Origin of the sequence: Spirosoma rhododendri (genome assembly GCF_012849055.1) — a bacterium.
GTDB lineage: Bacteria > Bacteroidota > Bacteroidia > Cytophagales > Spirosomataceae > Spirosoma > Spirosoma rhododendri.
In genome coordinates this window covers 1,407,501-1,465,171 of record NZ_CP051677.1, presented here as the reverse complement: position 1 = coordinate 1,465,171, position 57,671 = coordinate 1,407,501, and the positions used below count along the sequence as shown (strand labels likewise).

Annotated in this window: 53 protein-coding genes, 1 tRNA gene and 1 pseudogene (2 of these 55 cut by a window edge); 38 read left to right on the top strand and 17 right to left on the bottom strand. The window is 53.3% G+C overall.

What is annotated here, in order from left to right:
* Nucleotides 1–220, bottom strand: the beginning of a protein-coding gene (locus tag HH216_RS05835; protein ID WP_254448702.1) for a T9SS type A sorting domain-containing protein. Its footprint begins 2,444 nt before the window's first position; the window shows 220 of its 2,664 coding nt (coding positions 1–220); the start codon lies at nucleotides 218–220; the stop codon falls past the left edge of the window.
* Nucleotides 221–536: 316 nt separating this feature from the next.
* Here HH216_RS05835 and HH216_RS05830 point away from each other — a divergent pair, with 316 nt between their 5' ends.
* The 6 genes from HH216_RS05830 (at nucleotide 537) to HH216_RS05805 (ending at nucleotide 7,874) form a co-directional block, all read left to right on the top strand.
* Nucleotides 537–2,465 (top strand): RecQ family ATP-dependent DNA helicase, encoded by a 1,929-nt coding sequence (locus HH216_RS05830; RefSeq protein ID WP_169549938.1) that lies wholly within the window; start codon nucleotides 537–539, stop codon nucleotides 2,463–2,465.
* 167 nt (nucleotides 2,466–2,632) lie between these two features.
* Nucleotides 2,633–3,079 (top strand): DUF2141 domain-containing protein, encoded by a 447-nt coding sequence (locus HH216_RS05825; RefSeq protein WP_169549937.1) that lies wholly within the window; start codon nucleotides 2,633–2,635, stop codon nucleotides 3,077–3,079.
* Between the two features lie 169 nt (nucleotides 3,080–3,248).
* On the top strand, nucleotides 3,249–4,115 hold the full coding sequence (locus HH216_RS05820; protein ID WP_169549936.1) for a glucose 1-dehydrogenase: 867 nt from the start codon (nucleotides 3,249–3,251) through the stop codon (nucleotides 4,113–4,115).
* A 115-nt stretch (nucleotides 4,116–4,230) separates the two neighbouring features.
* Nucleotides 4,231–4,827, top strand: coding sequence for a gluconate 2-dehydrogenase subunit 3 family protein (locus HH216_RS05815; RefSeq protein WP_169549935.1), 597 nt, complete (start codon nucleotides 4,231–4,233; stop codon nucleotides 4,825–4,827).
* A gap of 56 nt (nucleotides 4,828–4,883) precedes the next feature.
* On the top strand, nucleotides 4,884–6,443 hold the full coding sequence (locus HH216_RS05810) for a GMC family oxidoreductase (protein ID WP_169549934.1): 1,560 nt from the start codon (nucleotides 4,884–4,886) through the stop codon (nucleotides 6,441–6,443).
* Nucleotides 6,444–6,527: 84 nt separating this feature from the next.
* On the top strand, nucleotides 6,528–7,874 hold the full coding sequence (locus HH216_RS05805) for a family 1 glycosylhydrolase (protein WP_169549933.1): 1,347 nt from the start codon (nucleotides 6,528–6,530) through the stop codon (nucleotides 7,872–7,874).
* Between the two features lie 27 nt (nucleotides 7,875–7,901).
* On the opposite strand, the gene HH216_RS05800 is transcribed toward HH216_RS05805, so the two are convergent.
* From HH216_RS05800 to HH216_RS05780, 5 genes are read right to left on the bottom strand one after another with little or no spacing between them, the layout of a single operon-like run.
* Complete coding sequence (locus HH216_RS05800) at nucleotides 7,902–9,101, bottom strand: porin family protein (RefSeq protein ID WP_169549932.1); 1,200 nt, start codon at nucleotides 9,099–9,101, stop codon at nucleotides 7,902–7,904.
* Nucleotides 9,102–9,121: 20 nt separating this feature from the next.
* Nucleotides 9,122–10,393, bottom strand: coding sequence for a hypothetical protein (locus HH216_RS05795; RefSeq protein ID WP_169549931.1), 1,272 nt, complete (start codon nucleotides 10,391–10,393; stop codon nucleotides 9,122–9,124).
* Between the two features lie 19 nt (nucleotides 10,394–10,412).
* Nucleotides 10,413–11,333, bottom strand: a complete 921-nt coding sequence (locus tag HH216_RS05790) for a DUF4097 family beta strand repeat-containing protein (RefSeq protein WP_169549930.1) — start codon at nucleotides 11,331–11,333, stop codon at nucleotides 10,413–10,415.
* On the bottom strand, nucleotides 11,330–11,962 hold the full coding sequence (locus HH216_RS05785) for a hypothetical protein (RefSeq protein ID WP_169549929.1): 633 nt from the start codon (nucleotides 11,960–11,962) through the stop codon (nucleotides 11,330–11,332). The genes HH216_RS05790 and HH216_RS05785 overlap by 4 nt, the downstream gene beginning before the upstream one ends.
* On the bottom strand, nucleotides 11,949–12,506 hold the full coding sequence (locus tag HH216_RS05780) for an RNA polymerase sigma factor (RefSeq protein ID WP_169549928.1): 558 nt from the start codon (nucleotides 12,504–12,506) through the stop codon (nucleotides 11,949–11,951). Before HH216_RS05780 ends, HH216_RS05785 begins: the two co-directional genes overlap by 14 nt.
* A gap of 123 nt (nucleotides 12,507–12,629) precedes the next feature.
* On the opposite strand from HH216_RS05780, the gene HH216_RS05775 reads away from it, so the two are divergent.
* From HH216_RS05775 to HH216_RS05715, 13 genes and pseudogenes are all read left to right on the top strand, one after another.
* A complete protein-coding gene (locus tag HH216_RS05775) occupies nucleotides 12,630–13,409 on the top strand; it encodes an alpha/beta fold hydrolase (RefSeq protein ID WP_169549927.1) in 780 nt (259 codons plus the stop codon).
* Nucleotides 13,410–13,432: 23 nt separating this feature from the next.
* Nucleotides 13,433–13,506: transfer RNA gene (locus HH216_RS05770), tRNA-Pro, on the top strand.
* A 197-nt stretch (nucleotides 13,507–13,703) separates the two neighbouring features.
* Nucleotides 13,704–15,134 (top strand): anthranilate synthase component I family protein, encoded by a 1,431-nt coding sequence (locus HH216_RS05765; RefSeq protein ID WP_169549926.1) that lies wholly within the window; start codon nucleotides 13,704–13,706, stop codon nucleotides 15,132–15,134.
* A 44-nt stretch (nucleotides 15,135–15,178) separates the two neighbouring features.
* Nucleotides 15,179–15,745, top strand: a complete 567-nt coding sequence (locus HH216_RS05760; protein ID WP_169549925.1) for an anthranilate synthase component II — start codon at nucleotides 15,179–15,181, stop codon at nucleotides 15,743–15,745.
* A gap of 82 nt (nucleotides 15,746–15,827) precedes the next feature.
* The gene (trpD, locus tag HH216_RS05755) at nucleotides 15,828–16,814 is read left to right on the top strand and encodes an anthranilate phosphoribosyltransferase (RefSeq protein ID WP_169549924.1); all 987 of its coding nucleotides are present in this window, start codon (nucleotides 15,828–15,830) and stop codon (nucleotides 16,812–16,814) included.
* Nucleotides 16,811–17,623 (top strand): indole-3-glycerol phosphate synthase TrpC, encoded by an 813-nt coding sequence (trpC, locus tag HH216_RS05750; RefSeq protein WP_169549923.1) that lies wholly within the window; start codon nucleotides 16,811–16,813, stop codon nucleotides 17,621–17,623. Before trpD ends, trpC begins: the two co-directional genes overlap by 4 nt.
* Nucleotide 17,624: 1 nt before the next feature.
* On the top strand, nucleotides 17,625–18,266 hold the full coding sequence (locus tag HH216_RS05745; protein ID WP_169549922.1) for a phosphoribosylanthranilate isomerase: 642 nt from the start codon (nucleotides 17,625–17,627) through the stop codon (nucleotides 18,264–18,266).
* A gap of 52 nt (nucleotides 18,267–18,318) precedes the next feature.
* Nucleotides 18,319–18,537: a hypothetical protein gene (locus tag HH216_RS05740; protein ID WP_169549921.1), complete on the top strand. Its 219-nt coding sequence runs from the start codon at nucleotides 18,319–18,321 to the stop codon at nucleotides 18,535–18,537.
* Entirely contained in the window at nucleotides 18,534–18,926 is a 393-nt protein-coding gene (locus tag HH216_RS05735; RefSeq protein WP_169549920.1) for a type II toxin-antitoxin system VapC family toxin, read from the top strand. Before HH216_RS05740 ends, HH216_RS05735 begins: the two co-directional genes overlap by 4 nt.
* Nucleotides 18,927–18,931: 5 nt before the next feature.
* Nucleotides 18,932–20,131 (top strand): tryptophan synthase subunit beta, encoded by a 1,200-nt coding sequence (trpB, locus tag HH216_RS05730; protein WP_169549919.1) that lies wholly within the window; start codon nucleotides 18,932–18,934, stop codon nucleotides 20,129–20,131.
* 112 nt (nucleotides 20,132–20,243) lie between these two features.
* A complete protein-coding gene (gene trpA / locus HH216_RS05725) occupies nucleotides 20,244–21,032 on the top strand; it encodes a tryptophan synthase subunit alpha (RefSeq protein ID WP_169549918.1) in 789 nt (262 codons plus the stop codon).
* A gap of 17 nt (nucleotides 21,033–21,049) precedes the next feature.
* Nucleotides 21,050–21,654 (top strand): annotated as a pseudogene (gene hisIE / locus HH216_RS05720) (bifunctional phosphoribosyl-AMP cyclohydrolase/phosphoribosyl-ATP diphosphatase HisIE).
* Nucleotides 21,655–21,729: 75 nt separating this feature from the next.
* Nucleotides 21,730–22,065 (top strand): phage holin family protein, encoded by a 336-nt coding sequence (locus tag HH216_RS05715; protein WP_169549917.1) that lies wholly within the window; start codon nucleotides 21,730–21,732, stop codon nucleotides 22,063–22,065.
* Between the two features lie 72 nt (nucleotides 22,066–22,137).
* Here HH216_RS05715 and HH216_RS05710 read toward each other — a convergent pair whose 3' ends face one another.
* Together HH216_RS05710 and HH216_RS05705 are read right to left on the bottom strand one after the other, a co-directional pair.
* Nucleotides 22,138–22,566, bottom strand: a complete 429-nt coding sequence (locus HH216_RS05710) for a c-type cytochrome (protein ID WP_169549916.1) — start codon at nucleotides 22,564–22,566, stop codon at nucleotides 22,138–22,140.
* Nucleotides 22,545–25,121, bottom strand: coding sequence for a PVC-type heme-binding CxxCH protein (locus tag HH216_RS05705; RefSeq protein ID WP_169549915.1), 2,577 nt, complete (start codon nucleotides 25,119–25,121; stop codon nucleotides 22,545–22,547). The genes HH216_RS05710 and HH216_RS05705 overlap by 22 nt, the downstream gene beginning before the upstream one ends.
* Before the next feature lie 204 nt (nucleotides 25,122–25,325).
* Here HH216_RS05705 and HH216_RS05700 point away from each other — a divergent pair, with 204 nt between their 5' ends.
* Genes HH216_RS05700 through HH216_RS05685 form a run of 5 tightly spaced genes read left to right on the top strand, consistent with a single transcriptional unit; the run spans nucleotide 25,326 to nucleotide 29,143 of the window.
* On the top strand, nucleotides 25,326–25,895 hold the full coding sequence (locus tag HH216_RS05700) for an RNA polymerase sigma factor (protein ID WP_169549914.1): 570 nt from the start codon (nucleotides 25,326–25,328) through the stop codon (nucleotides 25,893–25,895).
* On the top strand, nucleotides 25,895–27,460 hold the full coding sequence (locus tag HH216_RS05695; RefSeq protein WP_169549913.1) for an outer membrane beta-barrel protein: 1,566 nt from the start codon (nucleotides 25,895–25,897) through the stop codon (nucleotides 27,458–27,460). The genes HH216_RS05700 and HH216_RS05695 overlap by 1 nt, the downstream gene beginning before the upstream one ends.
* An 11-nt stretch (nucleotides 27,461–27,471) precedes the next feature.
* Nucleotides 27,472–27,687, top strand: a complete 216-nt coding sequence (locus HH216_RS25740; protein ID WP_254448701.1) for a hypothetical protein — start codon at nucleotides 27,472–27,474, stop codon at nucleotides 27,685–27,687.
* A 20-nt stretch (nucleotides 27,688–27,707) separates the two neighbouring features.
* Complete coding sequence (locus HH216_RS05690) at nucleotides 27,708–28,700, top strand: serpin family protein (RefSeq protein ID WP_254448700.1); 993 nt, start codon at nucleotides 27,708–27,710, stop codon at nucleotides 28,698–28,700.
* On the top strand, nucleotides 28,700–29,143 hold the full coding sequence (locus HH216_RS05685) for a hypothetical protein (protein ID WP_169549912.1): 444 nt from the start codon (nucleotides 28,700–28,702) through the stop codon (nucleotides 29,141–29,143). The genes HH216_RS05690 and HH216_RS05685 overlap by 1 nt, the downstream gene beginning before the upstream one ends.
* A 624-nt stretch (nucleotides 29,144–29,767) precedes the next feature.
* Here the strand turns inward: HH216_RS05685 and typA are convergent.
* Nucleotides 29,768–31,582 (bottom strand): translational GTPase TypA, encoded by a 1,815-nt coding sequence (typA, locus tag HH216_RS05680; protein WP_169549911.1) that lies wholly within the window; start codon nucleotides 31,580–31,582, stop codon nucleotides 29,768–29,770.
* A 206-nt stretch (nucleotides 31,583–31,788) separates the two neighbouring features.
* Nucleotides 31,789–31,995 carry a hypothetical protein gene (locus tag HH216_RS05675; protein WP_169549910.1) on the bottom strand — a complete coding sequence of 69 codons (207 nt, stop codon included), beginning with the start codon at nucleotides 31,993–31,995 and terminating at the stop codon, nucleotides 31,789–31,791.
* 71 nt (nucleotides 31,996–32,066) lie between these two features.
* Here HH216_RS05675 and HH216_RS05670 point away from each other — a divergent pair, with 71 nt between their 5' ends.
* Nucleotides 32,067–32,480 carry a gamma-glutamylcyclotransferase family protein gene (locus HH216_RS05670; protein WP_169549909.1) on the top strand — a complete coding sequence of 138 codons (414 nt, stop codon included), beginning with the start codon at nucleotides 32,067–32,069 and terminating at the stop codon, nucleotides 32,478–32,480.
* Between the two features lie 37 nt (nucleotides 32,481–32,517).
* Here HH216_RS05670 and HH216_RS05665 read toward each other — a convergent pair whose 3' ends face one another.
* From HH216_RS05665 to recF, 5 genes are all read right to left on the bottom strand, one after another.
* Nucleotides 32,518–32,859, bottom strand: coding sequence for a hypothetical protein (locus HH216_RS05665; protein WP_217371897.1), 342 nt, complete (start codon nucleotides 32,857–32,859; stop codon nucleotides 32,518–32,520).
* Nucleotides 32,860–32,993: 134 nt separating this feature from the next.
* Complete coding sequence (locus HH216_RS05660; protein WP_169549908.1) at nucleotides 32,994–33,848, bottom strand: dienelactone hydrolase family protein; 855 nt, start codon at nucleotides 33,846–33,848, stop codon at nucleotides 32,994–32,996.
* 73 nt (nucleotides 33,849–33,921) lie between these two features.
* The gene (locus HH216_RS05655) at nucleotides 33,922–35,202 is read right to left on the bottom strand and encodes a metallophosphoesterase (RefSeq protein WP_169549907.1); all 1,281 of its coding nucleotides are present in this window, start codon (nucleotides 35,200–35,202) and stop codon (nucleotides 33,922–33,924) included.
* A gap of 104 nt (nucleotides 35,203–35,306) precedes the next feature.
* Entirely contained in the window at nucleotides 35,307–36,734 is a 1,428-nt protein-coding gene (locus HH216_RS05650; RefSeq protein ID WP_254448699.1) for a glycoside hydrolase family 140 protein, read from the bottom strand.
* A 69-nt stretch (nucleotides 36,735–36,803) separates the two neighbouring features.
* Entirely contained in the window at nucleotides 36,804–37,922 is a 1,119-nt protein-coding gene (gene recF / locus HH216_RS05645; protein WP_169549906.1) for a DNA replication/repair protein RecF, read from the bottom strand.
* Nucleotides 37,923–38,113: 191 nt separating this feature from the next.
* Here recF and pdhA point away from each other — a divergent pair, with 191 nt between their 5' ends.
* The 8 genes from pdhA to HH216_RS05605 all read left to right on the top strand — a co-directional run bounded on the left by pdhA (nucleotide 38,114) and on the right by HH216_RS05605 (nucleotide 47,094).
* Nucleotides 38,114–39,181, top strand: a complete 1,068-nt coding sequence (gene pdhA, locus HH216_RS05640) for a pyruvate dehydrogenase (acetyl-transferring) E1 component subunit alpha (RefSeq protein WP_169549905.1) — start codon at nucleotides 38,114–38,116, stop codon at nucleotides 39,179–39,181.
* A 143-nt stretch (nucleotides 39,182–39,324) separates the two neighbouring features.
* Entirely contained in the window at nucleotides 39,325–40,269 is a 945-nt protein-coding gene (locus HH216_RS05635; RefSeq protein WP_169549904.1) for a ring-cleaving dioxygenase, read from the top strand.
* Between the two features lies 1 nt (nucleotide 40,270).
* Complete coding sequence (locus tag HH216_RS05630) at nucleotides 40,271–40,909, top strand: alpha/beta hydrolase (protein ID WP_169549903.1); 639 nt, start codon at nucleotides 40,271–40,273, stop codon at nucleotides 40,907–40,909.
* 36 nt (nucleotides 40,910–40,945) lie between these two features.
* Nucleotides 40,946–41,242, top strand: a complete 297-nt coding sequence (locus tag HH216_RS05625) for a muconolactone Delta-isomerase family protein (protein WP_169549902.1) — start codon at nucleotides 40,946–40,948, stop codon at nucleotides 41,240–41,242.
* 166 nt (nucleotides 41,243–41,408) lie between these two features.
* Entirely contained in the window at nucleotides 41,409–41,891 is a 483-nt protein-coding gene (locus HH216_RS05620) for a ribonuclease domain-containing protein (protein WP_169549901.1), read from the top strand.
* Nucleotides 41,888–42,334 (top strand): barstar family protein, encoded by a 447-nt coding sequence (locus HH216_RS05615; RefSeq protein WP_169549900.1) that lies wholly within the window; start codon nucleotides 41,888–41,890, stop codon nucleotides 42,332–42,334. Before HH216_RS05620 ends, HH216_RS05615 begins: the two co-directional genes overlap by 4 nt.
* Before the next feature lie 105 nt (nucleotides 42,335–42,439).
* On the top strand, nucleotides 42,440–45,793 hold the full coding sequence (gene mfd, locus HH216_RS05610; protein ID WP_169549899.1) for a transcription-repair coupling factor: 3,354 nt from the start codon (nucleotides 42,440–42,442) through the stop codon (nucleotides 45,791–45,793).
* A 41-nt stretch (nucleotides 45,794–45,834) separates the two neighbouring features.
* The gene (locus HH216_RS05605) at nucleotides 45,835–47,094 is read left to right on the top strand and encodes an SUMF1/EgtB/PvdO family nonheme iron enzyme (RefSeq protein ID WP_169549898.1); all 1,260 of its coding nucleotides are present in this window, start codon (nucleotides 45,835–45,837) and stop codon (nucleotides 47,092–47,094) included.
* A gap of 51 nt (nucleotides 47,095–47,145) precedes the next feature.
* On the opposite strand, the gene HH216_RS05600 is transcribed toward HH216_RS05605, so the two are convergent.
* On the bottom strand, nucleotides 47,146–47,841 hold the full coding sequence (locus HH216_RS05600) for a ComF family protein (RefSeq protein WP_254448698.1): 696 nt from the start codon (nucleotides 47,839–47,841) through the stop codon (nucleotides 47,146–47,148).
* Nucleotides 47,842–47,914: 73 nt separating this feature from the next.
* Here HH216_RS05600 and HH216_RS05595 point away from each other — a divergent pair, with 73 nt between their 5' ends.
* The 5 genes from HH216_RS05595 (at nucleotide 47,915) to HH216_RS05575 (ending at nucleotide 56,822) form a co-directional block, all read left to right on the top strand.
* On the top strand, nucleotides 47,915–48,268 hold the full coding sequence (locus HH216_RS05595) for a hypothetical protein (protein WP_169549897.1): 354 nt from the start codon (nucleotides 47,915–47,917) through the stop codon (nucleotides 48,266–48,268).
* A gap of 17 nt (nucleotides 48,269–48,285) precedes the next feature.
* On the top strand, nucleotides 48,286–51,585 hold the full coding sequence (locus tag HH216_RS05590; RefSeq protein ID WP_169549896.1) for a DUF4175 family protein: 3,300 nt from the start codon (nucleotides 48,286–48,288) through the stop codon (nucleotides 51,583–51,585).
* A 121-nt stretch (nucleotides 51,586–51,706) separates the two neighbouring features.
* A complete protein-coding gene (gene mnmG / locus HH216_RS05585; protein WP_169553272.1) occupies nucleotides 51,707–53,569 on the top strand; it encodes a tRNA uridine-5-carboxymethylaminomethyl(34) synthesis enzyme MnmG in 1,863 nt (620 codons plus the stop codon).
* A 54-nt stretch (nucleotides 53,570–53,623) separates the two neighbouring features.
* Entirely contained in the window at nucleotides 53,624–54,511 is an 888-nt protein-coding gene (locus HH216_RS05580; RefSeq protein WP_169549895.1) for a class I SAM-dependent methyltransferase, read from the top strand.
* Nucleotides 54,512–55,001: 490 nt separating this feature from the next.
* Entirely contained in the window at nucleotides 55,002–56,822 is a 1,821-nt protein-coding gene (locus HH216_RS05575) for a tetratricopeptide repeat protein (protein ID WP_169549894.1), read from the top strand.
* A gap of 58 nt (nucleotides 56,823–56,880) precedes the next feature.
* Here the strand turns inward: HH216_RS05575 and thrC are convergent, their stop codons facing one another.
* On the bottom strand, nucleotides 56,881–57,671 hold the 3' portion of the coding sequence (gene thrC / locus HH216_RS05570; RefSeq protein ID WP_169549893.1) for a threonine synthase. Its footprint extends 514 nt past the window's final position; 791 of the gene's 1,305 nt are visible here — the last part of the coding sequence; its start codon lies off the right edge, out of view — the gene reads right to left on this strand; it ends in the stop codon at nucleotides 56,881–56,883.

Genomic DNA, 57,671 nt, shown 5'->3' with positions numbered 1-57,671 from the left:
GGGCCAGCACCTGCGTAAACTCATTTTTGGCGCTGGCGTAGCAGATCGTTTTGGGCGCTTTGTAGGTGCGGGCCGAGCGTACGAACTGGGCGTAGTCGGTGGCGGGAGGGGAGCTTCCTTTCGGCTGAGCCAGGGCCACCCCTGCCAGCAGCAGGGCCATAGCCATAAACCCACCCGCCCGGAAAAACCGGGCTGATACTTGACAGAAATAGGTCTGCATGTAAACGTAGTTGTCGATAACAGGTTGAGTTTGTTTGTAATCGGTTTGGCCCGGTGACTGCCCAGAAACCAATTATTTTCGCAATGGCCTAACAGAACTACCCAAAGTAGGCACGGAAGTTAATAAAAGGAGCATAGTCGACTGCTTTAACGCCCGGTCAACCCATTTCTATATCTACTGGCTCTCGCAACTGCGGATGGCCCGGTCGTGCCAGCATAAACGAATCTGCGATCACTCCGGTTTGTCTGTGTCAGTGCGTACCTTCGTGGTGCAATTGCAGCCCAGCGGAAATGGCCCGTTGCGGCACCCGTTTCGCATGACAAACCGGCAAATTTTACAGCAATTCTGGGGTTATTCCGCCTTCCGGCCTATGCAGGAAGATGTAGTCAACACGGTGCTGGCCGGGCAGGATGCGCTGGTACTCATGCCGACGGGGGGTGGTAAGTCGATCTGTTTTCAGGTACCGGCGCTGGCGATGCCCGGCGTTTGTATCGTCGTAACGCCCCTGATCGCGCTGATGAAAGATCAGGTCGATCAGCTGCGTCGGCGGGGTATTCCGGCAGCCACGATTTACGCCGGTATGCACTACCGCGAGATCGACACGACGCTCGATAACTGCATTTACGGCAATACCAAATTTCTGTACCTGTCGCCCGAACGACTGCGTACCGAACTGGTGATCGAGCGGGTCAAGCAGATGAACGTTTGTCTGCTGGCCATCGACGAAGCGCACTGCGTATCAGCCTGGGGTTACGATTTCCGGCCGCCTTACCTGCAAATCGCCGAATTCCGCGAACTGATTCCCGACACGCCACTCATCGCGCTAACCGCTTCGGCCACGCCCGATGTTCAAACCGACATCATCGACAAGCTGGCGATCCGGTCGCACAACGGTCAGCCACCGACCGTATTTCGGCAGACCTTCGCCCGGCCCAACCTGTCGTATTCGGTGCTGGAGACGGAGCAGAAGGAAGACCGGCTGCTGCGGATTCTGAACCGGGTGCCGGGCTGCGGCATCGTGTACGTCCGCAGCCGGCGGCAGACACAGCGCGTAGCCGACTGGCTGTCGCGGCAAGGTATCTCCGCCGATTTCTACCACGCGGGCCTGACGACGCAGCAGCGCACCGACAAGCAGGATGCGTGGCTACAAAACCAGACCCGCATTGTGGTGTCGACCAACGCCTTCGGTATGGGCATCGACAAGCCCGACGTGCGGGTAGTGGTTCACCTTGACGTCCCCGACTCGCTGGAAGCCTACTATCAGGAAGCAGGCCGGGCCGGGCGCGACGGGCAGAAAGCCTACGCCGTGATGCTATACACGCCCGCCGACCTCGAGCAGTTGCGGCAGCGCACCGAGCAAATCTATCAGCCCGTCGAGATGCTGCGCCGGGTCTATCAGGCACTGGCGAATTACACAGCCGTGCCGGTGGGCGGGGGTCAGTTCGCCAGTTACGACTTCGACGCTGCCGCCTTTACGCACACCTACGACCTGCCGCCGACCGAAACGCACTACGCCTTAAAACAGCTGCAACTGGAAGGGCTGATCCAGCTCAACGAAAACTATTTCCACCCCTCACGGCTGGCGATGGCGCTCGACAACCGGCAGCTGTACGAATTTCAGGTGCTGAACCCCAAACTCGACCCGTTTCTGAAGCTGCTGCTACGCTACTACGGGGGCGAACTGTTTACCGATTTCATTACCATTTCCGAGTCGACGATGGCGCGGACGTTTTTGATTAACCAGCCCGAAATTGTGGCCATGCTGGAGCAGCTGCATCAGCGCAACGTGGTGATCTACGAAAAGCAAAAAGACAAGCCCCAGCTAACGTTCCTGACGCCCCGCTACGATGCGCCCTCGCTGCCCATCGACGTTGCCGAACTGAAGCGCCGTCGCGAGCAGGCCCTGCGTAAAGTCAACGCGGCCATTCTGTATACCGAGCACCCGACGCAGTGCCGCACCCGCCTGCTGCAAGCGTATTTTGGCGAACGCACCAACGACCGCTGCGGTATCTGCGACAATTGCCTGAAACGTAAAAAGCAAGCCGAACAGGCCGACGCGGCTGTGCGCGGGGAGGTCCGGGCGTACGTCGCGCTGGCCAACGGCCCCGGCGTGTCGCCCAAACAACTGGTCCACCATTTTGCCCAGACCGACGAAGAGCTACTTACCCAGACGATCAATCAGATGCTGGCCGAAGATGAAATTCGGTACAACAAAGTCGGCAACATCACGCTGAACAACGGGTAGGTCAGCGTGATATTCGTCCCAACAGCAGGCCAAACAGCTTCTGGCAGTGCGGTTTATCCCAAATCGGTGCCGTTTGTCCCTCCCGGTTGCGCAGCCTTCATCGAATCGGCTATGTTTGTCAGGCCGGGCAACGACGCCCGGTCTACCGCATAACCACCCTATTTCCGATGAAAGCTATCCTGTCTACGTTCGTCCTGTTCGTTGCCCTTCTCTCGCACTCATTCGCGTTCACGACCACCCTCCCCGCTGATTCCGCCACGCACAAGCTAACGGTTACGATCAGTGGGCTTACGCAGCGCACCGGCAAGCTGTACGTGGGGCTGGCGACCGACGACAAATCGCTCATGGGAAAATCGGCCATTACGCAGACTATCGATGTCCCCGCTACCGGCGACGCAACGCTCACCTTCGCTGACCTGAAGCCGGGGAAGTACGCCGTACGGCTTTACCAAGACCTGAACGACAACAAACAGATGGACTTTTCGGGACAAATGCCTACCGAGCCGTTTGGCTTCTCGAACGTTACAATGCTGATGGGGCCGCCCAGTTTCGATCAGTGTGCGTTCGTGCTCGACGGCGACAAAGCCGTTTCAGTTAGCGTAATTGAGATGTAAGAATAATCACGGGTCGTTCTCACGGACGGGCTGCTTTGCTTCTGGCTGAGCAGCCCATTTTTTATGGGAAACCAGTTCGTTTGATCGAAGTACTTAACAAAGCGTCGCAACGTCCGGTTTATCCCTCGTTTGTAACCCAGACGCTTTCTATAATTACTATCAACGATTTATGAACGACCAACCTTTTCGCCCAACCTCAGCAGAAATTTCTGGCCAGAAACAGGCATACCCGGCGAAGCAGTCGGAAATGGACCCGGCTCCGGCTACCGAACTAAATTTCTACAAACCGGCCGGTAAGCTGGCGGGTCGGGTCGCGATCATCACCGGCGCTGACTCCGGTATCGGCCGGGCCGTCGCTACCGCGTTCGCGATGGAAGGGGCAAAAGTCGCCATCGTGTACAACGAAAACGCCGACGATGCCGCCGAAACGAAGCGGCTTGTTGAATCGAAAGGGGGACAATGTCTGGTAATTCAGGCCGACGTTCGCAGCAAGGAAAATTGTAAGAATGCCGTGAAGCAAACCGTCGATCATTACGGTTCGCTGAATATTCTGGTCAACAACGCGGCCTTCCAGATGGCGCAGGAGAAGCTGGAAGACATCTCGGAAGAGCAGCTTCGCCGGGCATTCGACACCAACATCATCGCCTATTTCTTCATGGCGCAGGCCGCATTGCCGCATTTCAAAAAAGGCGACTGCATCGTAAATACGGGTAGCATCGTCGGTATCGTCGGCAACCCGATTCTGGTTGATTACACCGCGACAAAAGGAGCTATTCACGCCTTCACCAAATCGCTGGCTATTCAATTGGGCGAAAAAGGCATTCGTGTCAACTGCGTAGCCCCCGGCCCCGTCTGGACACCCAATATTCCCGGTACAATGCCCGTCGACGAGGTTGAAAACTTCGGACACGAAGTCGCACTCGCCCGGCCCGGTCAACCCGAAGAACTGGCACCTGCTTACGTCCTGCTGGCATCGGAAGACGGTAGCTTCATGACCGGCAGCATCGTTGAAGTAACGGGCGGCAAGCTGGGCTGATCGCCCGTTTGAAGTTTATCGTTCAAGGTTTAATGTTGGTGGAACCGAAACATTCTGCTTGAACGATAGACTTTAAACCTTGAACTACAAACCTTGAATTGAAACTTACACACCGATGGACTACCACTATCCCGCCGGAACGGTACGCGATCTGCTCGCAACAGACGCCGTCACCGACGCAACCCGGCAGGCGCTGACCGAGCGGCTGGAGCAACAACCCCGGCAACCCACTTTTTTCAGCGCCGACGAGTTCAAGCTACTTACCTGCATCACGAATCGGTTACTCCCACAGGATGACTCGGTAGGCCGTATCGACATCGCGGGTGCAATCGACGAACGACTGACGAACAACAAATCCGACGGCTGGCGATACGATAGTATGCCCAACGATCGGGAAGCGTACCAGCTGGGTCTGAAAGCTACCGACGAAAGTGCTGTTGCGCTGTATGGCGCACCGTTCTGCGACTTGCCCGTCGAGCAGCAGGATGAAGTTCTGAACGCTGTTCAGGCCGGAACGCCCCCCGGCGTCACCTGGCAGCAGGTGCCGGCAGGTCGGTTTTTTGAAGAGACGTTCGCTGAGGTAGTAAATGCGTACTACAGCCACCCGCTGGGGCAGGAAGAAATTGGCTACGTCGGCATGGCCGATGTACCGACCTGGCAGCAACTTAAGCTCAACGAACTGGAAACCCGCGAACCGCGCCCAATCGACTAACCTCCTTGTTTATTTACCTGTATTCGTGTCGCTACAAGAATGCGACGCAATAACGTATGAGCAATCAATTCAGCCTTAACGATAGTGTCGATGCAGTGGTAATCGGTACCGGTGCGGGGGGTGCGCCCCTGATGGCCCGGTTGGCCGCTGCCGGTCTGAAGGTCGTGGCACTCGAAGCCGGGAAGTACTGGGACCCAAAGAAAGACTTCCCAACCGACGAGCGAGCGCAGGACAAGCTATTCTGGAACGACGAGCGACTCAGCGCGGGCAAAGACCCGGTAGCGTTTGGCAGCAACAATTCCGGTACGGGCGTTGGCGGCTCGACGCTGCACTACACGGCTTACACCCCCCGCGTTCAACCAGACGACCTTCAGCTGAAGACCGACTTCGGCGTGGGTGTCGACTGGCCAATCAGCTTCGACGAAATCGCGACATACTACGATGAAATCGAACACTTCATCGGCGTTTCAGGCCCGGCGGAATACCCGTGGGGGCCAGCGCGCAAGCGGTCGTATCCAACACCCCCGTTACCCATAAACGGGGCCGGGCAGCTAATGGAGCGCGGTTGTGAGGCAGTGGGCATTAAAACATCGCTGGCGGCCAACGCAGCCTTGTCGGCCGGTCGTTATCAGGAAGGGGTTGGTCATCGCCCCGCCTGTGCCAACCGGGGCTTTTGTCAGGCCGGTTGCAACATTGGCGCGAAATCCAGCATGGACGTCACGTACATCCCGCTGGCGCTGAGCAAAGGCGCGGAACTGCGGACAGAGTGTTACGTAACCCAACTCGTCAAAGACAGCAGTGGCCGTATCAGCGAGGTTGTTTACATACAGGATGACCAGGAGAAGCGGCAGAAATGCAAGTATGTGTTCCTCTGCGCCGGAGCCATCGAAACACCCCGACTGCTGCTGCTGAACCAATTAGCTAACAGCAATGGGCAGGTGGGCCGGAATTTCATGGCGCACACGGGCTTGCAGATCTGGGGTGAGTTCGACGAAGACATACGGCCGTACAAGGGTATTCCCGGCGCGGTTATTTCGGAGGATACGCACCGTCCCAAAGATGCCGATTTTGCCGGTGGCTACCTGCTTCAGTCGATCGGGGTAATGCCCGTTACCTACCTGCAACAGATGGCCCGGCAGCGCGGCCTGTGGGGCGAGTCGTTTAAGAAGGCCGCCCGCGCTTACAACCACGTCGCCGGTATCAATATCCTCGGCGACTGCCTGCCCTACGACTTCAACTACCTGGAACTGTCGGACGAAAAAGACAGTCGTGGTCTGCCGAAGCCACGTGTTCATTTCACCAACGGTGAAAATGAGATTCGGATGACGGCCCACGCCGACAAGATCATGCGCGAAATCTGGGACGCGGCCGGGGCGAAAAACGTATGGGACTATCAGCGTAACGCCCACATCATCGGCACTTGCCGGATGGGCCACGACCGGGAAACAAACGTTATCAACGCCGATGGGCAATCGTTCGACGTTCCGAACCTGTTTATCAGCGATAACTCGACATTCCCCAGCGCACTCGCCGTTAACCCGGCCCTGACGATCATGGCACTTTCGCTACGCACGGCCGATCAGTTTCTGAAAAATAGAAACCGGCTGGACGTTTAATCGCACATTACACTTCCTCAACCTGGCCAAATTCAGTAATCATTCTGATCCATCAATCAGGAGTAGATTCTCCACCAAAACAACATGGCAGCTAAAAAGAAGGGCTTTCTGGACATCATCAAAAAAGAGATAGGGGAGGCCGGTTACGACGGCGATCAGTTCGGCGGTGCCGGGGGCCACGACGGCCGGGGGTTACCTACCGAAATGCCCAGCAATTTCATGTTCGCTACCGGTATCGAGTGTTCCTACCCAACAATCAAGAAGGGCAAGATTCGCCGGGATCAGCTGCGGGAATGCGGCCACTACGACCGTTACAAGGAAGACCTGGGCCTGGTTAAAGAACTAGGGTTAAAAGTACTACGGTACGGTTTACCCTACTACGACATTCATAAAGGACCGGGTAAGTTCGACTGGGAATTTGCCGACGCAGCAATGGGTGAAATCAAGCGGTTGGGCATTACCCCCATCCTTGACCTGATGCACTTTGGGGTTCCTGACTGGGTCGAAAACTTTCAGAACCCTGAGCTACCCATGCATTTCGCGGAATACGCCGAAGAAGTAGCTAAGCGATACCCGTGGGTGCGCTACTACACGCCCGTCAACGAGATTTACGTCACGGCGAAAGCCAGCGGCAAAGATGGTATCTGGAACGAACAGCTAAAGTCAGATAAAGGCTTCGTTACGGCGATGAAGCACGCAACGGCCGCCAGTATCATTGGTACGCAGCAGATTGCCAAACACCGCAACGACTGCATCATCGTACAAAGCGAAAGTGCCGAGTATACCCACGAATTGTACGCCACTCCGTCGCCCGAAGTATCGCTGGAAAACGAGCTTCGCTTTCTATCCCTCGATCTGCTTTACGCAAACCCACCTTCGGCAACGGTCGGTATGTATCTGCTCGACAACGGCATGACCCGGCAGGAATACGACTGGTTTATGGCAGGTCAGCCGCCGGGTTATCAGATTATGGGCAACGACTATTACGGCCGCAACGAGCGCATCCGCCTACCCGACGGGTCGATTCAGATCTCGATGGATGTGCTAGGCTGGTATGAGATCACGAAGGATTACTACGTCCGGTACAAAAAGCCGGTGATGCACACGGAAACCAACGTGTTCGAGTCCGAACTGGCCTCCGACTGGCTCAATAAACAGTGGATCAGCATCTTGCGAATGCGTCGCGATGGGGTACCGGTGCTCGGTTTCACCTGGTACAGCCTGACTGACCAGATCGACTGGGACACGCAGTTAGCTGAACAAAACAACAAAGTCAACGAATGCGGTCTATACGATCTGGATCGGAAGCCCCGCCCGGTTGCAGCCGCTTATAAGCGAATCCTTGACGAGTTTGGTCAGATTACGGTCGTTCCCCACGCGGAGATGCTCGAAATCTCGGACCGCCCCGCCCGGCTGAAGGTTGAGATATAGCAGTACCATTACTTTTCAGCGTAGCAACTACGGGTTGCTACGCTGAAAAGCCCAGTTTATCCCCAGTTGGAAGCCGTGCAACCCGCCATAAGGACGACTTGACAGTTGGACCATGTCACGCTGATAGCGGACATCTACCGAGAAGCGATCAGACAACTGATAGTCGGCCCCGACGATTACGCCAACGACAGAGTGCGGTACAACCGCTACCGGCTTTCCGTCTGACTCAGCCCGACCATTCAACAAGGTAGCGAAGTAAGGCCCGATGTACAGATGCCATTTATACGCGACTTCGTTACGGAAAAGCAACGGAATTTCCAGATAGTTTCGGTTGTTGCTGCCCGGCAAAAACCGCACACGCCCGGTCCGTACCTCGTCTGTCTGTGCGCTGCGTTGTGCGTAGTTGAGCTCCGCCCGGAATTGCCATGTCAGCGAAAGCGGCACTTCGGCCCAAAGCCCCCCAATTCCCCGAAGCCTGTAGAAATCGGCAACCGTTCTCCCGTTCGACGCCGAAACGTTGCCAGCCAATCGGATACCTGTTCGTATCGCACCTTTGTCGATCGACGCCAGGCCCAGCGAATCAGCACTGACGTTGAATCGGTAAGCAGTTCGCAGCCCAAACGTCGATGCGGTCTGCCGGTCGGGCGCGTTCAAATACGCTGTCGCGTAAGCCCCCACCGACCAGCGATTCGACAGCCGATAGTCGTATCCAACGCCAAGTAAAGGCGATAACCGGTCAGTCGTGCGCTGGTGGAGAACCGTTTCATAGTTCGAACGATCGCGTGGATCGTAGTAAATCAGACTATCAACCTGCGTCGTACTACTACGATACGCTGATATTCCTACCCGGATAGACACCTGATGATACCGGGTCAGCACAGGCAACACCACCGCCGACAGATCAAGCATCCGATCTGAACGGACGTAAAATTCGTTGAGTCGTGCCGGATTAGGCAGGCCATACTGGTCTGGCAAGTAGGAAAGGGGAGCAATATTGCTCGCACCAGCCCAGTTTATCCCGACAGAAACTCCCAGCCTTGGTTTGATGTACGTAGTTAGTTGCTGTTTGGCCGACCAGCCATTGTAGTCCACGTTGGGCAACCGTATTAGCCCACCACCGGCTTCCAGCTCAAAGCGGTACGATGATGATACCTGCGCAACGGCGGCTCCGCCAGTCATTAGCAGACCAATTACAATAGCCAATCGATTCATAAATACATTTATCATAATCGGTGTAGCAGTAAGAATTAGAAACGGTACCCAGCCTGAATACCTGCATAGGCGTAGTCTGACGAGAGCCGCAGCCACGGTCCGACGAGCAGTCGGTCAGAAATGGCAAACTGGTAATCGACAGTGCCCTGTATACCAGCCGAGAATGTTCTGGCTCCTGAATCGTTTCGCAGATTGACCGTTGTTGGGCCATTGGCTCCAGAGCGGCCGGAGAATATTCTGTACCCGGACTCATAGCGAAGCAAAGGACCGGTAGATAGCCCAATGATATGTCGACGGCTATAGAGCGGCAGGAACCGGACAGCGGGCAATAACTGAACCTCCGTTGTCTGTCCGGGCAGATACCCCTTGGACAGCCGCATAATGTTGGCACCCACTGACAGACCAACTCGCCGGGTCAGGTAACGTGTGTACCGGTTTTCGTACAGAAAGGCACTGCCAATGTCTTCACCCAGCAGCCCACCCGCTATATGAACTTCGTTGCGGTAGAAGGGTATATCTTTTTTGATGCGCTCGTACGCCCGGTTCGACCGGCGTGGGGCCAGTAAATGCGCCTTCACCGGAAACAGTCGATAGCCCAGTTGCAGCGACCAGTTACTGTATTTCTGCCGCAGGTCGTAAACCTGACCCTGATGCGTAATTCCATCGACAACCGGCGTCAGTGAACTGCTATTCATAATATCAATCGTAAGCCCACCCACATCGACGCCAACACCAGCCAGCACATCTACTGATACTTTTTTGAAGCTGCTGTTGACTGACTGGGCCACCTCGTACGTTCGTACGGAGGCCAAGTACTCATCTTTGTAAGCCGGATACATATCGGCCAGTCTATAATAACTGGCAATACTGGGAGCATACTGGTCTTCCTGGTTTCGCCGGTATTGGTTTGCAGCCACCCCTACGGTAAAGCGGAGCCACGGCAGCGGTTTGTAGCCGCCCAATACCCGTCCGGCGAAGCGAGACACGCGGGCATACTCCGAGAATCCGCTCCTTGGCCCGCTGATATAGTAATTGGCTACGTTGGCCCGCTGCGTGAGCAACTCGGCCTGTCCGTACCAGCGCGACCGATCGTAGCGGGCAAACCCACCGATCCCAGCGCCCAACGCATCACCGGCATTGGAGCCACTTTCTACTGATACGTCGCCGATCGTTACTTCACCCGCTGAAGTAGACCGGGCCGATAAGCCCAATTCCAATTTCGGGCCGAAGGTCCATTGCTGCGCTCGGGCGGCTGTAGCAATCAGGCACGCCAGCCCGACGATGCCAATGCGTTTGCCTGTTTTCATAAAACTGTTGGTCATGGATTTATCGATCTACGAGTGATTTGTCGGCCTGTATGGTCACGTTACTGTAGCTGTTCTGAATTTGAATCAGCGATTTGCGTCCGGGTGGCTGATAGGTGAAGGTTTGCTTGCTCCCCAGCTTCCCTAGCTCGCTCTGCTGCGCTTCGGGTACGCGGATGTCGGAAAACGTGGTGATGATGTCGTACTGAAAATCGGTGATGCGACGGGCGGCCACAAGAATTTCTGTGCGCGATGCTTCGATCATCAAACCGGTCATTGAGGGGGTTGGCACGACCGTCAGCTTACCGTATCGACTCTTTATAGTGGCGCGTCCGGCCATATCGCGCAGCATAACATCGGCTTTTTCGGCGTTAAGCGTTAGCGTAGCATCGACCCCGCGCCCATCGATGTCGCCGTAACTAGACCGAACAGCCAGTTTTCCGCCAATGTCGTCCAGCGAAAGTTTACCGAACTCAAACGTCAGGTTTACATCGCCGGTCAGGTCGGTGAGCCGCACATCGCCAAACGAATTTTTCAACTGTAGCAACGCACCAACTGGTACGCTGATATCGTAAATTGCTTTCAACTGACTCTGTACCTTTCCCGCCCCGCGCGGCACAGCATACCGGTTCGACAGGTCGATATCAGCACCCATTTGTTGTATCGTGTATTGCTGATACGCCACCTCCCGTTCGGCAACAGTTCGATCAGTGTGCTTAGCCGTCAGCCGTATCCGAACCGACACCACCGGCCGGTTCCAGCCATGTATGCTTACGTCGGCTTTTTCTGCCGTCAGCCGCACTCGTTGGCCCGCCGAGTAGGGTAGCTCTTTCTCCACCACCTTCATTACGACCTGAAGCGACGGTTGCGCCCGCACGACCACACCCGGCAGGCATAGCCCAAACCACACGAGCAGCCACCAGACTGTCAATTGGTTGTTCATGAGCGGAGCAGGGTTATGAGTTCTTTCGTTACTTCAGCCCGCTGATTTTCGACTTTTACCTGCGCCCGAATCAGCATCGGATCATCGCCGAACGTTTGCCGCTCCTGATTCAGCCGTTGCTCTTCCGTGGCTAGTTCAGCTAGTTGATTGCGGAGTTCATGCACTTCAGGTTGCTGACAGGCGATCGTCTGGGCAGCGCACTGCTGTGCAATGAATGCTTCCGCCCGTCGGTCAGCATCGCTATCAGCCGGGACCGGGCTGGCGGCACCAGCAGCGCCCGTCTCAACCGCGTATTCCATCCGTTCGCTGGCGTCTGGTTGCCGGTTTGTCCAGAAGCCAATCAGGACGATGGCCGCTACCGCAGCCGCAGCCGTCAGCGTGACCCACAAGGGCCGGATCAACTGACCAGCCTGGCTCTTCGGTTGCTGAACGGCGGGGTGAGGTAATACCTGTCCGTCCAGTTCGGCTTCGATCGTTTCCCACAGATCTGCTTTCGGGTCAGTCTGCGGCAGGTTGCTAATCACTTTATCGAATTGATCTGCGGCCGTCAGATCGGCATCGATCCGATTCCAGAGGTCGGGATGCGGGTCGTATTCAGGCAGATCGGGGAATAATTTATTGGTAGTCATTGCTCAGTCGCTGTCTTAAAAGTCGGCGTGCGTAATTCAGTTGTGATTTCGACGTGCCTTCGGTGATGTTTAGCATGTCGGCGATCTCCCTGTGCGCATAGCCTTCGACTTCCGCAAGGAGAAAAACCGTTCGCGCGCCGTCGGGCAAAGTTCGGATTACCGTGTCCAGCTCGGCACCCGTCAACCCCTCCGGCAATCGTATTGGCTGGTCATGCGTGGCTTCGTCAATCCCAATAAACCGGCTTTCCAGTTGCTGCTTGCGAACCGCGTTCCGCACGACAATTGTCTTGATCCAAGCCCCCAGTGTCGAGTCAAACGTGAATTGATGCAGGCTTCGGAACACTGCTACAAACGCGTCCTGTAGGGCATCATTGGCATTGTCGTAATCATTCGTGATCCGATAGGCCGTGGAAAACATGGCCCGCTTATACCGCTCATACAACTGCCGCTGTGCCAGCCGCCGGGTTGCCTGATCGGTAATCGACAGACATCGCTCGACGAGGTCGCGTTCGGGTATGTCGGACGATGTTGCCAAGCGAAACATGGTTTTTGGGTGCTGTGTACTAAAGTGCAATCAGGCCGTAGTAAGGTTGGAAAAGCGTCGAAAATTTTTTCTGCACTAAAACCCATATCCGAACAACCAGTTATACCCGCACAAAATAGTCACATGGAAGCGACGGTTGAGTTACATACTATAGCAAGCGGACAAGGCCCGCTGACATTGGTTTTTCTACATTACTTCGGTGGTTCAGCAGCAGAATGGCAGGCAGTAGCAGCGCAATTGGAAATAAAGCACCGCTGTGTCGCTGTCGATCTGCGGGGCCACGGCGACAGCCCGGCACCCAAAGCAGGGTACAGCGTCGATGACATGACCGATGACGTAGTCGGCACGCTGGAACAACTAGCTGTCGATCAGTACATACTGATTGGCCATTCGATGAGTGGGAAGGTGGTACTCAATCTGGCTTCACGTCAGCCAGTGGGGTTACAGCAGGTGTTACTGGTGTCGCCTTCGCCACCGCACCCGGAGCCGATTCCCGAAAAAGACCGAAAGGAGATGCTGGAAACGCATGGTACCGAGCAGGCCGCTGTTAAAACTTTTGAGAACATTACGGCGAAGCCCGTTTCAAGGGCTGATCGTCAGCAAATTATTACCGATAACCTCCGCACCAGCGAGGTAGCCTGGGACGCGTGGCTGACGGCAGGAAGTAAGGAAGACATTGCCGACAGGATGAGCCGCGTCGTCGTTCCGGTATCAATCATAGCTGGTAATAAAGACAACGCTCTTTCCCCCGATGTGCAGCCTGAACTAACGTTACCGACCCTACCCAACGCGACGTTCGAGGTACTCGACGGGGCCGGTCACTTGATTCCCTACGAGATGCCGGATGCCCTTGTGCATTTCATCACAAAAAAAATCTCGCCCGGTTTGCCGGGTAATTCATAAAGGCCATACCTTTGTGTCCCACTCGGGGTGTAGCGCAGCCTGGTAGCGCGCTACGTTCGGGACGTAGAGGTCGTGGGTTCGAATCCCGCCACCCCGACAAGTAAGTCTTAAAAATTTATTTACACTAGGTTTTCAGAAGACATGAATAACTCGGTAAACATGATTTGGTGGTGGCACTCTTCCTATCCGGGATGAGGGTTGCCCCTATGACTGTTTATCAACAGATATCAAGGCTCACCGTCATCCCGGTGAGCCTTATTTTTTGTCCATCACACGCTACTTACACACAAAACCATGCCCGATTCAAACCCCACCTTCCGCGTCGTCAGCCGTCACAAACGAATGCTGGCCGACATCATCACACCGGTCAGCATCTACCTCCGCATCCGCGACCGGTTTCTGAACAGTATCCTGCTCGAAAGCTCCGACTACCACGGCAACGACAACAGTTTCTCGTATATCGCTTTCGACCCCGTCGCCAAATTCTCGTATCAGGGCACGCAGCTAACCGAACAGCTACCGGGGCAGGAACCAACGGTGCGTGAGATCGACCGGCCCGGTATGCCAACCGCGCTACAGCAGTTCAAAGACCGGTTTCAGCACGAGAAAGCCCCGTTTTCGTTCATCACCAACGGGCTGTTTGGCTACTTCGGCTATCCGTCGGTGCAGAGTTTCGAGGATATTCAGCTGAATGCCCCTGTGCCGACCGAAAATGAGATGCCAGCGGCTCTATTTATGGTGTACCGCTACGTACTGGCAATCAACCATTTCAAAGACGAGCTACACCTGTTTGAACACAGCTATTTACAGGACGGCGAAGCACAACCCGACAGCACCCTCGACGATATCAGCGACCTGATTACGGGCCGTAACTACCCGACGTATTCGTTCAGCCCCGACGGCCACGAAGAATCAAACTTTACGGATGATGAGTTCCGGGCGGTGATTCAAAAAGGAAAAGACCACTGTCAGCGGGGCGACGTGTTTCAGATTGTGTTATCGCGCCGGTTTTCTACCCCGTTCGTGGGCGACGAATTCAACGTCTACCGGGCACTGCGGTCGCTGAACCCCTCGCCGTACCTGTTCTACTTCGACTACGGCAATTTCAAACTGTTCGGCTCGTCGCCCGAATCGCAGATTGTGGTGAAAGACCGGCAGGCCACGATTTACCCCATCGCGGGCACGTTCCGACGTACGGGCGACGACGCGAAAGACGCCGAACTCGCCCAGAAACTCTACGACGACCCCAAGGAATCAGCGGAGCACGTGATGCTGGTCGATCTGGCGCGCAACGACCTGAGCCGCAACTGCGACGTGGTCAAAGTCGAGACGTTCAAGGAGATTCAATACTATTCCCACGTCATTCACCTCGTTTCGAAAGTCGTCGGCACGCTCACGCCCGAGGCTGATCCGCTGCAAATCGTCGCCGAGACGTTTCCGGCAGGTACGCTCTCCGGGGCACCCAAGCATATGGCGATGCGGCTGATCGACCGGTACGAAAGCCTGAGCCGCAGCTTCTATTCGGGCAGTATCGGCTACATGGGTTTCGACGGCGAATTCAACCACGCGATTATGATTCGCACGTTTATGAGCAAAAACAACACGCTCTATTATCAGGCCGGGGCCGGGGTGGTGGCCAAGTCGGTCGTGGAGAGCGAATTACAGGAAGTACACAATAAACTGGCGGCCCTCCGCACCGCCATCGAACAAGCCCAGCAGCTATAGCACGACTGGTTTGTGCCAAACCGCAGATCACAAATTACGAACTAATGAAACTTCTCGTTCTCGATAACTACGACTCGTTCACCTACAATCTGGTGTATATCCTGCGCGAACTCGGTGCGCGTCCCGACGTGATCCGCAACGACAAAATCGCGCTGGAGGACGTCGCTCAGTACGACAAAATCCTGCTGTCGCCCGGCCCCGGCATCCCGTCGGAAGCGGGGATTATGCAGGCGCTAGTGGGCGAATACGGCCCGCAGAAAAGCATCCTGGGTATTTGTCTGGGGCATCAGGGCATCGGTGAGGTCTACGGTGCCCGACTCGAAAACCTCGGCGATGTGTTGCACGGCGTCGCCCACCGCGCTACCGTCACCGAGGAGTCTGACCCGCTCTTCACTGGCATCCCCAGCGAACTATCCGTTGGTCGCTACCACTCGTGGACGGTCGTACCGGAATCCATGCCTGACGAACTGCGCGTTACGGCCGTTGATGAGCAGGGCCGCGTGATGGGTCTGGCCCACGTCCGGCACGACGTCCGGGGCCTCCAATTCCACCCCGAATCCGTCCTGACACAGAACGGCGTTAAAATGATCGAAAACTGGCTTAAAAAATAAAGAGCGAAAGAGTGAAAGAGCGAAAGAGTGACCATCCGGCACCATCGCTCTTTCGCTCTTTCGCTCTTTCACTCTTTGAAAAATGAAATCAATTCTCAATCACCTGTTTGAATACAAATCGCTGACGAAAGAGCAGGCGGGGCAGGTGCTGCTGGGCATCGGGCGGGGGGCGTACAACTCCGCGCAGATCGCATCGTTCCTGACAGTGTACATGATGCGTAGTCTGCGGGTCGAAGAACTCGAAGGCTTCCGCGATGCCATGCTCGAACTGTGCCTCCCCGTCGACCTGAGTGCTTACGACCCAATGGACCTGTGCGGAACCGGGGGCGATGGTAAAGACACGTTCAACATCTCAACGTTGGCGTCGTTTGTCGTGGCGGGGGCGGGGCAGCGCGTTGCCAAGCACGGCAATCACGGCGTTTCGTCGCTGGTGGGTTCGTCGACGATGATGGAATACCTAGGCTACCGGTTTACCAACGACGTCGGCGAGTTGCAGCGCAAGATGGAAACGGCGGGCATCTGTTTTCTGCACGCGCCCCTGTTTCACCCAGCGATGAAGAACGTCGCGCCGATTCGGAAGGAACTAGGCGTAAAAACGTTTTTCAACGTACTCGGTCCGATGATTAACCCGGCCCGGCCCCGCAAACAGCTTGTCGGGGTATTCAGCCTTGAATTGGCACGTTTATATGCGTACCTTTATCAGCAATCCGACAAGCAGTTCGCGATTTTGCATGCGCTGGATGGGTACGACGAAATATCGCTGACGGGGCCGTTCAAGATCATCAGCAACGGTTCTGAACAGATTATGACGCCGGAGCAACTGGGCTTGCAGACACAGTCGGCCGACAAGCTGGCTGGGGGCGAAACGCTGGACGCATCGGCGAAGATTTTCCTCGGTGTGCTCAACGACGAAGCCACACCGGCGCAGAAACAGGCGGTCGTCGCTAATGCAGCCGTTGGGTTGCTGACCGCCGGGAAAGCCGATTCGCTGACCGACGCTGTGGCAATGGCCCGCGAGTCGCTGGAGAGCAAACGGGCACTGGCCTGTTTTAAGCAGTTGATAGCATGACGATTTTAGACGAGATAATTGCTCAGAAGCGCGTAGAAGTGGCCGCCCGGATGGCCGAAACACCGGCGGCTGCGCTGGAAGAAATGCCCGACTTCAAACGGGTCTGCCTGTCGGCCCGCGACGCTGTGCAGGGGTTGTATTCCACCGGAATCATTGCCGAGTTTAAGCGTCGGTCGCCCTCGAAAGGCGTCATCAACGACCGAGCCGACGTTACGTTGACAACGCAGGGCTACGTAACGGCCGGTGCATCGGTACTTTCTGTACTAACTGATGAGCCCTTCTTCGGCGGCACTCCCGACGATCTGAAAGCGGCCCGGCTGGCCAATCCCGAAATGCCCATTCTTCGCAAAGACTTCGTAATCGACGGCTATCAGTTGCTGGAGGCCAAAGCGTGGGGAGCCGATCTGGTTCTGCTAATTGCCTCCTGTCTGTCGCCGGAGCAGGTGCGCGACCTGAGTCAACAGGCGCAGGAATTGGGTATGCAGGTACTGCTCGAAGTACACGACGAAATCGAACTGGAGCAGAGCCTGACCACGTCGATTGATTTAGTCGGTGTCAATAACCGCAACCTTAAAACCTTTGTTACCTCGCTGGACACCTCGCTGCGGCTGGTTAACCTGATCCCCGATACCTACGCCAAAATCGCCGAGAGTGGGCTGCACAATCCCGCCGATCTGCTGATGCTGCGCGACGCGGGTTTCGACGGCTTTCTGATCGGTGAAGCATTCATGAAAACGACTGATCCGGCGGCTGCGCTGGACAATTTTGTCAAGACATATTCCAGTGCCTATCCATCTAAATCGTACTGACATGAAGCTCAAAGTGTGCGGCATGCGTGACGCCGACAACCTGAAAGAAATCGCGGCACTGAATCCCGACTTTATCGGGTTTATCTTCTACGATCAGTCACCCCGTTTTGTGGGTGACGAACTCGACGAAACGATGGTCCGGTCGCTGCCAAAGTCGATTCGCAAGGTGGGCGTCTTTGTCAACGCGTCGCCCGATTACATCCTGCGGATGGTGAAGAAATACGATTTTCAGTACGTGCAGTTGCACGGCACCGAAACGCCGGAGTTCTGCCGGAGTATGCGAAACCGGGGGGTAAACATTATCAAAGCGTTCCGCATCGACGATTCGTTTAACTTCTCGATGCTCAACAACTTCAAAGCGCAGTGCGACTTCTTCCTATTCGACGCTAAAGGCGATCAACCCGGCGGCAATGGCGTTACCTTCGACTGGAACATTCTGAGCCGCTATGATAACGAGAAGCCATTTTTCATCAGTGGCGGTATCGGGCTGGACAACGTCGATCAGGTGAATCTGCTCAAAGGGTTCAAACTGTACGGCGTCGATGTTAACAGTCAGGTCGAAACCGCACCGGGCGTGAAAGACGTGGCGAAGGTGAAGGAAATCCTGTCGTACCTGCGCCCAATCGAGCAAGAAGCCGTTTAGGAGTTAGCGGAAACGACTAAGCCGCCATCGGTGTTAAAGTTTGATTACCACTATGGACACAACGAAGCAAACCAAGGACATAATACCGGCTATGAAACGGGGGCAAATCAACTCATATCGCCCTGAAGACATCCGCCGGTGGGGCGTAGAGCGATTTTTGCAAACTACTACCGTTAACGAGCCTTTCTTCGGGGTATTTCCAGACTTTACGGAAGCGGAAAACGAGGTGATGGACGCCTTGCTGGCGGAAGGTGATAAAGGTGGTGTATGATTTACGACACAAACCTGATTATCAATCATATAAGACAGCGAACGTTACCACCTGCCCAAACGGTGTTGTCGATAGTCACGATAGGCGAAATTGAAGCATTCGCATTAAAATCTGATTGGGGACTTCAACGTTGGGAGTTCGTTCAAAACTTATTCAGCCGATACCCAAGTGTCGATATAACGCAGGGTCTGATCGGCTACTACGCCCAGATTGACGCATTTAGTCAGAACAAATTAAGAAGTTATCCGCTTGGTACGTCGGCCCGGAACATGGGAAAGAATGACCTCTGGATTGCGGCTACGGCGCTCTATCTGGATATGGAACTTCACACCACCGACAACGATTTCGATCATTTACCCGCACTGGGTCTACGTCTGATAAAGCATTGACAATCATGCAGGACACTATTGACACACAAGCGTCATTTGACGTAAGCAATACGGGTTTTTACGGCCGGTTTGGTGGCGCATTCATCCCAGAAATGCTGTACCCAAACGTCGAAGAACTCCGGCAGAACTACCTGTCGATCATCGGCGATTCATCGTTTCAGGCTGAATTCTGGCAATTGCTGGAAGATTACGTCGGTCGACCGACGCCCCTGTTTCTGGCTAAGCGACTGTCGGCGCAGAAGGGCGCGACGATCTATCTGAAGCGTGAAGACCTGTGCCACACGGGTGCACACAAGATCAACAACACCATCGGGCAAATTCTGGTAGCGCAGCGGCTGGGTAAGAAGCGGATTGTAGCCGAAACGGGTGCTGGTCAGCACGGCGTTGCGACAGCGACGGTCTGCGCGCTGATGGGGCTGGAATGCATCGTGTACATGGGATCCATCGACATGGAGCGGCAGAAACCCAACGTCGACCGGATGCGGATGCTGGGCGCGACGGTAGTACCGGCAAAGTCGGGTAGCCAAACGCTCAAAGACGCGACCAACGAAGCAATGCGGCACTGGATCAACAATCCGGTCGACACGCACTACATTATCGGTTCGGTAGTCGGGCCGCACCCGTATCCTGACATGGTAGCCCGGTTTCAGTCGGTTATTTCGCAGGAAATCCGGCAACAGTTGTTGACCAAAACCGGCCGCGAAAACCCCGATTACGTGGTAGCCTGCGTGGGAGGGGGCAGCAATGCAGCTGGCGCGTTCTACCATTTCCTACACGAACCATCGGTGCGGCTTGTTGCGGCCGAAGCGGCTGGAATGGGGGTTACGTCAGGCCATTCGGCAGCCACCACCGCGCTGGGTAAGCCGGGCGTGCTGCACGGTAGCCGGACGATTTTGATGCAGACAGAAGACGGGCAGGTAACGGAACCGTATTCGATTTCGGCGGGTCTGGACTATCCCGGCATCGGCCCGCTGCACGCACACCTATTCGACTCCGGCCGGGGCGATTTCTACGCCATTACAGACGAAGAAGCACTGGCGGCTGGCTTTAACCTCAGCAAGCAGGAGGGCATTATTCCCGCGCTGGAAACGTCGCACGCACTGGCCTCGCTTGACAAAATGAGCCTGAACGCAGACGATGTCGTCGTCATTTGCCTATCAGGCCGGGGCGATAAAGATTTGAGCACTTATTCAAAGCATTTGTAGACTGTAGCCTGGACGTCCACGTCCGGGTGGCCGTCAGGCCAACTGCTCTAAGTGGCAGCTTTATTGGTCGCTGTCGCGCCCTCCAGACGTGGACGTCTGGGCTACATACATCATGGATACACTCACTACCAACCGTATTTCGGCCCTGTTTGAACAGCGCAGCGAGCGGCTTCTGAACGTTTATTTTACCGCCGGTTTTCCCCATCTCGACGATACCCGTACCGTACTACGCGGTTTGCAGGAAGCCGGTGTCGATCTGGTCGAGATTGGTATGCCCTACTCCGACCCGGTTGCCGACGGCGAAACGATTCAGCAAAGCAACGGCGTCGCGCTGGACAACGGCATGTCGATCAAAACGCTGTTTGCCCAGCTAGCGGGCTGCCGCGAAGACATTACCGTGCCGATTCTGCTGATGGGGTACATCAACCCGGTGCTGCAATACGGCGTGGAAAATTTCTGCCGGATGTGCCGTCAGGTGGGCGTCGATGGCGTAATTCTGCCCGATCTGCCGCTGGATCTGTTTCTGGCTGAGTACGCGCCCACGTTCCGCGAATACGGCATCCTGAACGTACACCTTATCACCCCGCAGACCACCGACGAACGTATCCGGTTTATCGATCAGGAGTCCGACGGGTTTATCTACATGGTATCGTCGGCCAGTATTACAGGGTCATCGAAGGGCATAAGCGATGGAATGCGGGCGTACTTCGAACGCATTGACGCAATGAACTTGCGTAACCCGCGACTGATAGGCTTCGGCATCAGCGATCAGGAAACGTTCGATACGGCTTCGCAATACGCCAACGGGGCCATCGTCGGTAGTGCGTTTATCCGGCATTTGCAGGACCACGGCACGTCGGCGGAGAGCATTCGGTCGTTTGTGCAGACGATTCGCCCCTGAGCACCTACCTTTACGGCATGAATTCCGAGATTGCGTTTGATAAATCGCCCGAAGGGCTGGTGCCCGCCGTTGTGCAGGATGCCGAAACCGGCAAAGTGCTGATGCTGGGCTACATGAACCAGGAAGCCTACGACAAAACGCAGGCCGAACGAGTCGTTACGTTCTTTAGCCGCAGCAAACAACGGCTCTGGACAAAGGGCGAAACGTCCAACAATTTCCTGCACGTCGACTCAATCCTTGTCGACTGCGATAACGATACGCTGCTCATCAAGGCCAGCCCGCCGGCCCGACCTGCCACACAGGGGCTGATACCTGTTTCAACGAAGTAAACAAGGGTAAAGGGCAGTTTCTGAACTACCTGCAAGCTATCATCCACGACCGGCGCATCAACCCAACCGACAAATCGTATACGACTTCGCTGTTCGGTAAGGGAGTTAACAAGATCGCGCAGAAAGTAGGGGAGGAGGCCGTCGAACTAGTGATCGAAGCAAAAGACGACAACGACGACTTGTTCAAGGGCGAAGCCGCCGATCTGCTGTTTCACTTCCTGGTGTTGCTGGAACAGAAAAATATGAGCCTGGACGATATAATTGCCGTGTTGCAGAGCCGACACGCGAAGTAAGCAGCTAAACATTGGTAGCTGGTTTGGTGTTCGTGATGCTAATATCTATTCAGTTCACTCCCAATTTCACTACCAATGGGCTTACTTATTCGCATTGTTATCAGCATGGTGGCGGTTTACGTCGCAGCGGCAATCATCCCCGGCATCACCGTCACAGGCGGGGTCGGCACGTATCTGATTATTGCCATCGTTCTTGGCTTGCTCAACGCTTTCGTTAAGCCAATCCTGACAATCCTGACGATTCCCATCACCGTACTGACGCTGGGGCTGTTCCTCATCGTCATCAATATTCTGATGGTTTATCTGGCGGCTTCGCTGGTTTCCGGCTTTGTAGTGAGCGGCATTCTGGCAGCTCTCCTGTTTAGTCTTGTCGTCTCGGTTGTTACGGCCCTGCTCGACGCGATTATCTAAACGCAAAGGCGTCAAACAAAACCGGCACCTGATACGTGATGTATCAGGTGCCGGTTTTGCGTTGTAGGGCGGTTACAGTTTGAGCAGATACGCCGTTATGTCAGCGATTTGTTGCTGATTGAGCTTCATTGTCTGCGCGCTGGGCATCAGACTATTAGAAAACTTACGGCGGTTCGACACAGTACTGATCGGGAGTGTGTGCTTTTGTCCCGTTACGCCTTTCACCACAAGCGATTGGGCAGTTTCGCTGGTGATAAATCCGTAGTACGACTGCCCGGTTGTGGTCGTCACCAGCCACGGTTCGTAGCCGGAGGTGATTGACGCGTTTGGATAGACGATTGATTCGATCAGCCCATTTTTATCCAGCTGCTGTTGCACATTCGTCAGCTCCGGCCCAACGTCGATCCCTTTCTGATTGTAGATGTGGCATCGGCTGCAACTGGTTTTGAAAATGAGCTGGCCAGCCGAAGCACTGCCCGTCAGCGCGGCAATATCGGCCACCTCGGGCTTTGTCGAGCTGCTCGTCGAGGTAGCCGCTGGTGCATTTGTCGTTCGGTTACTATCGGGGTCGGCAACACCGGTTTGCGAACAGATACGGCTGTCGATTCAGGCACGGCAATGGGTCTTACCGGCGCTGTTACTGGCTTTTCAACAGGTGGTGCCACTTTAACCGAATCAGCGGCAGCTACGGCCGGCGCGGGTTTGGGCTCGAAATAAGGCGCGGCCTGCTGGCGAATGGCGGCATTAGGGTGCTTCAGGAGGGCCGGGCCCGCAACGCGTAGCATCGCATTAGACAGACGATTTTCAGCGATCAAGTCAATCAGCTGCCGGGCACCTTCCGGGGTTTGGGCCAGATCCTGTACGGCTTTACTTCGTTCGGCGTAGGTACCATACTTGCTAGCCAGCAAATCGCGCGGTGACATGGTCGCCGGGTTCAGTTTTTCACTTGCTGGTACTGGCGTTGTAGCAGTCGTGGCCGGACTGACGGAAGCACTCGCCTGTGGCTTTGCTCTGCGAACATCCGTCAGCTCCTTCGCCGATGCCGCCAGTAGTTTGTCGCTTCCCCGCGTCAGGTCGGCCATAACAGTTCGCGCGGTCACCGTTTGCATTGCGGCAATAGCGGCTACTGCCTGTTGCCGGACTTCGGCAGGAAGTTGCTCGGCTTCAGCCCGTTTTCTAAGTAATGATAAAGCTGATGACGGATGCAGTGCCCACATCAGGTTTGCCGTGCGCGTATCCCACTCAACCGGGTCAGCCGCAAACGACGACCGCAGATCAGCGAACAACTCATCTTCTTTACCATCAGCAGCTTCGCTCAGCGCATTCAGATAGTAGCTATCCTGGCCATCGTACCCCTGCACCAGATTTGCCAGCATCCGCCGACAGTCGGCATAAGGCATGTCACGCAGGGCGACGCATACCTCCCGCCGGACGGCCACACTCTGATCGACGGACAGATTACCCAGCAACGGGAGCAACACCTGCTGCGACGGTGTCAGGGCGGGGTTAGCTTTCGAGTTTTCGGGGGTGATGCTGCGTAGCGCGCGCAAGGCAACGATACGGGTCTGCGCTTCGGGTGCCTTCAATAACCGTTCGACCTCAAACTGTCCTTCGGGTCCCAGCTGCGCCAGCAGAAAGATAGCGCGCGACCGGTGATACGCATTCAGCGAGCTGACCATCGGCATCAGCGCGTCAGCCACGTCGTCGCCCTGCTGCTTGAGCGCGTTGAAACCCAGCATCCGGACCTGCGGAGCCGGATTTGTCAGCGCAGCCAACTGTCCAGCCGTGTTGCGAAGATCGATCTGTGGATTTTTGAGCGAACGACCGGTGGGCGCAATCCGATAGATTCGCCCGGTGGAGTTCGCACCGGCTTCGTGCCAGCTTGCCACATACACAGCTCCGTCCGGCCCGATGGCCATAGCAACCGGCTCGAAGGTGGTGTTACGCTCACCGGCAGGCCCTGTACCGCTGACAAAATCAGTCCCGGTCAGGCGGTAACCTGCCCCGCGAATTTCGGGTTTGTACGCCACGATACGATGCTGACGCGGATCGGCGCAAAGCAACGTACCCCGGTATGGTAGCCCCAGCTTTTCGTCCTCATACATCAGCAAGGCCGTCGGCGAACTGTTCTGGACGATGTCACCAACGGGCATCGTACCCGGCAGGGTTGTGGCGCCCGCGCGACTTTTACTGGGGCTAAAGCCCGCTTTGCCACCCTCCAGTACCCAGTCGATATGGGCCATGTGCGTGTTTTCGTCGGTATCGGCCTGCCATAGATTTCCGTATGAATCAGTGGCGATAGCCTGACTGTTATAAAAATTGTCGGCCATCACCTTCAGTCCTGACCCATTGGGCCTGACTCGCAGCGATACTCCGTTAACCCAGCTACGACCATCGCTGCTAAGTTGCTTGTCGGCATTTGTACCAACCTGTAATGCCCAGCCATCACGATCAGTAACGGTGTACGGCACGGCATCCCCAACGCTGACGTAGTAATTTCCCGCCGGTCCGGCCACCAGCCGATGCACTCCGTTTTTCTGGTTTTTACCGCCAAATCCGGTTAGTACCGTTTCAGTGCGCTCCGGCTGATCGTCGCCGTTTTCATCAGCATACAGCAGTAGGTCAGGTGAGTTAGACACGTATACATTTCGGTCCAGCACGCTGACGCCCAGCGGATGCACCAGCCGGGCATCCTGCACGAATAGGGTTTGATTGTCGGCCCGGCCGTCGCCGTTGGTATCGGTCAGGATCGTAACCCGGCCGTCGGTAGTTCCATCGCTGCCGGGTCGGGGGCCAGCCGCTTCCGCCACCCATATTCGCCCCTTTGCATCGACGTCGATACTGGTAGGCCGGTAAAGCATCGGCGACTCGGCCCAGACAGTTGCTTCCAGATCGGCGGGTAAGACAAGCGCCGTCGAGTCCGCAAATTGACAGACGTTCAGCGGCCGATTAGTTGGTACCAGCCCCGGCGACCCGGCTGGCTGTGTCAACGAAAATAGCCCGGTAGCTGTGAGCACGAGGGGCGATAAAGCAATAGTCCGAAAAACGGTACGCATACACTTGAAGAAGGACGGGTGTCAGATTACCCGACGGTACAGTTAACTAAGTTGGTAAATTTCCACTAGAAAGCGCGTCTTTTTCTAGGCTCCGGCTTACTGAAAAGCCGTTGGTCGACAGTCGGCTGTCTTTTTGAGCAAAAAAATTGTTTCCATTACAACCGTTTGTCCGATAAGCGACTCTATCCATATGCCAACGTTTGTATGCAGGATGAATACGAATTAGTCGAAGGGTGCCGTCGGCAGAACCGAACCGTGCAGCGACAGCTCTATGAGCGGTTTGCCGGGAAGCTCTTTGTCGTATGCAAGCGGTATATCCGCAGCCCCGACGAGGCCGAAGATGTGTTGCAGGATGCCTTCGTCAAGATATACCGGCATATCGATTCGTTCCGGTTTGAATGTCCGCTGGAAGCCTGGCTGAAACGCATAGTCATCAACACGGCCCTGAAACATATTCGTAAACAGAAGCCGTGGGAACAAACCAGCGACGTGCAGGAGCTGGCTCCGATACTGCCACAATCCGACGAGAGCCTGCCTGCATTGAACTATCAGTATCTGTTGCAACTGATTCAGGAATTACCACCGGGTTGCCGGACTGTGTTTAACCTGTACGCTATCGAAGGGTACAATCACATAGAGATTGCTGATCTGCTCGATATCGCCGAAGGGACATCAAAATCGCAATACGCCCGTGCCCGGGGCCTGCTAATGCAAAAACTTCGGGCCGACGAAAGAACACTAACGGATATCCCTCCCCGAACGACAACGACATAATGAACGAATTGGAAAACATACCGGACGACTTTTGGCGGAAGGCGTTTGACGGGGCCGATGAACGACCTCCGCAGGGGGTATGGGAGGCTATCGAACGGCAGCTTGACGACGATAGTAAAGCCCGCGTTCTGCCGCTGTGGGGGCCAGCATCGATGCCTGTTCAGCGCGCGCTGCTTTGGGGCACCGGCGTGGCAGCATCCGCTGCGCTGTTGCTGGCAGGCTGGTGGTATACACAGTCAACCGATCTGCCGCGATCAGCTGCGTCAGTAGCAACGCACACACAGACTGGCACCGGCCCGGCAACGGCATCGGTTGATGCGTCACCCCAGTCACGGGTTACCAGTCAGCAGCAACACCCGGCTTCGCTGGCAGGGCTTGACCATTTACCCCCCGTCGGTACGCCTGCCTACCGCAGACAGCCTTCTTTCCCGGAACAAGCTGACGTTGCCATGATGACATCGGCACAGTCGGCCATTTCAGCGGCTCTTGCCCGGCACTACGCCAATGCTTCTATCGAGACAGCGCCGTCCGATCAACCGGCAGCGGGGTTAGAGTCGGCTCAGCAGCCTCCGCAGGTGTTCAGGCAGTCGATTAGTTTGTCGATCGTAGCCGTTACGACAACACCGGAGCAACAGGTACCGGCTCAATCAGATCCCGTTCCGGCGGAAGAGTCGGCCACGATCACGCTTGCCGCTCAACCAGCCAAAAACCAGTCTGCACTGGCTAAAGCAACACCGGCTGAGGCAACAGCGGACGTCGCAACAAAACCAATCCGGCGCGAAAAGTGGGCGTCGCTCAGTGTTATGCCGGGCGCATTCAATCCGGCTGTGGCGCTGGCTTCTGCGCCCGTTGCTATCGCCAGTAACAGCGTTCAGGCGGCCAATGGGCATCCAAACACAGCTAACCCCAGCGTCGACAGTCGCAGCAGCCGATCCGTTGCCTACCAGCTAAGTGCCGGGGTTCAACTAACCGATCGCTGGTCGGTGGAAACCGGCGTAGGGTACCTGTCGGCGCAGTCGACGGTCGAAAGCCCCGCACAGGTCAATCTGGCAAGCGTATCGATGCTCACCACCAATGATGCACCTGCTTCCAACAACCTGTTTATCGACGCCATTCGTAGCCGCACAGCCGGTCCGGCAAACGCGTATGTATCGGCGGATCGGAGCGGAGTCCAGCCGTATACCACCGGTCGCTACAGCTCGTCGGAACGGCAGTCTGTTTCGAACGATTACCAGTTTGTGCAGGTACCGGTACAGGTCGGTTATCAGCTGCGCCCCCGCAAGCGGCTCGGACTGGCCCTGATCGGAGGCTTTCTGACCAACATTTTTGTCAGGAATACCGTCGCCAGCCAGGTCGTCGTGACGGCCAACGACGACATTTACCGGTCGTTATCGTGGGCCGCTTCGCTCGGTGCCCGCTTCCGGTATCGCCCATCTCAGCACTGGTCAGCCTCATTGGCGGGCCTGTATCAGCCGACGATCGGGACCAGTACCGTATCGGATTCACCCATTCGGTCGCATCCGACCAGTGCCGGTATGAGTTTCGGAGTTGATTACCACTTTTAAACTAACCCGCTATGAAAACCTTAGCTATCGCCCTGATCACGGCTATGCTTTCAGCCGCCGGATGTAACAAAGGGTCAGTATCGCCAACCACACCAACCGATTCAACGGCCAGTTCGCTACGCGTATCGGCCCCGTTCGCCGATCAGACCACCCAGTTCGCCTTTGACGTGGCAGGCCGGGTAAACCAGCAGGGGGAGCCGGTAAAAACATGTTTTTGTCGCCCCTGAGTCTTCACATCGTATTAGGTATGCTGCTCAACGGTGCCGACGGTCAGACGGCGCAAGCCATGCAGAAGACGCTTAAACTGGATACACAAACGCTGGCGGAAGCCAATCAGACGTACCAGAATTTGCTACAGAACCTGCCCAAAGCTGACCCGAAGGTGACGCTTACGCTGGCCAATTCGATTTGGTACCGCAACACTTTTTCAGTGACACAGTCGTTTCAGGACCTGCTCAAACAAACGTTTGGTGCCACGGTTTCGGCCGAGAACTTCAACGATGCGGCCACAGCTGGCAAGATCAACGCCTGGGCCAGCGAGAAAACGAATGGCCGTATTCCCAAGGTTATCGACCAGATTCAGCCGGACAATATACTATTTGCGTTGAATGCGCTGTATTTCAAAGGCAACTGGCAAACGCAGTTCAACGCCGGGCAAACCTACGACGCTCCCTTTACGCTTGCGTCGGGCCAGGAAACGACCGTACGGATGATGCGGCAGAAGAGCCCGATGCGCCGTGCGTTTCGCGAAGGTTACGCAGCCTTCGAGTTACCCTACGGCAATGATCAGTTTGCCATGACCGTGCTGCTGCCGAACGGGACCCGCTCGGCCGATTCGTTACTACAAGCCTACACAGCAACAGAATGGACTACGCTGCAACAGAGCATGATAAAAGCCAGTGTGGATATTGGCCTGCCGAAGTTTACCATGAGCTACGAAACCCGGCTTAATTCCGTGTTGAGCGCTATGGGTATGGCAGACGCCTTCACAAATCAGGCGAACTTCAGCAAGATGAACCCATCTGAACGGTTAACGCTGAGCTTCGTAAAGCAAAATACCTTTGTTGCCGTTGATGAGCAGGGCACCGAAGCAGCTGCTGTCACTACGGGTGGTGTATCCACAACATCAGTTCAATTGCCAACTTTGTGCGACAAACCATTCGTGTTTATCATTCACGAACGGACAACCAAAACGATTTTGTTTGTAGGCAAGATCGCTAACCCGACACAATTGAATTGATGAAGTCGCTTCTTTTCGCCCTTAGCTGCGTGTTACTTGTCAGCCAATGCAAGCCATCAGCTCCCAAGCTTGATCCCAAAATTGCCCGGCTGGTTGGTACGTGGGTATTGGAAAAGCCTGATTCGGCAGCGGGCAGTACCGTTACGTTTGCGCTGGACATGGCCAACCCGCCCCACGATATAACTTCCTTTGATTTACAGGGGCAGAGCGTACAGACGAGTTATGTGGGCCGTATGTATGCCACCATCGACGGAACCATGCAGTTTCAGCAAATTTCACAAACGGCGAAGTCCGGTTCCGACCAAACAGACCCGTCTGTTAGCCAGTCGTATCTGGTTAAACTTGGGAGCGTGGCCCGTTATGAACAATTAACCGATAGCACACTTCGCCTTTATTTTGGGCGTCCTAGAAGCGGAGTATTATCCTACAAAATACGTAGATAATACATACTTCATTTCAAGAAATTTCTTTGTTTATCTTTTGTGTAAGACCAATATTACCCGGCCGTAGTTAAGACAGCCGGGTAATTTTTTATTCGTTTACTCATAATCTTTATTTTTTTATTCTGAGTTATCGACACGGAAATCAATTAAACATATACTACTGACTATCAAATACTTATCATATTTTTTTAGCTTTACAATTAGTTATAGCTTTGGCTTTTACACAAGACCATTCACTAAATAGATTTAACAATTATCAAACCCTTGCTGTTATTGCATTGATTTTGTAACGTCAGTTTATCGAGTACGATTTTATGGTTAGCTGACGACCACTTTTACAATAGTATGAGAAATTTATTTACACTTTTCGCAGGCTTTTTACTTTTCACCTGCGTGTACTTTCTTGTCAAGCGTCAGAATACGTATCTGTCGGGGCAACCCACACTCGACTCAAAATCAGTAATGCAGGCATCACCGGTTAATGTATTGGCGACTAACGTAAAATCACAGCTTGCCGTTGGCGTAGTTGCTAATCAGTAACCCGATTATATTTTTTCACACAAAAAGGCCGGTTGGAGTTAATCTCCAACCGGCCTTTTTATATTCTCAGAGAATCTGAATTGGTTATGCCATCACAAATTTGCTGGCGTTCCGCTTCCGTTCGTTCTCGTCCAGATAGATTTTCCGGATACGCATCGATTTCGGCGTCACTTCGAGGTACTCATCCTTCTGAATGTACTCCATCGACTCTTCCAGTGAGAACGATACCTTCGGTGCAATTTTCACGTTGCTGTCCGAACCGGATGCCCGCATGTTGGTCAATTGCTTGGCCGTCATAACGTTTACCACGATATCGTTCTGCCGGTTGTGCTCGCCAATAACCATACCCGTATACAGCTCTTCACCAGGCTCAACGAAGAAGATACCCCGATCCTGAAGCTTGTCGATTGAGTAGGCCGTAGCAACACCACTCGTCATCGAGATCAGCGAACCGTTGATCCGCTCAGGAATAGTACCTCTGTACGGCTGGTACTCCTTGAACCGGTGCGACATCACAGCTTCACCAAAGGTGGCCGTCAGGACGTTCGAACGCAGCCCGATCAGACCCCGCGATGGAATCTCGAATTCAAGGTGTTGCAGGTCGCCTTTCGGCTCCATAATCAGCAGTTCACCCTTCCGCTGTGTAGCCAGTTCGATTACTTTACCGGCTGTTTCCTCTGGTACGTCGACAACGAGTGTTTCAACCGGCTCCAGCCGCTGACCGTTCTCGTCTTCTTTGTACAATACCTGTGGCTGGCCAACCTGCAATTCGTAGCCTTCGCGACGCATCGTCTCGATCAGTACGGAAAGGTGCAGGATACCCCGGCCATAAACCAGGAAGCGGTCTTCACTGTCGGTAGTTTCAACGCGCAGCGCCAGGTTCTTCTCGATTTCCTTGTAAAGCCGGTCACGCAAGTGTCGCGACGTTACGAACTTACCTTCCTTACCAAAGAATGGCGAGTTGTTGATCGTGAACAGCATGTTCATCGTCGGCTCGTCGACGGCGATACGAGTCAGTGCTTCGGGCTTTTCGGCGTCGGTCAGCGTATCGCCAATCTCGAACTCTTCCAGACCCGTTACGGCGCAGATGTCGCCACACTGAACTTCGGCTACTTTGTTTTTACCCAGTCCTTCAAATGTCTGAAGTTCTTTGATCTTCACTTTCTTGATCGAGCCGTCCGCCTTTACCAGTGCCATGTTAGCACCTTCTTTAAGCGTTCCCCGGTGTACACGACCGATGGCGATACGACCTACGAACGCCGAATAATCGAGCGACGTGATCTGCATCTGCGGCAGACCTTCGTTGACCGGCGCGGCCGGGATCGTGCTGACAATCGTGTCGAGCAGGTAGGTGATGTTGTCGGTTGGGGTCTTCCAGTCGGGGCCCATCCAGCCCTGTTTCGACGAACCGTAGACAGTCGGGAAATCAAGCTGATCTTCCGTTGCCCCAAGGTTGAACATCAGGTCGAACACTTCTTCGTGTACTTCCTCCGGCCGGCAGTTTTCCTTGTCGACTTTGTTGACAATCACGATTGGCTTAAGACCCAGCGCGAGTGCTTTTCCCAGTACAAAACGCGTTTGCGGCATGGCGCCCTCAAATGCATCTACCAGCAGGCAAACGCCGTCGGCCATTTTAAGCACGCGCTCTACCTCACCGCCGAAGTCACTGTGGCCCGGTGTATCGATGATGTTGATTTTAACGTCCTTGTATCGAACCGATACGTTCTTAGAAACGATGGTGATACCCCGCTCACGTTCCAGATCATTGTTGTCAAGGATCAGATCACCGAACTCCTGATTCTCCCGAAACAGCTTCGATGCATGGATAATCTTATCGACCAGTGTTGTTTTGCCGTGGTCGACGTGGGCAATAATGGCTATGTTGCGAATCGATTGCATACAGTATGTGAACTGTGTATTTTACGGAATGAAAGTCGGCAATGACCGTTCCAGCGATCAATTCCGACGGATAATGTCTGCGATGAATTTGAAAACGCAAAGGTACGAAACTTTACGCTGAAACACAGAATTTTACAACACTTATATACAAAAATGGGCCCTTCTAAGGCCCGTCTCTGTTATAAATACAATTTGTTAACAATCCGTTAATGATTTGGACAACCGCAAGGATTTTTCTTCTTAAACAGACCGGTGTTAAACAGCCCACCACGACGTGGTTTGTACCCCTTACGCTTGCGCCCGATGGAAGAAGCCGAGACGGTAGACTCCTTCGTCGTGACCTTGGCCTCAACGGGAACAGCGGTCGCCAGCATGGTGGAGGCAAGCAGAAGTATCAGGCTGGTGCGTTTCATAACTAGCTGTGTTTTTAGACTATAACGTGTATTTCCGACGATTCGTCACTGGCTAACCGTATTTCTTCCCGATGGGATCACGACCAACTCATTTATTTGTATATGGCACTCTTCGGGTCACATTTACCAATCCAGCCGCTGTACAGCTACGACAGGTTTGTCAATACGTGGGGGAGGGGCTGATGCCGGGCAGGCTATACGATCTTGGCGATTACCCCGGGGCTATCCATCTGCCCACAGCCCATGCGCTGGTCCACGGCTCCGTGTATGCGTTGCTAACGGCACCAGATGCGTTGTTGGCAACGCTCGATAGCTACGAAGGCGTTAACACACCGCCCGACCCCGCCGACGAGTACAGACGTGAATCAGTGCTGATTTCGCTGCCTAATCAGCGCATTGATTGCTGGGTCTATCTGTACAATCAGGCCATAACAGACCAGCACTGCATCGAAGCCGGTGACTATGTGCAGTATCTGGAAGCATAAAAAAAATACCGGCTCATGCGAACCGGTATTTTCTCTTTCAGGGCAACCAAACTTTATCTTGGACCACGCGACCGACCACCACCGTTGAAGCCGCCACCGCCACCGAAACCACCTCCCGAACGACCGTTGGGAACGTAATTACGGGGGCATTGTATCGGGGGGCCGGTGTTACATACGTGCGTCGCTGTACGATTACCGGTGGGCGGTAGTAGCCGTAGGGCCTGTTGTAGTATCCGTAGCCATAGTTGTTGTAATACGGTCGACCGTAGTAGCCGTAAGCGGGCCGGGTATTTACACCAACATAGGACGGACCGCAGCTTGCCAGCAGAACAACCATCATTGTGGCCATCAGCAGGGGCATTATTTTTAGCGATTTCATAAGCGAGTCTGTTATAGGTCAACCTTTGTCAGTATGACAATCGTCCCGGCAAAAGGTTTAACGCCACTATAAAAACGAATCCCGTAGCGCTATGGTGCCACGGGATTCGTTAAAACTCGTTAAGACAGACTAGCTTACGCCTTCAGTTTCGACTTCAGGTAAGTCAGCGACCGCTTGTATGCGTCTTCCGTAGCAGCCTTGTCGAAGTTAGGGTTACTGGGGTTAGCAAACGCGTGATCAGCATCGTACATCTTCACCATCAGCTTCTCGTCGGCCTTCTTCATGTTCTCTTCGAACTCCTTCACCGACTCCTGCTTGATGAAGCCATCTTTCGTACCGAAGAACGCCAGTACGTCGGTGTCGAGCATTTTCAGCTTGCTGACGTCCTGGATCGGGAAGCCGTAATACATCACGCAACCAACGGCCTGCTTACCACTCAGAATCGCCGATTGCAGCGACAGCATACCACCGAAGCACCAGCCTACGCTGGCAACTTTCGCTTTCGGACCAGCGTACATCAGGGCACCTTTCGTAATGGCCTGCAACCGGTTCTGATCGGCACCCTGCATGTATTTAGCCGCATCTTCCTGCTTGGTAGCTACTTTGCCGTCATACATATCCAGCGCCAGCACGTTCACGTCGCTCAGGTCGTTGTAGTACGTTTCAGCCTGCATTTTGATGTAATCGTTCAGACCCCACCACTCCTGATATACGAGTAGCCACTTATCAGATGGTTTTTTGGCTTTCAGCAGAAATCCGTCGGCCATCTTACCATCGGGCGTTTTGAACTTAACCATTTCGCCCGCCTTGCTCTCGTAATGAAACGGTAGCGGCTCAGCGTGTGCTTTGGCGAAGTTAGGATCGGCTGCGAGCAGCGACATACCATTGGCCGGGCCGTGGCAAAGGGGAATCTTGGTGTCTTCCTGCTTCTTTTCGGGTGCAAAAAAAGACAGAACCAGCGCGGTTAGCGTAAAGAAAGTAATCTTCATGGGTATTGTTGGTTATTTACGTTTACGTGTAGATACACGTGACATAAACGCAACCGCTTCACATTTGGTTTTCTCATGCTTTGACCAACTCGAAAATTGTAATCTCCGGCAGGATGCCAACCCGGCCCGGATAACCAATATAACCATATCCCCGATTGACATAAAGCCGCTGATCGCCATCCTGGTACAGCCCGGCCCACTGCTTGTAGAAATACTGCGCCGGACTCCAGCGTACGTCGCCCAGTTCGACGCCAAATTGGGCTCCATGCGTGTGACCACTAAACGTTACGTCGATATCGGAAAAGCGGGGGCGAACCTCGGCGTCCCAGTGCGTAGGGTCGTGGGAAAGCAACAGTTTGACCGGGTAATCCTGCGTTCCCTGATACGCTTTAGCCAGATTACCCATGCGTAGCGCAGCAGGTCCAAAGCCCAGATTCTGCACACCAATCAGCGCAATTTTATCGCCGTTCTGCTCCAGAATCTTGTTTTCGTCGAGCATGATGTTCCAGCCCATCTGCTTGTGCGCGGCAATGACATTGAGTACGTTTTGCCGCTCAGCCTGTACGCTCGGCCACTGCACATACCGGCCGTAGTCGTGGTTGCCTAGCGTCGAATACACACCCATCGGTGCTTTCACCTTGTCGAATACGTCGATGTACGAGTTTACCTCGTCGGCCGTACTGTTCACGAGATCACCAGTGAAAAAAACCATATCCGGTTTCTGGCCCATCAGCATCTCGACACCGCCTTTTACCGCTGTTTTGTTGAAGAAACTGCCTGAGTGAATGTCGGAGATCTGCGCGATGGTCATACCGTTGAAGCCGGACGGCAGGTTTTTCAGCGGCAGCTTGATGCGCCGGATGCGGTAGTCGTGCGCCCCCGACAGAATACCCCACGAGAAGCCAACCAGCGGTATCGATCCGGCAATCAGGGCCGTTTTCATCAGAAACTCAGAGCGCGGAATAGTGTCCGTTGCTGGTATGGTCGCGTTGTTCGAGTCGACAACGGCTTCGCGCACTTCGGGTTTGTAGAACAACGATACGATCCAGCGGAAAAACCGACCGATGTCGTCGATCAGCATGAAGATCACGACGAAGACTTTGGAGAAGTAGGGGATGGCGATACCGGCCCAGATAAACGTCCGCGCCTGTCGGCTAAGCGAATCGGCGGGAATCAGCTGCATTCCTACGTAAGCCACGAGCGACAGGATCGTAAAGCCCCAGTAAATAAACGCGATGGTACGTTGAGTACTGTCGCTGGCCGAGCGACTCAGATACCGAATGGCCTGATAAACGTAGGTGTCAATGAGGAGGAAGATTGCCGGGGCAATAAACACCAGGGCGGCACGATTCATAAGGTAAACCAGAGAAAGGCCTGCGACAGTGCAAACCTGCCTACCCTAACGCAGTCGCTTGTCGTTTGGTTACAGCCCGCACCTTGTTGATCCACATACATTTATCAGAACGCAGGATAGTTACGATCGCTGTCATCCAGCGTGAGCACCCAGTCCTGCCCGTAGCCCGATGTCGGTGGTACGAATCTGTGCTGCCCCTGATTTGATACGCTGTCGCTTTTCGTCCACTCGCCCGTCCTTGGATTAAACCAGCCAACTGTCAGATTCTTGCCCGAAATACGCCCCAACTGCATCGTAAACGGCCGACCGGCGGTAGTGTAGATAAAGGCGTAATCATTGCCCCGGCTGGCCTGAACGCGGGACGCCGGCTCGTCGCTCTGCTCGATTAGCATTGTCTGGTCAGGTTTGCGGTCGAGCATGGAGCGGGCGGTGAACAGTCGGCGTACGTGCTTCATCTGGCGGGCACCGGGCAAATCAAGGGCTTCGCTCCACGTGAAATGTGGACTATTGACCGGCTCGCGGCCAGGCGCGGCCATCTGCCAGACGGCGTGACAGCCGTAGGTGTGGCCGAACGCACCTGCGAGCAGAGCGAGGTAAGCTGACCGACGAACGTCGTGCGCGTTCGATGTGCCCAGATCCTTCACGTTGAAGCATACCGGGTGGTCTTCGTAGATCGGCTCCGCATCCATCGTCGGCTTGGTTGGCTGTTTGGCGTAGCTGACCGCAATATTGTCGTACACGGCGGCATCGCGGCAATGCCCGGTCTGGTGCATGGAAAAGTCGAACCAGCTGTCGTTCTGAAACCACTTCCCAGAACCGCCAGCGGACGCGGGCAGCGGCTGGGCATGGTAACTCATCAGGGCTTTATCGGCACCGCCAACGCCCTGCTCGATACCGGCCGCCATCGCCCGCCAGACGGCCAGATCGTTGCTGCCGTCGCGGGGTTGTCGGTCGCCCCCCAGAATCCAGATGATGTTATGCCGATTACGGTACCGGTTGCCGATCCATTGCCCGTACGTCTGGGCGTTGGTCGGGTTGAAAATTTCCGGACCGGTACCCCAGCTATTTTTGAACAGCTTATCGCCCCAGGTTGGCAGCAGTCCGATCACCAGACCCAGCTCAGCCGCCCGGTCGATGACAAAGTCTACGTGCCGGAAGTACGCGTCGTTCGGCATGGTCGGATCATTGTTTATCAGGGGTTTATCGCCGTTCGCATTGGGCGTATTCAGTCCGTCGAGTTCCGCCAGCGCTACGGTCTGAATAACGGTGAAGCCCTGCTCGGCCCGTTTTTGCAGATACCGCTCCGTCTCCGCCCGATTCAGCCGGTGAAGTAACTCCCAAGCCGTATCACCCAGATAAAAAAACGGTTGCTCAGTGGCCTGCACAATGTTTCGATGATCATCCGACACGCGCAACGGACCCGAAAAATCAACCGGTTGCGCCAGTTTTGGCTGCGCCAGACTGATCGTAGACAATAGAAGTAGGGAGACAAACAGGCGGAACGAGAGCGGCATAAGCAGATCGATAGTCATCCGCAGAAAGAGACTGCCCCGGTGTTCTTACTTTCGCCGGTATGTATCGACAGAGTAGGAGAGGGTACCCTACTGGCCAACTTCAAAAAAACGAACGTCGGTCTGTACGGTTGCCAGCAGGTCGCGCGTGCGTTCAGGCCGGGCGTCGGTGATGAACACCTGCCCAAAGGCGCCCTCGTCGATGCGACGAATCAACTTACCGATACGCCTGTCGTCGAGTTTGTCGAAAATATCGTCGAGGAGTAGAATCGGGCGAATGCCTTTCTCCGTCTGAATCTGATTGAACTGAGCCAACTTCAGGGCAATGACAAACGTTTTCTGCTGCCCCTGCGACCCGAACTTCTTCAACGGAACCCCGCCGATTAGAAAACCGTAGTCATCTTTGTGAATACCCATCGTCGTGCGTTGCAACACCGTATCGCGCCGACGGAAATGCCGGAATTCAGTAGCAAAGTCGGGTTTGCTGACCTCCGATTCGTAGACAATGTCGACGGCTTCGCGCTCATCGCTCAAGTAGGCGTAGTGGTTTCGAAAACCCGGTAGAAAGTCGCGCACGAACTGCTGCCGGGCGTCATGAATACGCTGCCCCAGCATCAGTAGGGGTTCATCGTACGTATCGAGGAGATCATTATCGACCTGGTTTCGCTCGGCGAATAGCTTGAGTAGACTGTTGCGCTGTTTCAGCACCTGCTGATACGTTAGGTAGTCGCGCAGGTAGTCGGGGTCGAGCTGGGAGAGGACGCCGTCGAAGAAGTGCCGCCGGTCTTCGCTATGTTCGCGGACGAGGTCGGTATCGTTGGGAGCCACCAATACAACCGGAAACCGACCAATGTGCTCGCTGATACGCTCGTACGGCTTTTTATCAGCCATCAGCACCTTACGCTGCCCCCGTTGCAGGCTGATTGTGATCTGTACCAACCGGTGACTGATCGAATGCTGATCGGGATTGTCGCCGGTATCTTCCTGAAAAACACCGTCGAGAATAAAGTAATCGGCGTCGTGCAATATGCTGAGCGCGTCCTGACTATGGAAGGCACTTTTGCTGAGCGACAGGAAGTAGACCGCATCAAGCAGGTTGGTTTTTCCACTGCCGTTTGGCCCCACGATTACATTAACCTGCCGACCGAACAGATACCGTCCATCCTCGTAATTTTTAAAATTGGTCAGGCTCAGTTTTTCGAGATGCATACGTATGGCTCGTAACGCGAGAATGCGTAATTTCGCGGCTGTCAGTTACCTGAATCAACGTTGATTAGTCAGTCTGATCTGGTATTGGCAACAAAGATACGGCTGGTTTGTTCGGTTCGTGGGTAGTGCCGGGAGCACACCGATTTCCACCTATCAACCGCAACCGCGACCGATTTAGCGAACTCATTCATATGGCAAGCGTCAAAGAAAAAGCACCGGCCTCCTCGTCGGAGACTACCAAGCAAAACGGCAAAGACCCCAAACCTGTGAAGACTGAATTCACGAAGGAGCAGTACATGTACTGGTACGAGTCGATGCAGTTGCAGCGGAAATTTGAAGAAAAAGCCGGTCAACTGTACGGTCAGCAGAAAATTCGCGGCTTCTGTCACCTTTACATCGGTCAGGAAGCGGGTTCGTCGGGTTCGTACACGGCGCTAACCAAAGACGATAAGTGGATCACGGCGTACCGCGACCACGGTATCCCACTCGCCCTCGGCTCAGATCCGAAAGCGGTTATGGCCGAACTGTACGCAAAGCAAACGGGCTCATCGAAGGGTAAAGGCGGTTCGATGCACATCTTCGATAAGTCGGTCAACTTCGTTGGTGGCCACGGAATCGTTGGCGCACAGATCCCGATGGGTGCCGGTATCGCCTTCGCCGAGAAATACAACAAGACCAAAAACCTTTGCATCTGTTTCTTTGGCGACGGTGCCGTGCGGCAGGGTGCGTTGCACGAAGCCTTCAACATGGCGATGCTCTGGAAACTGCCGGTCATCTTCGTCGTTGAAAACAACGGCTACGCAATGGGTACGTCGGTAGCACGGACGTCGAACGTAACTGAACTATACACGATTGGCGAGTCGTACGACATGCCGTCGGAGCCGGTTGACGCGATGGATGTTGAAGCCGTTCACGAAGCTGTTGGCCGGGCCGCCGAGCGCGCACGGTCGGGTGAAGGACCAACGTTCCTTGAGTTCCGTACCTACCGCTACCGGGGTCACTCGATGTCGGATCCGCAGAAGTACCGGACCAAAGACGAGGTTGAACAATACAAGCAGCGCGACCCGATTGAAATGGTACGGACCCGGATTCTGGAGAAAGGCCTTGCTACCGAAGCCGACCTGGAAGCGATCGATAAGAAGATTAAAGGAATCGTTGATGAGTCGGTGAAATTCGCCGAGGAGTCGCCGTACCCATCACCCGAAGAAGCGTATAAGGACGTGTACGTTCAGTCGGACTATCCGTTCCTGAAAGAATAAAATGGCTGATTATCATCTAGTAGAAGCCCGGTCATTTGATCGGGCTTTTTTTATTGAACAAATTTTATCAATTAATTGTATGTACATTAATTGCAATTGTTTTTATTTGCTCATCAGTTTGACTTCAACCAATTGAGTACATCATGGAAACGCTCATTAATGGATTGCATCACGTAACGGCTCTGGCTGGCAACACGCAGCGTAACGTCGATTATTATACGGGAATACTGGGCTTGAGACTCGTCAAAAAGACGGTCAATTTTGACGCGCCCGACGTGTATCACCTTTACTACGGCGACGAAACCGGTTCGCCCGGCACGATCATAACCTTCTTCCCGTACGAGGGCATTCCACGGGGCCGAAAGGGGGTGGGTCAGCTGACGTACACGGCGTTTTCGGTACCCGTTGCGAGTATGCAGTATTGGATCGACCGGCTGCATCAGTTCAACATCGCATACTCAGGTCCCAGCAAGCGCTTCAACGAATCGTATGTGCGGTTCGAGGATTTCGATGGTATGGGCGTTGAGCTGGTGTTCACGGATGAGGATACTCGCACCGGCTGGCACAACGGCTCAATTCCGGCCGAACACGCTGTCCGTGGCTTTCACACCGTCACGCTGAACGAACAAAACCCCGACCGTACTATCCAACTGCTAACGGACCTGATGCAGCATACGCTGGTAGCCGAAGAAAACGGCCTGTACCGTTTTCAGGCGGGTAAGGGCGGTTCCGGCAATTTTGTTGATGTATTGCGCGCACCGGAGGCTGTTCGGGCCTTGCAGGGGGGCGGTTCGGTACACCACGTCGCTTTTTCAACCGATTCCGACGAAACGCAGTTAACCATTCAGGAGCAGTTGCAGTCGGCCGGTTATCAGGTGACACCAGTGCAGGATCGTAACTATTTCAACAGCATTTACTTCCGCGAACCGGGTGGAGTGTTGTTTGAAATAGCTACGAACCCACCGGGCTTCTCCGTCGACGAATCTGTAGCGGAGTTGGGCACAGCCCTGAAACTACCCGCGCAGTACGAGTCGCGCCGGGCGAAAGTAGAGGCTGAATTGCCGCCGATTGAGGTAAAACAGTATTAATATGATTCACGATCCGAATGCTTTCATAACGGCAGGCAAACCGCTGGAGCAGGCTGGCAAAGTCATGATTATGGTGCATGGTCGGGGCAGCTCGGCCCGCGATATTCTGTCGTTGTCGCAGTACATCGAAGACGACGACTTTGCGTTTGTCGCGCCCAGCGCAAGCGGAGGAACCTGGTACCCCTACTCGTTTTTGCGGCCGATGGACGAAAACGAGCCGTATCTATCGTCGGCATTGGCGGTGCTTTCAGGTCTGCGGGCACGTCTGCAATCTGATCACAACGTCAACCCGTCGCAGCTGTACTGGCTTGGCTTTTCGCAGGGGGCCTGCCTGCTGTCGGAATACGTTGCCCGCAATGCGATGCGTTACGGCGGGGTGTTCAGCCTCAGCGGTGGCTTGGTCGGGCCGGACGGCACGGATCGCACCTACGGCGGGGACTTTGATGGGACGCCGGTATTCCTCGGTTGCAGCGACCGCGACAGCCACGTGCCGAAAGAGCGGGTGCTGGAAACGGAGCGGGTTTTGGGCGGTATGAACGCGGCTGTTACGACCCGGTTGTACCCAAATTTCCCACATACCATCAACGAAGATGAGCTAAAGATCGTTAATTTGCTGATAGCCGGTAGTCAGGTGCAGTAACCCATTCGACCGGCTCGACACAAAACAACGAATCACATGAGCCAGTACATGGTCGAGTTTGACCTTCCCACCATAATGGACGATGAATTTGCCAGTCAGATTCCCGCCCAGCGGGTGAAAGTCGATGAATTGATGGAACGGGGGCAATTGCTTTCCTACTCATTATCGGTAGATCGGCAAAAGCTATGGTGCATTTTCAAAGCCGATTCTGAACTGGAGGTGATGGAGTCGATCTCGGAGTTTCCGCTGATTAAATACATGACGCCGTTCGTAACGGAACTGATGTTTCATAACATGGTTGCGGCCAGAATCCCACTGTTCTCGCTCAACTAACCGAAAGCCCGCCATTGCTGGCGGGCTTTTTTTGTGCGTAGAAATTGTCTCAGACAGCATCCTGCTGTCGTGCAGTAAAGTACAGAGTGACCAGTACATAATTAACCGCTGATGCGGTTCGACAGCAGGATGCTATTCGAGACGTTCCCACCAGTAAGTTTGCACTATGAAACCGTACTTGATTCCCACATTCTACCGATTCACTCTATTCCTGTGTCTGCTCTTTTCCACCGTTGCCTGCCGCGGAAACGAACAGCAACAAACGCAGCAGACAGCTACTAACGTTCAGCAGCAACCGACACAGCGTGAACACCGACACCACCGCCATTCGGAGCGCACAGCCGACAATCAAACCAACCCGCCGACGAATAACACGGCCGCAGTTCCCGACTATGTACAGACGGTGCTGACTTACGTGCGCCAGAACAGACGGGCACCACAAGGTTACGTGGGTGGTCGAACGTTTGGCAATTTTGAAAAGTTATTACCCATTCAGAACAGTGCCGGGCTGCGGCTACGGTATCAGGAATGGGACGTAAAGCCGAAAGTTCAGGGGCAAAACCGGGGAGCCGAACGGCTTATCACCAGCTCCGACGACCACGCTTATTACACCCGCGACCATTACCGCTCTTTCACCGAAATCAAATGACACCGAACATATTCACCTGCCAGTCGGAACGCGAACTCGAAGCCCACTTCGCCGACTGGTTTATCGCGCACATCGACGGTAAGAAAGCGAACACACTCCGGGCTTTCTACGAAGAAATGGCCGACGTGCTCGAATTTCCCGATTCGTTTGGCTACAACCTTGACGCCCTCAACGACGCGCTAAACGACCTGCAATGGCTGGAAGACGAGCGTATCGTACTGTACTTCACCAACACCACCGATCTGATTAGCAAAGAGCGCGACCCGGCCAAAGTAGCCAGCGTGTTCAATATTCTGGACGCGACAGCCGAAGACTGGAAGTGGCTCGACGACGACGAAATGCTGGACAAAAAGGAGATTGTCGTCGTTTTCGAGAACAGCCCGCGCATCCAGACAACGTTGGAAAAGGAGCAGATCGATTTTCAGCTGATGGCCAGTTTATAGCCCTGTCTGGCTGCAACAAATTCTGTTTATACGCTGTTAGAAAATTATGCCGCCGGACTATGCGTCCAGCGGCTTTTCCAGTTTGTACTTACAATCTGATTGCGCTTGAAACCAGCCGAATTAGTTGGCCTGTACGCCAACGATAGTTTTATACAAATCCTGTCGGAGCCGTTTGGGCGCAAGCCTACCGGGGATCCGCAGCGGTTGCAAATTAAAGGCTTAGCGGGTAGTCTGGATGCGGTGTTTGCGTCGGCTATTGTTAAGTCGGTCGGGGGCAATCACCTGTTCGTGATGACCGACCGCGATGAAGCGGCTTACTTCTTCAACGACTTGCAGCACCTGCTCGAACGCGAGGTGTTGCTGTTCCCCATGTCGTACAAAAAGCCGTATCTGTACGAGGAGGTCGAGAACGCCAACGTACTGATGCGGGCGGAAGTGCTTAACAAGCTAAACCCGGCCCCGAAAGATGGGCTGCTGATGGTTACATATCCCGAAGCCCTATCGGAGAAGGTAATCAACAAACGGTCGTTGCAGGCTAACACGCTGACCATCCGGGTAGGGGAGAAGATCGATACGAACTTCGTCGCCGATCTGCTGCTGACCTACGAGTTCGAGAAGACGGATTTCGTCTATGAAGCGGGTCAGTTCTCGGTACGCGGGGGTATTATCGACGTTTTTTCGTTCGCCAGCGAATACCCGTTCCGTATCGACTTGTTTGGCGATGAGGTGGAAAGCATCCGCAAATTCAACCCGGAAACGCAGCTATCTACCGACCCGGTTGACTTCATCAACGTTATTCCGAACATCCAGACAAAGCTGATTGAGGAAACGCGGGACCCGTTTTTCAGCTTCCTGCCTGATTCGACCACGATCTGGGCGAAGGACGTTGAGTTTACGCTGGAGATCATTGAGAAATGCTACGAAAAGGCCGAGCAAAGCTTCGAGACGATTTTGGCCAGTAGCGGGGGGATTCAGGTTATATCCGACCCCGGCGATCTGTTCGAAACCCGACGCACGTTCCTGAATCAGGTCAAGGAGTTTCGCACGGTCGAGTTTGGGCGGAAATTCTACTTCAAAACCGACACCCGGCAGCAGTATCAATCGAAGCCGCAGCCGTCGTTTAACAAGGATTTCAAACGGCTGGTCGATACCCTGGGTGACAATCAGGCGAAGGGCTACACCAACGTCATCGCGGCCGAGTCGTTCAAGCAGCTAGACAGGCTTCGTAGCATTTTCGAAGAACTCGACCCCCACCTGACGTTTCAGCCGCTCAACATCGGTCTGCGCGAGGGGTATATCGACGATTCGCTGAAGATTGTCTGCTTCACTGACCATCAGCTTTTCGACCGGTACTACCGATTCAAAGTTCAGGATAAGTTTACCAAGTCGAAAGCCCTGACGTTGCGGGAGCTTAAAACGCTGCAACCGGGCGACTACGTAACCCACATCGATCACGGCATTGGCCGGTTTGCGGGGCTGGAAAAGGTCGACAACGCGGGGAATCAGCAGGAAGCGATTCGGCTAATTTACCGCGACAACGACATTCTGCTGGTCAGCATCCACAGCCTGCATAAGATTGCGAAGTACACCGGCCGGGAGGGGAGCCCCCCGCCGATGAGTAAGCTGGGTTCGCAGGAATGGGAACAGAAGAAATCACGCATTCGTAAGCAGGTCAAAGACATTGCCCGCGAACTGATTGCCCTCTACGCCAAACGCCGGAATGCGCCAGGCTACGCCTACAGCCGCGATACATTCCTGCAAACCGAGCTTGAATCGTCGTTCCTCTACGAAGACACACCCGATCAGGCGAAGGCCACCAAGGACGTTAAAGACGACATGGAGCGGCCAAACCCCATGGACCGGCTCGTGTGTGGTGACGTTGGTTTTGGCAAGACAGAAATTGCGATCCGGGCCGCGTTCAAAGCCGTCAGCGACAACAAGCAGGTCGCTGTGCTTGTCCCGACGACGATTCTGGCGATGCAGCATTTTAAGACGTTCTCGGAGCGCATGGCCGATTTCCCGGTCAAAATCGCGTACATCAACCGTTTCCGTACAGCCGCGCAGATCAAAGAGATTCTGAAAGGTGTCGCATCCGGCGAGATTAATATTCTGATTGGTACGCACCGGATTGTTAACAAAGACATCAAATTTAAAGACCTCGGCCTGCTGATTATCGATGAGGAGCAGAAGTTCGGGGTGAAGACGAAAGACCGGCTTAAGGAACTGCGTGTCGAAGTCGACGTGCTGACGCTGACGGCTACGCCCATTCCCCGGACGCTACATTTCTCGCTGATGGGTGCCCGCGACCTGTCGGTTATCGCTACTCCGCCACCCAACCGGCAACCCGTCACGACGGAGGTTCATGCGTTTAACGAGACTGTCATTCGCGACGCGATTAGCACGGAGGTTCGTCGGGGTGGTCAGGCATTCTTCGTGCATAATCGGATCAATGATATTGAGTCGATTGGTAATATGATTATGCGGCTAGTACCTGAAGCGCGGATTGGCGTGGCCCACGGGCAAATGGAAGGGGAGAAGCTGGAACGGATGATGACCCGTTTTATTGAAGGCGACTACGACGTGCTGATCTCGACGAACATCATCGAATCAGGACTGGATATCCCGAACGCCAACACGATTCTGATTAACAATGCGCACTACTTCGGTCTGTCGGATTTGCACCAGATGCGGGGTAGGGTGGGACGATCGAACCGGAAAGCGTTCTGCTACCTGTTGACCCCCCCACCGTCGGTACTGACGGCCGACGCCCGCAAGCGCCTGCAAACGCTGGAAGACTTTTCCGACCTTGGCGAAGGGTTTAAAATTGCCATGCGCGACCTCGACATCCGGGGGGCGGGTAACCTGTTGGGGGCCGAACAAAGCGGATTCGTTAATGACCTGGGTTTCGAGATGTACCACAAAGTGCTCGACGAAGCCGTGCAGGAACTGCGCGAAAACGAGTTCAAAGATCTGTTCGAGACAAAACCCGGCGAGTTGAATCTGCGGCTGCCCGATACAGTTATCGAAACCGATTTGCAGGTCGTCATTCCCGAACGCTACGTACAGAACATTTCGGAGCGATTGGCTCTGTACACCCGTCTCGACAGCATCGAAAATACGACCGAACTGGAAGCGTTCCGGCAGGAAATTCTGGACCGTTTCGGCCCAATTCCGGAAGAGGTCATTAACCTGATCGACATGGTAAACGTGCGGTGGAAAGCCGAGCGCTTATACCTTGAAAAACTGACGCTTAAGAATACTATTCTGAAAGGCTACTTCGTTTCTAACGGGAATGACGCGTTCTTCACGTCCGACCAGTTTGGCAAAGTAATTGAGTACATCAAGCGAAATCCCGCGAAGTGCTCATTAAAAGAGTCGAAAGGAAGGCCGATTTTTACGCATTCAGGCATTGAGTCGGTCGAGCAGTTAAACGCCGTTCTGGCCGAAATGACGAGTTAATCCTTACTTTAGCACCAGCGTATCTTACACAAAATACAGCAATGATTCAAAAGTATCACCTGCAACAAGCCGCTTATGTGCTGCTGGCAACGGCGGCTCTGTCAGCCTGTAAGCCGAAGCACCCGACGAGCGTACAGCCGGGTAAGAAGAGTACGGCGACTGGCATTGCCTACAATGAAAAAGACGGTTTTCAGGTAAAGAAGTTTGCAGGTCAGAAAGCAGGGCCCAACCTTGTTTTTGTTGAAGGCGGTCGTTTTACGATGGGCGCGCTGGAAGAAGACGTCATGAACAGCCGCGACAACCGCGAGCGTACCGTGTCGATTCAGTCGTTCTACATGGACGAAACCGAGATGGCGAACGTACACTACCTCGAATATCTGAACGCCATCACACGCGATTCGTCTGAAGAGGTTGTAAAAGCGGCTTTGCCTGACACAACTGTTTGGGCTAACCCGCTGTCGTTCAACGACTCATACGTAACACAATACCTTCGCTACCCGGCTTTCCGGTACTACCCGGTTGTTGGTGTATCGTGGGTACAGGCCAGCGATTATGCCCGTTGGCGGTCGGATGCTGTGAACAACGAACTGGCAAAAGGTGGAGCACCTAAGAAAAAAGGTGGTGGCTTCTCGCTGAAGCGCAAGTCGAAGCAGGCCGAAGATCCGGCACTGGCCGAAGCATCAGCGGCACCAGCAGCTAAGCCAAGTCTGGAAAGTGGTCAGATTCTGCCCGACTACCGGCTACCAACTGAGGCAGAATGGGAATATGCCGCCAAAGCACTTATCGGTACGCAGTACATGGACGAAAACCAGATCAACCAGCGGATTTATCCATGGGATGGTTCGTCGGTGCGTAACCCGAAGAAGGGTAAGAAGCAGGGTCAGATGCTGGCCAACTTCAAACGCGGTCGTGGTGACTATGCCGGTATCGCCGGTCGCTCAAACGACGGTGCAATCATCACCGCTGAAATTTACGCGTACCCCGCTAACGACTTCGGTCTGTACAACATGGCTGGTAACGTGAATGAGTGGGTGTATGACGTATACCGCCCCCTGTCGTATCAAGACGTCAGCGACCTGAACCCGATTCGTCGGAATGGCTACATGGATGAAGCCAAGAATTACGATGCGAAAAACAACCAGTCGCTCATCAACGATAAGTTACGGGTTTATAAAGGTGGTTCCTGGAACGACGTAGCGTATTGGCTGTCGCCGGGTACACGTCGCTTCCTCGATCAGGATTCGGCTACGGCAATGATCGGTTTCCGCTGCGCGATGATCGGTGTAGGTCGTAACAAGTAACAGTTGATTTTCATTACTAAAAGGGGGGCTTCTAAACGAAGCCCCCCTTTTTTATTGCGTTACAGCCAGTGTTATCACGCTGACTTCCCGACAGCCTGCCCGCAGTAATTCGACCGCGCAGGCTTCAATTGTGGCCCCCGTAGTAAGTACATCATCGACTATCGCAACGTGCTTGTCTTTCACGGCCTCCGCGTCAGCTACGGTAAACACAGATGATACGTTTGCCCACCGCTCCAGCCGGTTCTTTTTCGTCTGCGACGATTTGAATCGAGTTCTCACCAACACATCGGTTCGCGCAGGGGTGTGCATGGCTTCGCTTAATCCACTTGCGATTTGATCGGCCTGATTATACCCGCGCTGTCGCAGTCTTTGCTTGTGTAAGGGTACACCCACCAGCATATCAATGTCATTCGCCAGCGAATCATGCCCGGTCAGAATGGCCCCGTACCACCGCCCGAGCGCGGTTGCTGCGTCTTTGTTGCCGCCGTATTTTATCTGGTGAATGATGCGTTGCATTACGCTACCCTTGCTAAAACGCGCGTACGACATCACGTAGCGAACGGGCACTTTTCCGGCAAACTTATTGTGCGAATCGTTACGGTCGGGGCTTCGATAGTCGTTGGTTTCGGGCAATGATAATCGACAGCGTGTACACAGCAACTGATCGGCTTGAGCCAACATTTTATCACAACCCAGGCACAGCCGGGGGAAGAGCAAATTAATCAGGTCAGTTAGTAGACTTTTCATAAACCGAAACCAGAAGCCGCATCGTTACTTATGCGTAATTAATTGTAATTTAGAGAGTACTTACTTTTTTGACGTGACAGTTTCCGAAAAATCACATACAGAATCCGCTTGGGAAAACTTGCTTGATCAGCTACAGCAGCTGCTTGGCAAACGCCCGGCCGATTTAAACGCCGTCCTTTTTCTGATTGGCGTGCAAGAGTTGGGTAGGGGACCTATCCGATTCTCGAAAGAGCAGAAGCAGGACCTCATGCACATCGCCGTTTGTCGGGTGCTAAGCGAGTCGGGCTATTATGAGTTCAATGGTCCAGACAAAGACGGCTGGCCCCATTGGACGCTGGCAAAACCCTTGCCGCCCGGCGATTTACTTGCGCAGGAAGAATTGCTCAAAAGTCATGTACTTCTTTATTTTCAGTCTGTGTTCGCCTGATTCCCTTACCTACGATTATGCAATCATCCGCGGCCTACTCAACGCTCCTAGAGCGCATCGACGAATACAAACGGCGTTATTTTCAGAACCAGCTTGTTAAGGGAAGCCTGTTTTTCGTAGCCTTGCTCGGCAGCGCTTACCTGCTCATTAACACGGTCGAATTTGTTGGCCGCTTCAGTTCGGGCGGGCGGGCAGTCCTTTTCTTCGGCTTTCTAATTGCCGCCGTCGTTTGTCTATATCTGTTTATCATCCGCCCACTGCTTGGTCTTTATGGGCTGAGTAAACCGCTTTCTACAGATGAAGCGGCCCGGCAGATTGGTACGTATTTCCCTGACGTATCCGACAAGCTTCTCAACACGCTACAGTTGCAACGGATCAGTTCGGAGCAGAGCGACTTGCTGCGGGCCAGTCTTGATCAGCGTTCCCAGCAACTGCTTATTAACCGGTTTGCCAACGCAATTGAACTCAATCGCAACCGGCAGTTTCTGAAATACGCCATTCCTCCACTTGCGCTGATTTTGTTGCTGCTACTCATCAAGCCCGATGTGCTGACCCAATCGTCGACCCGTCTCGTCAACTACAATCAGGAGTTTGTTGAGGAAGCTCCTTTTCAGTTTGTTGTCCGCAACAAGTCGATGAAAGGGTTCCGCAACGAGGACTTTCCGTTAACAGTCGGGGTTACCGGGAATGCAGTTCCCGAGTCGGTTTACCTCGTCACCGATGGCACCCGTCTGAAACTTACACCGACAAAATCAGGCTACGGCTATACCTTCGACAACCTGCAACGAAACCTCAATTTTCGTCTGGAAGCGGCTGGCTTTACCTCTAAGGAGTACACGATTTCGTTGATCGACCGGCCCTCAATTCTGGCCTTCGATGTCCGCCTAAACTTCCCGGCTTACCTCAACAAACCTACTGAGCAGCTAACCAATGTAGGTAACCTGTTGATACCAGAAGGTACAGTTGTGAGTTGGTCCTTCGCTGCCGACCACACCGATTCGTTATCCCTGCGCTTTGCTTCCGATCGCTCCGCTATCAACGCTCAACGCACCGATGATGAGAAATTTTCGGCAACAAAGCGGCTGCTGCATAGCACTCAGTATGGCGTTTCGCTGCTCAACACTAACGTTCAGAAGCCTTCCTCTACGCAATACAACATACAAGTCATTCCAGACCGCTACCCTCAAATTACCGTAGACCGTATTCAGGACTCCACGACTTACAACTACATTGCTCTGTCTGGATTGATAAATGACGACTACGGTTTTTCAAAGCTTCGTTTGTCCTATACGGTAGATAGGGGAGGCAAGAAATCGCCTGTCTATTCTAAGGATATAGCACTCAACAGAACGACCACGTCCCAAAATTTTGCATATAACTGGTCGCTTGATAGCCTAAGATTGGGGCAGGAAGATAAGCTGGAGTACACGGTTACCGTGTGGGATAACGATGGTGTACACGGGCCCAAATCGGCTAAGTCAGTTCCTTTTGTTTTTGTCGTTCCATCAAACAGAGAGGTGCAGAAGCAGGTCGATCAATCGGCGGAGAAGACGCAGGAAAACATCGACAATGCACTCAGCAAAACCCAGGCTATCAAGAAAGAACTGAGTCAGCTTGAAGACCGGATGCGTACCAAAAAATCTTCCGATTTTCAGGACAAAAAGCAGTTACAGGACATTCTCCAGAAGCGGGAAGAGCTGATGCGGGAGGTGCAGAAGTTGCAGGAACAGTTTCAAAAAACCAACGATCTGCAACAGCGTTTTGCCGACAAGGAGAACGCCATGCAGGAGAAGCTAAAGCAATTGCAGAAGCTGTTTAACGAACTACTCGATCCCGAATCGAAGCAGTTGTACGAGCAGCTAAAACAGCTTCTTGAAAAACGTCAGGATGAAAAAGCATCGGATATGCTCGATAAGCTGAGCCGGAAGGAACGCAACATGGAGCGCGATCTTGACCGTGCGTTAAAGCTTTTCAAGCAGATGCAGCTGGAACAGAAGGTCAATAATGCTGCTGATCAGTTGGATAAACAAGCTGACAAACTTGATAAGCAGGCTGACGAAAATGACAAGAACGTTGGGTCTCAGGAACAACAGGAACAGCAGCAGCAACTATCGAAAGAAGAGTTTGACGCGCTAAAAAAGCAGATAGAAGAGCTTGAAAAGCAAGCGGACAAAGATGATTTAGACAAGCCTGAGTCTACTGAGGAACAACAGAAAGACGTCGATCAGCAGATGGAACAGGCGACGAAGCAGCTCAAGCAAAAGAAGAGAAAGCAGGCTTCGAGCGCGCAAAGCAAAGCCTCTAAATCGATGCGGTCGATGAGTAAGTCGATGCGCGAGTCAATGGAGTCAAACGAGATGCAGGAGAATCAGGAAAATATGGATGATTTGCGCAGTGTCCTCGACAACCTGATCACGCTCTCTTTTGGTCAGGAGAAAGTTATGAAGGAGTTTCGAGGCATGAGCCTCCAGGACCCGCGCGTAACCAAACTCTCTCAAGAGCAGCTCAAGTTACAGGATGATGCCAAAATTATCGAAGACAGTCTGAATGCGTTAGCGAGTCGGGTAGCACAGATTCAACCTTTCGTCACACGCGAGCTCTCCAACATGAAGCTTTACATGGACGAGAGTGCTCAGCATCTTAAAGATAGACGTTTGAGCATGGCATCATCCAAACAGCAGTTTGCCATGACATCCATCAACAATCTGGCGCTTATGCTAAGCGATGTGTTGAAAAACATGCAACAGCAGATGAATGCCATGGCTAGTCCCGGTAAGGGAAAAGGAAGTAAAAAAGGTAAGAGTCCTGGTATGAGCGAATTGCAACAGCAGCTTAATTCTCAGATGCAGCAGCTTCAGAAAAGTGGAAAGACTGGCCAGGGACTATCTGAGGAGCTTTCGCGTTTAGCTGCACAGCAAGCAATGGTGCGTGACATGCTCAAAAAGTTGGAGGAAAATGCGAAGGGAACTGAAGCTGGAAAACAGCAGGGCGATCAGGTAAAAGATCTGATGGAAAAAATGGACCAGACCGAAACGGATCTCGTCAATAAGCGCATTACCCAAAACACGATTAATCGGCAGAACCAAATTCTGACACGATTACTCGAATCTGAGAAAGCGTTAAAGCAGCAGGAGGAGGACCCCAAGCGTCAGGCTGAAGCGGCCCGCTCGCAGAAGAGCAGCACACCTGCCTTTTTTGATACTATTAAAAATGGCCAGTTTACCAAGCAGACCGAAGTTTTACGGTCTGTAACGCCTAACTACAATATCTTCTACAAGAAAGAAGCGAACCAATACTTGCAGAAACTCAGCAAGTAGGTAGTTACTTGATTTTGAACCGCTCGCTTGGCACAAAGGCGAGCGGTTTTTTGTTGTCGTTGCATAAATATTCAACCACGTGAAAAGTTTCCACGTGAAACATTTTACAAAAACTATTGAAATGACGTCAAGTTATGATGTGATTGTGGTGGGGGGAGGACATGCCGGTTGTGAGGCTGCATACGCGGCTGCCACGATGGGATCGCAGGTCTTGCTCATTACAATGAATATGCAGACTATTGCGCAAATGTCCTGCAACCCGGCAATGGGCGGAGTAGCGAAGGGGCAGATCGTACGTGAGATAGATGCACTGGGTGGCATGTCAGGGATCATTTCGGATAAAACGATGATTCAATTTCGGATGCTGAATCGATCGAAAGGTCCTGCCATGTGGAGCCCCCGGTGTCAAAGCGACCGTCATGCTTTCGCGTGGGAATGGCGCAAGACACTAGAAAACAATAATAATGTAAGTTTCTGGCAAGACTCCGTCAACGAACTACTTGTAAAAGACAACGCTGTTTACGGCGTAAAAACGATGATGGGTATCGTTTTTCACGCTAAAAGTGTCGTGCTCACAAACGGGACATTCCTGAACGGACGCATGTTTATCGGCGAAAAAACGTTTGGTGGTGGTCGTACGGGGGAGGCCGCAGCGAGTGGGCTGACCGAGCAGCTTGTAGAGTTGGGCTTCGAGAGCGGGCGAATGAAAACGGGAACACCGCCCCGGATTGACGGCCGTAGCCTGAATTATGAAGCAATGGAAGAGCAGCTTGGCGATACGAAGCCCGGCAAATTTTCCTATTCAGATACCCCCGCTCTGATTGAACAGAAAAGCTGTTGGATCACCTACACCAACCAGGCTGTGCATGACGAGCTTAAAACAGGGTTTGAAAAATCGCCAATGTTCACAGGTCGCATCAAGGGCCTTGGGCCTCGTTACTGTCCATCAGTAGAAGATAAAATCAACCGATTCGCAGATAAGGACAGGCACCAGATTTTTGTCGAGCCGGAGGGCAAAGACACGGTTGAGATATACGTAAACGGCTTTTCAACTTCGTTACCAGAGGACGTACAATTGAGAGCGTTGCAAAAAATTACGGGTTTCGAGCGCGCCAAAATGTTCCGGCCGGGGTACGCGGTGGAGTACGATTATTTTCCACCGACCCAGTTAAAACATACGCTGGAGACGCATCTGATAGCTAATCTATTCTTCGCAGGCCAGATAAACGGCACGACTGGATATGAAGAAGCTGCCTGCCAGGGCTTGATTGCAGGTATCAATGCGCACCACACTGTCTGTGAAAAAGACCCGTTTACGATCAAGCGATCAGAGGGGTATATCGGTGTGCTGATTGATGATCTAATCACGAAAGGGACGGAAGAGCCTTATCGGATGTTTACGTCGAGGGCGGAATACCGCACCTTGTTAAGGCAGGATAACGCTGATATTCGACTGACGGAAAAAGGGTACAAGATTGGTCTTGCTTCTCAACAGCGATACGACGCGTTAGTCGAAAAGCAGCAAAAGATAGCTGAACTGACAGACGCCATTCAAAGCAAGCGGGTGAAACCAGAAGGCATAAATGATTGGCTAACTACCCAGAATAGTTCACCGCTGCGGGAGACAGCTACCCTGCGAACACTTGTGAAACGGCCTGAAATCACGGCGGAAAACGTGTCTGAACTATTGGCCATTACTTTGCCTGACACGACAAAGTTCAATGAAGAGGTTGTTGAACAAACAGTAATCGAGATCAAATACGAGGATTATCTGTTGCGGGAAAAGCAGAACGCCGACAAGTTAGACCGCTGGGAAAATCTGTCAATCGGTACAGAGTTTGACTATGATAAACTGAAAGCGTTGTCGTTTGAAGGTCGGGATAAACTGAAGCGAACGCGGCCATCCACCATTGGTCAGGCCTCCCGAATCAGTGGAGTTAGCCCGTCTGATATTTCAATTTTGCTGGTTTACATGGGTCGGTAGGTTAGTACACTACCGGCCACTTTCATATTATCTGTTTTCCGTAAATGCACAAGAATGTCTTCGTTTGAAACTGTTCAGTACTGCCCTGTGTGCTCGGGCACTATATTTTCCTCCTACGTATCATGTAAAGATTATCTGGTCAGTAACCAGACATTCGAGATACAATCGTGCGATGCGTGTGGATTCCGTCTGACAAACCCACGCCCTGACGCAGCTTCGATAGGGCAATACTATAAATCTGAAGAATACATATCTCACAACGATAGTGGGGGAGGGCTGATCGGAACAGTTTACAAAGGCGTTCGTTCCTATACATTACGTGCAAAACTGGCCCTGATAAATTCATTGGTAGAAAAGAAAGGTCGCCTTCTTGACGTGGGTTGCGGAACGGGATCCTTTCTGGAAACGTGCCAAAAAGACAACTGGCAGATTGCCGGTATGGAGCCGGACGCCGATGCCCGGTCAGTCGCTAAGTCAAAACTGAATGTCGCACTAGCCAGCTCTCTGGCAGAGGTACCGCAAAACCAGTACAACGTAATCACGCTTTGGCATGTGCTCGAACATATCGCTGAGCTGGAAAAAACAGTGGCTCGGTTCCATCAGCTGTTGGACGACTCGGGTTCACTACTGATTGCAGTCCCAAACTCTGACTCGTACGACGCACAAACGTTTGGCCCGTATTGGGCAGCCTTCGATGTTCCTCGTCACCTGCATCACTTCACACCAGAAACGATAAAGCGGTTATTCGAGAAACACAGTTTCAAACTTGCTGACAAGAAGCCAATGGTCTTCGACTCTTTTTACATCAGCATGCTGAGCAGTCGCTATCAAACTGGTCAGACTGATTATCTGCAAAGCATCAGGACTGGACTACAGTCAAACTTGCGCGCCAGGAAAACAGGTAACTGGTCTAGTCTTATCTACATCTTCAAGAAAGCTTAACAGCACAATCCACCGCCGTTAGGGCCTATTGTACCCTCCCCGATAAACAGGTCAATTTGACATTAAAAAAAGCTAACTTTTCTGTGGATAATGGTGTGTATAAGTCCAATATCCTGTGGATAGGATGTTAGAAACCTGATGACAAAATGTTGATGGTTGTGGATATGATTCAGCTATTACGTAATCCACAGCGTTACGGTGGAAAAGAGAGGAGATGTGAACCGGTTGTTCAAAACTTTTCCCCACTCAATTTAGTGGACAATTATTATGCACAAATCCACACCATGGTTGACCCTGCAATGTGGAAAAAATGTTAATTTTCTGATTGATAGTTAATTACATGTGGATAAGTCTACGATCGGTTTAGACAGTAGACGTGGCTTTATCCACATGAAGAGTACCCAAGTGTGTACAATCTTTTTGTGCACATATCCACATGACTAATGATTACAGTAACGTTTATTTAAATAAAGAATAACTAATAAATATAATGTGGTTAAGAACGCTGTTGACTCTTTGGTTGTGTGCTGCGTGGCTGGGTGGTTACTGCCAAACGGCGGGGCAGCCCGTTGGGGGAACGACGCTGGCGGACGAATACTTCAAAAGTGGAGAATTCAGTAAAGCCGCCGACGAATACGCCAAGCTGATAAAAACGGACGCGACCTGGCCACGGCTCAACCTATACGTGCAGAGCTTGCAGCGAAGCAGCCGGTCGGCGCAGGCAGAAAAGTTTTTGCGGCAACAGGTTCGGGGTGGTGAAGCGATGAAACCCTTCAGCGAATTGTTGCTGGGTCAGTTGGCGCAACAGAAAGGCGATACCCTACAGGCAGCCAAAGACTACACAGCAGCAATCAAGTCTGCCCGAACGTCGACTGTAGCGCTCGAACGGCTGGCGAGGGCATTCCAGGATATCAACGAATCGAAATGGGCGATTGTAAGCCTCGAAACAGGTAGGGAGGTAAGTCAGTCGCCCACGGCATTCAGCGAGGAACTGATGGCGTTGTATAAGGCCACAGGGCAAACAGCGAAGGCTATCGACGAAAGTATAAACACCGCGAAGCAATCTGACCGAAAGGAAGCCGTGTTTGCGAGTCTACAGAGCTACATCAACACGAAAGATGAACCGCTCATTGAGAAGGTTCTTTACGAGCGAATACAGAAGGAACCGAATGAACTAGCCTACAACGATATCCTGATTTGGTTTTACACGCAGAAGCAGAAATTCAGTCGGGCGCTCCTGCTGGAGAAAGCGACTGACAAACGTTTGAAGCTTGCTGGTAGTCGGGTATACGAGTTGGGTATGCTAGCCCTGAACAACAAAGAATACAAAACGGCTTCTGACGCATTCGAATACGTGTGCGTAACTTATCCACAAGGGCAGTTATATCCAGCTTGTCGCAGACTGGTCATCAACGCGCGGGAAGAGCAGGTTAAAAACACCTACCCAGTTGATGTAAATGAAATCCGCAAGCTGATAACTGACTATCAGAAGATGGTGCAGGAGCTGGGTCTGAACGCTAAAACGTTGGAAGCGTTGCGTAGTACAGCCAACCTGTACGGTAATTACCTCGACAGTAAAGACACGGCGATTACTGTACTCGACATGGCTATCGATTTGGGGAAAACTGACCGGAGCTTTGTGGATAAGTGCAAACTAGATAAGGGAGACATCTATTTGCTCAAAGGCGAACCCTGGGAATCCACATTGCTGTATTCTCAGGTGGAAAAGTCTGAGAAAGAAGAGTTACTTGGCTACGAAGCCAAGTTGAAAAACGCCAAGCTTCACTATTACAAGGGAGATTTTACCGTCTCGAAAGATATACTCGATGTGTTGAAACTTGCTACATCCCGCGAGATCGCTAATGACGCCGAGCAACTGAGTCTGCTGATTGTGGATAACACGGGTATGGACAGCACCGAAGCCGCTATGCGTGAATATGCAGCTGTCGACCTGCTGCTTTTCCAGAATAAAACAGACGAAGCTGTGGATAACTTGAACCGGATGTGGAAAAAATACGGTGATCACAGTCTGGCCGATGAGGTGCTTTGGCTACGGGCTAACACCTATTTTAAGCAGGGCAAAATGACACAGGCACTGGATGATCTGAAGCTGATAACGAGCAAGTACCCAACAGATATATTGGGTGATGATGCGCTGTACATGACTGGGAAGATCTACGAGGAGCAGATAAAAGATAAGTCCGCAGCGATGGACGCTTACCAGAAAGTACTCGCCCAATACCCGGGTAGTATCTACGGGGCCGATGCCCGCAAACGCTTCCGGATACTGCGGGGCGACACTGTGAATTGAGTTAGTGCAAACAAAACGAAAGAGCCGAATCCCTGATCCGGCTCTTTCGTTTTCGAGACTATACCGTTTGTAACAGTGCTTCTCTAAATGACTCGTATTCCTTGCCGATCTGAATACTCTGTTTATGCTTGTCGGCCATAACAGCTAGTCGTTCTGGAACGTCAACGGGTTTACCAATCACTTCCTCAACGAGCGGCTTGAATTTAGCCGGATGAGCGGTAGCTAGTGCAACACCCACGAACGATTGATCCGTTTCCTGTTTGTACTGTTGCAACCCCATAATTCCAATAGCCGTATGGGGGCAGGCGACGTAGTCGTACTGCTCATACAGCCGTTTCATGCCTTGCCGTGTTTGCTCATCGTCGAAGTAATAACCAGATATGTTATTCCGAAATGACTCGTGCTGGTCATCGAACAGGTGCGATAGTCGGACAAAATTGCTGGGTGCGCCCACGTCCATCGCGTTCGAAATTGTTGGTACCGACGCCATCGGCGAATAAACACCCGTCTTAATATAGGAGGGGACAACCTGGTTCAGGTTGGTGGAAGCCACAAAATGATGCACCGGCAACCCCATCTGCTGCACCAGTACACCTGCGCTCAGATTACCAAAGTTGCCGCTTGGTGTCGAAAACACGACGGGTTTACCTGCATCTCTTACCTGCCCGTAAGCACGCACGTAGTAAAAACCCTGTGGAATTAGCCGGAAAATGTTGATTGAGTTTGCCGACGACAAAGCCAATTGGTTGTTAAGCTCTTTGTCCAGGAAAGCCTGTTTGACAATGGCCTGGCAATCGTCAAACAAACCATCAACTTCAAAAGCCTGCACATTTCCACCCAGTGTGGTGA

Excerpts from the sequence above, each read along its gene's own strand:
- HH216_RS05800 (WP_169549932.1), bottom strand. The coding sequence starts at position 9,101 with ATGATAAATGTATTTATGAATCGATTGGCTATTGTAATTGGTCTGCTA.
- HH216_RS05810 (WP_169549934.1), top strand. The coding sequence starts at position 4,884 with ATGAGCAATCAATTCAGCCTTAACGATAGTGTCGATGCAGTGGTAATC.
- HH216_RS05745 (WP_169549922.1), top strand. The coding sequence starts at position 17,625 with ATGAAGCTCAAAGTGTGCGGCATGCGTGACGCCGACAACCTGAAAGAA.
- typA (WP_169549911.1), bottom strand. The coding sequence starts at position 31,582 with ATGCAATCGATTCGCAACATAGCCATTATTGCCCACGTCGACCACGGC.
- HH216_RS05760 (WP_169549925.1), top strand. The coding sequence starts at position 15,179 with ATGAAACTTCTCGTTCTCGATAACTACGACTCGTTCACCTACAATCTG.
- pdhA (WP_169549905.1), top strand. The coding sequence starts at position 38,114 with ATGGCAAGCGTCAAAGAAAAAGCACCGGCCTCCTCGTCGGAGACTACC.
- HH216_RS05685 (WP_169549912.1), top strand. The coding sequence starts at position 28,700 with ATGAAGTCGCTTCTTTTCGCCCTTAGCTGCGTGTTACTTGTCAGCCAA.
- HH216_RS05715 (WP_169549917.1), top strand. The coding sequence starts at position 21,730 with ATGGGCTTACTTATTCGCATTGTTATCAGCATGGTGGCGGTTTACGTC.
- trpA (WP_169549918.1), top strand. The coding sequence starts at position 20,244 with ATGGATACACTCACTACCAACCGTATTTCGGCCCTGTTTGAACAGCGC.
- mnmG (WP_169553272.1), top strand. The coding sequence starts at position 51,707 with ATGACGTCAAGTTATGATGTGATTGTGGTGGGGGGAGGACATGCCGGT.
- HH216_RS05650 (WP_254448699.1), bottom strand. The coding sequence starts at position 36,734 with ATGACTATCGATCTGCTTATGCCGCTCTCGTTCCGCCTGTTTGTCTCC.
- HH216_RS05700 (WP_169549914.1), top strand. The coding sequence starts at position 25,326 with ATGCAGGATGAATACGAATTAGTCGAAGGGTGCCGTCGGCAGAACCGA.
- trpB (WP_169549919.1), top strand. The coding sequence starts at position 18,932 with ATGCAGGACACTATTGACACACAAGCGTCATTTGACGTAAGCAATACG.
- HH216_RS05625 (WP_169549902.1), top strand. The coding sequence starts at position 40,946 with ATGAGCCAGTACATGGTCGAGTTTGACCTTCCCACCATAATGGACGAT.
- HH216_RS05600 (WP_254448698.1), bottom strand. The coding sequence starts at position 47,841 with ATGAAAAGTCTACTAACTGACCTGATTAATTTGCTCTTCCCCCGGCTG.
- HH216_RS05790 (WP_169549930.1), bottom strand. The coding sequence starts at position 11,333 with ATGAACAACCAATTGACAGTCTGGTGGCTGCTCGTGTGGTTTGGGCTA.
- HH216_RS05780 (WP_169549928.1), bottom strand. The coding sequence starts at position 12,506 with ATGTTTCGCTTGGCAACATCGTCCGACATACCCGAACGCGACCTCGTC.
- HH216_RS05675 (WP_169549910.1), bottom strand. The coding sequence starts at position 31,995 with ATGAAACGCACCAGCCTGATACTTCTGCTTGCCTCCACCATGCTGGCG.
- HH216_RS05830 (WP_169549938.1), top strand. The coding sequence starts at position 537 with ATGACAAACCGGCAAATTTTACAGCAATTCTGGGGTTATTCCGCCTTC.
- HH216_RS05615 (WP_169549900.1), top strand. The coding sequence starts at position 41,888 with ATGACACCGAACATATTCACCTGCCAGTCGGAACGCGAACTCGAAGCC.
- HH216_RS05815 (WP_169549935.1), top strand. The coding sequence starts at position 4,231 with ATGGACTACCACTATCCCGCCGGAACGGTACGCGATCTGCTCGCAACA.
- HH216_RS05590 (WP_169549896.1), top strand. The coding sequence starts at position 48,286 with ATGCAATCATCCGCGGCCTACTCAACGCTCCTAGAGCGCATCGACGAA.
- HH216_RS05705 (WP_169549915.1), bottom strand. The coding sequence starts at position 25,121 with ATGCGTACCGTTTTTCGGACTATTGCTTTATCGCCCCTCGTGCTCACA.
- HH216_RS05795 (WP_169549931.1), bottom strand. The coding sequence starts at position 10,393 with ATGAAAACAGGCAAACGCATTGGCATCGTCGGGCTGGCGTGCCTGATT.
- recF (WP_169549906.1), bottom strand. The coding sequence starts at position 37,922 with ATGCATCTCGAAAAACTGAGCCTGACCAATTTTAAAAATTACGAGGAT.
- HH216_RS05575 (WP_169549894.1), top strand. The coding sequence starts at position 55,002 with ATGTGGTTAAGAACGCTGTTGACTCTTTGGTTGTGTGCTGCGTGGCTG.
- HH216_RS05660 (WP_169549908.1), bottom strand. The coding sequence starts at position 33,848 with ATGAAGATTACTTTCTTTACGCTAACCGCGCTGGTTCTGTCTTTTTTT.
- HH216_RS05695 (WP_169549913.1), top strand. The coding sequence starts at position 25,895 with ATGAACGAATTGGAAAACATACCGGACGACTTTTGGCGGAAGGCGTTT.
- trpD (WP_169549924.1), top strand. The coding sequence starts at position 15,828 with ATGAAATCAATTCTCAATCACCTGTTTGAATACAAATCGCTGACGAAA.
- HH216_RS05580 (WP_169549895.1), top strand. The coding sequence starts at position 53,624 with ATGTCTTCGTTTGAAACTGTTCAGTACTGCCCTGTGTGCTCGGGCACT.
- HH216_RS25740 (WP_254448701.1), top strand. The coding sequence starts at position 27,472 with ATGAAAACCTTAGCTATCGCCCTGATCACGGCTATGCTTTCAGCCGCC.
- trpC (WP_169549923.1), top strand. The coding sequence starts at position 16,811 with ATGACGATTTTAGACGAGATAATTGCTCAGAAGCGCGTAGAAGTGGCC.
- HH216_RS05775 (WP_169549927.1), top strand. The coding sequence starts at position 12,630 with ATGGAAGCGACGGTTGAGTTACATACTATAGCAAGCGGACAAGGCCCG.
- HH216_RS05665 (WP_217371897.1), bottom strand. The coding sequence starts at position 32,859 with ATGAAATCGCTAAAAATAATGCCCCTGCTGATGGCCACAATGATGGTT.
- HH216_RS05785 (WP_169549929.1), bottom strand. The coding sequence starts at position 11,962 with ATGACTACCAATAAATTATTCCCCGATCTGCCTGAATACGACCCGCAT.
- HH216_RS05655 (WP_169549907.1), bottom strand. The coding sequence starts at position 35,202 with ATGAATCGTGCCGCCCTGGTGTTTATTGCCCCGGCAATCTTCCTCCTC.
- HH216_RS05690 (WP_254448700.1), top strand. The coding sequence starts at position 27,708 with ATGCTGCTCAACGGTGCCGACGGTCAGACGGCGCAAGCCATGCAGAAG.
- HH216_RS05635 (WP_169549904.1), top strand. The coding sequence starts at position 39,325 with ATGGAAACGCTCATTAATGGATTGCATCACGTAACGGCTCTGGCTGGC.
- HH216_RS05620 (WP_169549901.1), top strand. The coding sequence starts at position 41,409 with ATGAAACCGTACTTGATTCCCACATTCTACCGATTCACTCTATTCCTG.
- HH216_RS05825 (WP_169549937.1), top strand. The coding sequence starts at position 2,633 with ATGAAAGCTATCCTGTCTACGTTCGTCCTGTTCGTTGCCCTTCTCTCG.
- HH216_RS05605 (WP_169549898.1), top strand. The coding sequence starts at position 45,835 with ATGATTCAAAAGTATCACCTGCAACAAGCCGCTTATGTGCTGCTGGCA.
- HH216_RS05805 (WP_169549933.1), top strand. The coding sequence starts at position 6,528 with ATGGCAGCTAAAAAGAAGGGCTTTCTGGACATCATCAAAAAAGAGATA.
- HH216_RS05670 (WP_169549909.1), top strand. The coding sequence starts at position 32,067 with ATGGGATCACGACCAACTCATTTATTTGTATATGGCACTCTTCGGGTC.
- HH216_RS05820 (WP_169549936.1), top strand. The coding sequence starts at position 3,249 with ATGAACGACCAACCTTTTCGCCCAACCTCAGCAGAAATTTCTGGCCAG.
- HH216_RS05765 (WP_169549926.1), top strand. The coding sequence starts at position 13,704 with ATGCCCGATTCAAACCCCACCTTCCGCGTCGTCAGCCGTCACAAACGA.
- HH216_RS05735 (WP_169549920.1), top strand. The coding sequence starts at position 18,534 with ATGATTTACGACACAAACCTGATTATCAATCATATAAGACAGCGAACG.
- HH216_RS05630 (WP_169549903.1), top strand. The coding sequence starts at position 40,271 with ATGATTCACGATCCGAATGCTTTCATAACGGCAGGCAAACCGCTGGAG.
- HH216_RS05740 (WP_169549921.1), top strand. The coding sequence starts at position 18,319 with ATGGACACAACGAAGCAAACCAAGGACATAATACCGGCTATGAAACGG.